This is a genomic window from Kocuria sp. LHG3120 (assembly GCF_049897445.1).
GTDB lineage: Bacteria > Actinomycetota > Actinomycetes > Actinomycetales > Micrococcaceae > Kocuria > Kocuria rosea.
In genome coordinates this window covers 568839-624013 of record NZ_JAFCWG010000002.1, presented here as the reverse complement: position 1 = coordinate 624013, position 55175 = coordinate 568839, and the positions used below count along the sequence as shown (strand labels likewise).

At 70.2% G+C, this 55175-nt stretch carries 54 protein-coding genes (1 of these 54 only partly in view); 26 read left to right on the top strand and 28 right to left on the bottom strand.

Annotated features, from left to right (window positions below; genetic code table 11):
- Positions 1–509, bottom strand: partial view of an aldo/keto reductase gene (locus ACP7CD_RS06890; RefSeq protein ID WP_426119618.1) — the 5' portion only. It extends 376 nt beyond the left edge of the window; only the first 509 of its 885 coding nucleotides appear in the window; it begins with the start codon at positions 507–509; its stop codon lies off the left edge, out of view.
- Between the two features lie 146 nt (positions 510–655).
- On the opposite strand from ACP7CD_RS06890, the gene ACP7CD_RS06885 reads away from it, so the two are divergent.
- Positions 656–1534, top strand: a complete 879-nt coding sequence (locus tag ACP7CD_RS06885; RefSeq protein ID WP_426119616.1) for a helix-turn-helix transcriptional regulator — start codon at positions 656–658, stop codon at positions 1532–1534.
- A gap of 53 nt (positions 1535–1587) precedes the next feature.
- Here ACP7CD_RS06885 and ACP7CD_RS06880 read toward each other — a convergent pair whose 3' ends face one another.
- Both ACP7CD_RS06880 and ACP7CD_RS06875 read right to left on the bottom strand, forming a co-directional pair.
- On the bottom strand, positions 1588–1821 hold the full coding sequence (locus ACP7CD_RS06880; RefSeq protein ID WP_426119614.1) for a hypothetical protein: 234 nt from the start codon (positions 1819–1821) through the stop codon (positions 1588–1590).
- 206 nt (positions 1822–2027) lie between these two features.
- Positions 2028–2711, bottom strand: a complete 684-nt coding sequence (locus tag ACP7CD_RS06875) for a winged helix-turn-helix domain-containing protein (RefSeq protein WP_426119612.1) — start codon at positions 2709–2711, stop codon at positions 2028–2030.
- Between the two features lie 329 nt (positions 2712–3040).
- Here ACP7CD_RS06875 and ACP7CD_RS06870 point away from each other — a divergent pair, with 329 nt between their 5' ends.
- The gene (locus tag ACP7CD_RS06870; protein WP_426119610.1) at positions 3041–3388 is read left to right on the top strand and encodes a hypothetical protein; all 348 of its coding nucleotides are present in this window, start codon (positions 3041–3043) and stop codon (positions 3386–3388) included.
- 169 nt (positions 3389–3557) lie between these two features.
- Here the strand turns inward: ACP7CD_RS06870 and ACP7CD_RS06865 are convergent, their stop codons facing one another.
- From ACP7CD_RS06865 to ACP7CD_RS06840, 6 genes are all read right to left on the bottom strand, one after another.
- The gene (locus tag ACP7CD_RS06865) at positions 3558–3980 is read right to left on the bottom strand and encodes a hypothetical protein (RefSeq protein WP_426119608.1); all 423 of its coding nucleotides are present in this window, start codon (positions 3978–3980) and stop codon (positions 3558–3560) included.
- Positions 3981–4311: 331 nt separating this feature from the next.
- On the bottom strand, positions 4312–4887 hold the full coding sequence (locus ACP7CD_RS06860; RefSeq protein WP_426119606.1) for a hypothetical protein: 576 nt from the start codon (positions 4885–4887) through the stop codon (positions 4312–4314).
- A gap of 51 nt (positions 4888–4938) precedes the next feature.
- Positions 4939–5370, bottom strand: coding sequence for an SDR family NAD(P)-dependent oxidoreductase (locus ACP7CD_RS06855; RefSeq protein WP_426119604.1), 432 nt, complete (start codon positions 5368–5370; stop codon positions 4939–4941).
- Between the two features lie 16 nt (positions 5371–5386).
- Positions 5387–5752, bottom strand: coding sequence for a hypothetical protein (locus ACP7CD_RS06850; protein WP_426119602.1), 366 nt, complete (start codon positions 5750–5752; stop codon positions 5387–5389).
- The gene (locus ACP7CD_RS06845; protein ID WP_426119600.1) at positions 5749–6387 is read right to left on the bottom strand and encodes a TetR/AcrR family transcriptional regulator; all 639 of its coding nucleotides are present in this window, start codon (positions 6385–6387) and stop codon (positions 5749–5751) included. Before ACP7CD_RS06845 ends, ACP7CD_RS06850 begins: the two co-directional genes overlap by 4 nt.
- A 768-nt stretch (positions 6388–7155) precedes the next feature.
- Positions 7156–7548 carry a hypothetical protein gene (locus tag ACP7CD_RS06840; protein ID WP_426119598.1) on the bottom strand — a complete coding sequence of 131 codons (393 nt, stop codon included), beginning with the start codon at positions 7546–7548 and terminating at the stop codon, positions 7156–7158.
- A gap of 177 nt (positions 7549–7725) precedes the next feature.
- On the opposite strand from ACP7CD_RS06840, the gene ACP7CD_RS06835 reads away from it, so the two are divergent.
- Positions 7726–8721 carry an alcohol dehydrogenase catalytic domain-containing protein gene (locus tag ACP7CD_RS06835; protein ID WP_426119596.1) on the top strand — a complete coding sequence of 332 codons (996 nt, stop codon included), beginning with the start codon at positions 7726–7728 and terminating at the stop codon, positions 8719–8721.
- Positions 8722–8755: 34 nt separating this feature from the next.
- Complete coding sequence (locus tag ACP7CD_RS06830) at positions 8756–10102, top strand: MFS transporter (RefSeq protein ID WP_426119594.1); 1347 nt, start codon at positions 8756–8758, stop codon at positions 10100–10102.
- Positions 10103–10172: 70 nt separating this feature from the next.
- On the opposite strand, the gene ACP7CD_RS06825 is transcribed toward ACP7CD_RS06830, so the two are convergent.
- From ACP7CD_RS06825 to ACP7CD_RS06815, 3 genes are all read right to left on the bottom strand, one after another.
- Positions 10173–10952 (bottom strand): GntR family transcriptional regulator, encoded by a 780-nt coding sequence (locus tag ACP7CD_RS06825; RefSeq protein ID WP_426119592.1) that lies wholly within the window; start codon positions 10950–10952, stop codon positions 10173–10175.
- A 398-nt stretch (positions 10953–11350) separates the two neighbouring features.
- Positions 11351–12028, bottom strand: a complete 678-nt coding sequence (gene dhaL / locus ACP7CD_RS06820) for a dihydroxyacetone kinase subunit DhaL (RefSeq protein WP_426119590.1) — start codon at positions 12026–12028, stop codon at positions 11351–11353.
- Between the two features lie 11 nt (positions 12029–12039).
- A complete protein-coding gene (locus ACP7CD_RS06815) occupies positions 12040–13035 on the bottom strand; it encodes a dihydroxyacetone kinase subunit DhaK (protein ID WP_426119588.1) in 996 nt (331 codons plus the stop codon).
- Positions 13036–13224: 189 nt separating this feature from the next.
- Between ACP7CD_RS06815 and ACP7CD_RS06810 the strand changes: the two genes are divergently transcribed.
- Positions 13225–14001 carry a class I fructose-bisphosphate aldolase gene (locus ACP7CD_RS06810; RefSeq protein WP_426119586.1) on the top strand — a complete coding sequence of 259 codons (777 nt, stop codon included), beginning with the start codon at positions 13225–13227 and terminating at the stop codon, positions 13999–14001.
- Between the two features lie 42 nt (positions 14002–14043).
- Positions 14044–15384 carry an FGGY-family carbohydrate kinase gene (locus tag ACP7CD_RS06805; protein WP_426119584.1) on the top strand — a complete coding sequence of 447 codons (1341 nt, stop codon included), beginning with the start codon at positions 14044–14046 and terminating at the stop codon, positions 15382–15384.
- Positions 15385–15587: 203 nt separating this feature from the next.
- Here ACP7CD_RS06805 and ACP7CD_RS06800 read toward each other — a convergent pair whose 3' ends face one another.
- The 5 genes from ACP7CD_RS06800 to ACP7CD_RS06780 form a co-directional block, all read right to left on the bottom strand.
- Entirely contained in the window at positions 15588–16727 is a 1140-nt protein-coding gene (locus ACP7CD_RS06800) for an ABC transporter ATP-binding protein (RefSeq protein ID WP_426119582.1), read from the bottom strand.
- Between the two features lie 82 nt (positions 16728–16809).
- Positions 16810–18480, bottom strand: a complete 1671-nt coding sequence (locus ACP7CD_RS06795) for a glycoside hydrolase family 13 protein (RefSeq protein WP_426119580.1) — start codon at positions 18478–18480, stop codon at positions 16810–16812.
- Between the two features lie 68 nt (positions 18481–18548).
- Positions 18549–19373, bottom strand: coding sequence for a carbohydrate ABC transporter permease (locus ACP7CD_RS06790; protein ID WP_426119578.1), 825 nt, complete (start codon positions 19371–19373; stop codon positions 18549–18551).
- Positions 19374–19375: 2 nt separating this feature from the next.
- On the bottom strand, positions 19376–20290 hold the full coding sequence (locus ACP7CD_RS06785) for a carbohydrate ABC transporter permease (RefSeq protein WP_426119576.1): 915 nt from the start codon (positions 20288–20290) through the stop codon (positions 19376–19378).
- Positions 20291–20328: 38 nt separating this feature from the next.
- Positions 20329–21537 (bottom strand): ABC transporter substrate-binding protein, encoded by a 1209-nt coding sequence (locus ACP7CD_RS06780; RefSeq protein ID WP_426119574.1) that lies wholly within the window; start codon positions 21535–21537, stop codon positions 20329–20331.
- A 347-nt stretch (positions 21538–21884) separates the two neighbouring features.
- Between ACP7CD_RS06780 and ACP7CD_RS06775 the strand changes: the two genes are divergently transcribed.
- The gene (locus ACP7CD_RS06775; RefSeq protein ID WP_426119572.1) at positions 21885–22946 is read left to right on the top strand and encodes a LacI family DNA-binding transcriptional regulator; all 1062 of its coding nucleotides are present in this window, start codon (positions 21885–21887) and stop codon (positions 22944–22946) included.
- 400 nt (positions 22947–23346) lie between these two features.
- Positions 23347–23475 carry a hypothetical protein gene (locus ACP7CD_RS06770; protein WP_426119570.1) on the top strand — a complete coding sequence of 43 codons (129 nt, stop codon included), beginning with the start codon at positions 23347–23349 and terminating at the stop codon, positions 23473–23475.
- A 28-nt stretch (positions 23476–23503) separates the two neighbouring features.
- Here the strand turns inward: ACP7CD_RS06770 and ACP7CD_RS06765 are convergent, their stop codons facing one another.
- From ACP7CD_RS06765 to ACP7CD_RS06750, 4 genes are all read right to left on the bottom strand, one after another.
- Positions 23504–26551: an AAA family ATPase gene (locus ACP7CD_RS06765; protein WP_426119643.1), complete on the bottom strand. Its 3048-nt coding sequence runs from the start codon at positions 26549–26551 to the stop codon at positions 23504–23506.
- A gap of 715 nt (positions 26552–27266) precedes the next feature.
- Positions 27267–27992 (bottom strand): TIGR02206 family membrane protein, encoded by a 726-nt coding sequence (locus ACP7CD_RS06760; RefSeq protein ID WP_426119568.1) that lies wholly within the window; start codon positions 27990–27992, stop codon positions 27267–27269.
- Between the two features lie 54 nt (positions 27993–28046).
- Positions 28047–28469 (bottom strand): hypothetical protein, encoded by a 423-nt coding sequence (locus ACP7CD_RS06755; RefSeq protein WP_336649797.1) that lies wholly within the window; start codon positions 28467–28469, stop codon positions 28047–28049.
- 140 nt (positions 28470–28609) lie between these two features.
- On the bottom strand, positions 28610–29242 hold the full coding sequence (locus tag ACP7CD_RS06750; protein ID WP_426119566.1) for a dihydrofolate reductase family protein: 633 nt from the start codon (positions 29240–29242) through the stop codon (positions 28610–28612).
- Positions 29243–29545: 303 nt separating this feature from the next.
- On the opposite strand from ACP7CD_RS06750, the gene ACP7CD_RS06745 reads away from it, so the two are divergent.
- Positions 29546–31057 (top strand): MFS transporter, encoded by a 1512-nt coding sequence (locus tag ACP7CD_RS06745; RefSeq protein ID WP_426119564.1) that lies wholly within the window; start codon positions 29546–29548, stop codon positions 31055–31057.
- Between the two features lie 99 nt (positions 31058–31156).
- On the opposite strand, the gene ACP7CD_RS06740 is transcribed toward ACP7CD_RS06745, so the two are convergent.
- Entirely contained in the window at positions 31157–32137 is a 981-nt protein-coding gene (locus ACP7CD_RS06740) for a patatin-like phospholipase family protein (RefSeq protein WP_426119562.1), read from the bottom strand.
- Positions 32138–32633: 496 nt separating this feature from the next.
- Here ACP7CD_RS06740 and ACP7CD_RS06735 point away from each other — a divergent pair, with 496 nt between their 5' ends.
- Together ACP7CD_RS06735 and katG are read left to right on the top strand one after the other, a co-directional pair.
- Positions 32634–33590, top strand: coding sequence for a M12 family metallopeptidase (locus ACP7CD_RS06735; RefSeq protein ID WP_017834620.1), 957 nt, complete (start codon positions 32634–32636; stop codon positions 33588–33590).
- Positions 33591–33695: 105 nt separating this feature from the next.
- Positions 33696–35903, top strand: a complete 2208-nt coding sequence (katG, locus tag ACP7CD_RS06730) for a catalase/peroxidase HPI (protein ID WP_426119559.1) — start codon at positions 33696–33698, stop codon at positions 35901–35903.
- On the opposite strand, the gene ACP7CD_RS06725 is transcribed toward katG, so the two are convergent.
- On the bottom strand, positions 35872–37371 hold the full coding sequence (locus ACP7CD_RS06725; RefSeq protein WP_426119557.1) for an FAD-dependent monooxygenase: 1500 nt from the start codon (positions 37369–37371) through the stop codon (positions 35872–35874). The genes katG and ACP7CD_RS06725 overlap by 32 nt on opposite strands.
- 132 nt (positions 37372–37503) lie before the next feature.
- Positions 37504–38208, bottom strand: coding sequence for an IclR family transcriptional regulator (locus ACP7CD_RS06720; RefSeq protein WP_426119555.1), 705 nt, complete (start codon positions 38206–38208; stop codon positions 37504–37506).
- A gap of 14 nt (positions 38209–38222) precedes the next feature.
- Here ACP7CD_RS06720 and ACP7CD_RS06715 point away from each other — a divergent pair, with 14 nt between their 5' ends.
- The 4 genes from ACP7CD_RS06715 (at position 38223) to ACP7CD_RS06700 (ending at position 42506) form a co-directional block, all read left to right on the top strand.
- Entirely contained in the window at positions 38223–39251 is a 1029-nt protein-coding gene (locus tag ACP7CD_RS06715; protein WP_136340894.1) for an FAD-dependent monooxygenase, read from the top strand.
- A gap of 93 nt (positions 39252–39344) precedes the next feature.
- Positions 39345–40313, top strand: a complete 969-nt coding sequence (locus ACP7CD_RS06710) for an ABC transporter substrate-binding protein (RefSeq protein ID WP_426119553.1) — start codon at positions 39345–39347, stop codon at positions 40311–40313.
- Between the two features lie 80 nt (positions 40314–40393).
- The gene (locus tag ACP7CD_RS06705; RefSeq protein WP_426119551.1) at positions 40394–40993 is read left to right on the top strand and encodes a class I SAM-dependent methyltransferase; all 600 of its coding nucleotides are present in this window, start codon (positions 40394–40396) and stop codon (positions 40991–40993) included.
- Positions 40994–41042: 49 nt separating this feature from the next.
- Positions 41043–42506, top strand: a complete 1464-nt coding sequence (locus ACP7CD_RS06700; protein ID WP_426119549.1) for a protein adenylyltransferase SelO — start codon at positions 41043–41045, stop codon at positions 42504–42506.
- A gap of 15 nt (positions 42507–42521) precedes the next feature.
- On the opposite strand, the gene ACP7CD_RS06695 is transcribed toward ACP7CD_RS06700, so the two are convergent.
- The gene (locus tag ACP7CD_RS06695; RefSeq protein ID WP_426119547.1) at positions 42522–43250 is read right to left on the bottom strand and encodes a hypothetical protein; all 729 of its coding nucleotides are present in this window, start codon (positions 43248–43250) and stop codon (positions 42522–42524) included.
- A gap of 166 nt (positions 43251–43416) precedes the next feature.
- Between ACP7CD_RS06695 and ACP7CD_RS06690 the strand changes: the two genes are divergently transcribed.
- A complete protein-coding gene (locus ACP7CD_RS06690) occupies positions 43417–43629 on the top strand; it encodes a hypothetical protein (protein ID WP_426119546.1) in 213 nt (70 codons plus the stop codon).
- Positions 43630–43744: 115 nt separating this feature from the next.
- On the opposite strand, the gene ACP7CD_RS06685 is transcribed toward ACP7CD_RS06690, so the two are convergent.
- Complete coding sequence (locus ACP7CD_RS06685) at positions 43745–44857, bottom strand: excalibur calcium-binding domain-containing protein (protein WP_426119544.1); 1113 nt, start codon at positions 44855–44857, stop codon at positions 43745–43747.
- A 265-nt stretch (positions 44858–45122) separates the two neighbouring features.
- Between ACP7CD_RS06685 and ACP7CD_RS06680 the strand changes: the two genes are divergently transcribed.
- A complete protein-coding gene (locus tag ACP7CD_RS06680; RefSeq protein ID WP_426119542.1) occupies positions 45123–45608 on the top strand; it encodes a hypothetical protein in 486 nt (161 codons plus the stop codon).
- A gap of 73 nt (positions 45609–45681) precedes the next feature.
- Here the strand turns inward: ACP7CD_RS06680 and ACP7CD_RS06675 are convergent, their stop codons facing one another.
- Complete coding sequence (locus tag ACP7CD_RS06675) at positions 45682–46920, bottom strand: FG-GAP repeat domain-containing protein (RefSeq protein WP_426119540.1); 1239 nt, start codon at positions 46918–46920, stop codon at positions 45682–45684.
- 370 nt (positions 46921–47290) lie between these two features.
- Positions 47291–47758 (bottom strand): ArsI/CadI family heavy metal resistance metalloenzyme, encoded by a 468-nt coding sequence (locus ACP7CD_RS06670; protein ID WP_426119538.1) that lies wholly within the window; start codon positions 47756–47758, stop codon positions 47291–47293.
- Between the two features lie 250 nt (positions 47759–48008).
- Here ACP7CD_RS06670 and ACP7CD_RS06665 point away from each other — a divergent pair, with 250 nt between their 5' ends.
- The 9 genes from ACP7CD_RS06665 to ACP7CD_RS06625 all read left to right on the top strand — a co-directional run bounded on the left by ACP7CD_RS06665 (position 48009) and on the right by ACP7CD_RS06625 (position 55058).
- Positions 48009–48239, top strand: coding sequence for a hypothetical protein (locus ACP7CD_RS06665; protein ID WP_017834631.1), 231 nt, complete (start codon positions 48009–48011; stop codon positions 48237–48239).
- Positions 48240–48306: 67 nt separating this feature from the next.
- Entirely contained in the window at positions 48307–49590 is a 1284-nt protein-coding gene (locus ACP7CD_RS06660; protein ID WP_426119536.1) for an aminotransferase class V-fold PLP-dependent enzyme, read from the top strand.
- Between the two features lie 94 nt (positions 49591–49684).
- Positions 49685–50149, top strand: a complete 465-nt coding sequence (gene sufU, locus ACP7CD_RS06655; protein WP_323633194.1) for a Fe-S cluster assembly sulfur transfer protein SufU — start codon at positions 49685–49687, stop codon at positions 50147–50149.
- Between the two features lie 97 nt (positions 50150–50246).
- Entirely contained in the window at positions 50247–51098 is an 852-nt protein-coding gene (locus ACP7CD_RS06650; RefSeq protein ID WP_426119533.1) for a Rieske 2Fe-2S domain-containing protein, read from the top strand.
- Positions 51099–51224: 126 nt separating this feature from the next.
- Positions 51225–52283, top strand: coding sequence for an MsnO8 family LLM class oxidoreductase (locus ACP7CD_RS06645; RefSeq protein WP_426119531.1), 1059 nt, complete (start codon positions 51225–51227; stop codon positions 52281–52283).
- Positions 52284–52439: 156 nt separating this feature from the next.
- The gene (locus tag ACP7CD_RS06640; protein ID WP_017834636.1) at positions 52440–53009 is read left to right on the top strand and encodes a nucleosidase; all 570 of its coding nucleotides are present in this window, start codon (positions 52440–52442) and stop codon (positions 53007–53009) included.
- A 44-nt stretch (positions 53010–53053) separates the two neighbouring features.
- Positions 53054–53770, top strand: a complete 717-nt coding sequence (locus tag ACP7CD_RS06635) for a lipoate--protein ligase family protein (protein WP_017834637.1) — start codon at positions 53054–53056, stop codon at positions 53768–53770.
- A gap of 38 nt (positions 53771–53808) precedes the next feature.
- Entirely contained in the window at positions 53809–54642 is an 834-nt protein-coding gene (locus ACP7CD_RS06630) for an SOS response-associated peptidase (RefSeq protein ID WP_095650498.1), read from the top strand.
- Between the two features lie 14 nt (positions 54643–54656).
- Positions 54657–55058 (top strand): pyridoxamine 5'-phosphate oxidase family protein, encoded by a 402-nt coding sequence (locus ACP7CD_RS06625; protein WP_017834639.1) that lies wholly within the window; start codon positions 54657–54659, stop codon positions 55056–55058.
- Positions 55059–55175 lie beyond the last annotated feature (117 nt).

Genomic DNA, 55175 nt, shown 5'->3' with positions numbered 1-55175 from the left:
TGGAAGTAGGGGTGCACCTCGATCTGGTTGACCGCAGGAACGACCGTGGCGCTCTGGAGCAACTGGGTGAGGTGGTCGACCATGAAGTTGCTGACCCCGATCGCCCGGACCTTGCCTTGCTCGAGCAGGGTCTCCAGGGCCCGGTAGGCCTCCAGCGTGCGGTCGAAAGCGGTGGGCAGCGCCTGGTGCAGGATCAACAGGTCGATCTGCTCCACCCCGAGCTTCGCCGCGCTCTTCTCAAACCCGTGCAGCGTCTGGTCGTAGCCGTAGTCGCTGATCCAGATCTTGGTCTCGATGAAGACCTCATCGCGAGGAACACCGGAGTCGGACAAGGCCTCGCCGACCTCCTTCTCGTTACCGTAAGCGGCCGCGGTGTCGATGTGGCGGTAGCCCGTGGCCAGGGCCGCCCGGACGGCCTCTCGGGTCTGATCGGGCGGAGTCTGGAAGACCCCGAGCCCGAGGCCCGGCATCTGCACGCCGTTGTTCAAAGTGATCGTGGTGTTAGACATGCCTCCCACGGTAGGAGCAGGCCCGGGGCCGGTGAGAGTCCCTGGTGTTATCCCCCAGCGCCAGCCCCGCCTCGCGGGGACGACTCGGGGTGGGGGTGACTGGCAGGGGCTCCCACCCCCGGCGGCCACCGGCCTAGCCTGGGGACATGGACAACCGCCACGAGGTGCAGCAGTTCCTCACTACCCTGCGCGCCCGCCTGACCCCGGAGCAGGCCGGGGTGACCGTGTTCGGTGGTGAACGCTGTGTGCCGGGGCTGCGCCGGGAGGAAGTCGCCCAGCTGGCCGGGGTGTCCACCGCCTACTACACCAGGATGGAACGCGGGGACCTCAGCGGGGTGTCCGAGAGCGTGCTCTTCGCCCTGTCCCGAGCCCTGCAGCTGGACGAGGCCGAGACCACCCACCTGATCGATCTCGCCCGCGCGGCCACCGGGCCCCGCCGCGCACCGCGCACCAAGCCCGAACCGCGGCTACCACCCCAAATGGCTCAGCTGCTGGACACCATGGGCGATGTCCCGGCGATCGCCTCCACCCGGCTGCGCACCCCGGTCGGGTCCAACGCCCTGGGCCGAGCCCTGTTCCCGCACCTGTTCCCCCAGGCCGCGGCACCGGTGAACTCCGCCCGGTACCTGTTCCTGGACCCCCGCGCCCAGGACTTCTACCCCGACTGGGAGACCATCGCCCGGCAAGCGACCTCGGCCCTGCGCCTGCTCGCCGGTCAGGATCCCAGCGACCGGGCCCTGATGAGCTTGGTCGGGGAACTGGCCACCCGCAGCCCCGACTTCCGCACCTGGTGGGGCGGGCACACCGTGCGCACCCACACCAGCGGCACCAAACGCATCCACCACCCCGTCGTCGGGGAAATCACCCTGGGCTACGACGTCCTGGCAGTCCCCTCCACCCCCGGACTCACCATCGCCACCTACCTCCCAGCACCGGGAACCCCCTCGGCCGACGCACTGACCCTGCTGCGCAGCTGGATCGCCGATCCCGCCAACACCCTCGATCCAACCGGCCCCCACCACTGACCAACTCCATCTCTCGGTCGGATCAGGCCACCTTGTGTGTCAGCGCCGTCCAGTCAGAGCTCCGGCGGGTACTCCTCCGGGCGCAGGTCGCGGCTGTAGGGGACGCTGCTGGCCGGTGCCAGCTGGTTGGCGGCCCGCACCAGGGTGTCCCGGTGCCGGGGCGCCAGATACAGGGCGTGATGCAGGTAGGCCTCGACCTCCAGCTGCCCGACCTCCCCACCCAGTTCCACGTAGGCCTGCCACAGGTCTTCCACGCCCAGCCCGGCCTTGGCGGTCGCCGCGCGCATCAGCCTCGCTTGTGCCCTGGCGATCGCCCGGTCATCCATCGGAGCCCTACACCTGCCTTCCACCAGGGTCCTGCGGGTTTGCTGGCCCCAGCGTGGCAGGGCTGTGGCCGCTCCGTAACAGGGGCCCATCCTCAGGGGCCCTGGCCGATGGCCGGCCTGGGGACCAGCCAGGTTGGTACCCCGGGAGCGGCGGCAAGGCAGCTGGGTCAGTCCTGTCGGTCGCGGATCTTGGTGAAGCTGTAGCCCACGTTACGTACCGTGGTGATCAGGTGCTCGTGGTCCGCACCCAGCTTGGCCCGCAGGCGCCGCACGTGCACGTCCACGGTGCGGGTGCCGCCGTAGTAGTCGTAGCCCCACACATCGCTGAGCAGCTGGGCGCGGGTGAAGACCTGCCCGATGTGCTGGGCCAGGTACTTCAGCAGCTCGAACTCCTTATAGGTCAGGTCCAGGGGCGCCCCGTTGAGGTGAACGGAGTAGGCGGACTCGTCGATGACCACGGAACCGGCGCGGATGCGGGTCTCGTCCTCGACGACCTCGGTGGAGCGGGTGGAGGCCAGGCGCAGCCGCGCCTCGACCTCCGCCGGGCCGGCGGTGTCGAGCACGACGCCGTCGACCATCCAGTTCGCGGCCACCGCCGCCATCCCGCCCTCGGTGAGGACCATCAGCAGCGGCGCCGCCAGGCCCTTGGCCGTGAGCAGCTGCGCAAGGTTGCGCGCGATGATCAGATCGCTCCGCCCGTCCAGCAGCACGACGTCGGGCTGGTGACCGTCCAGGACGCCCGAGGCCGTGCGAGTCGGCACCACGGTGACCCGGTGGTTCAACAGGCCCAGCGCCGGCAGCGCCGAAGCCGAAGGCCCGTGCGCATCGGTCAGCAACAGGATCTGGAACACGCGTGTTTCTCCATTCCGGGGTACGGGCTGAGCTGTCAGTGTAAAGACCCCCACCACAGCTGCTGCTGTCGTCCGGGGGGAGTTCGTTGTCACAGGCGCGCCTTGCAGAGCAACGGGAGGCAGGACGTCTCCTCGACGGTGTTCCGGCGGTCGCGTTGTGGCGGTGTCCCGGCGAAAGATGAACAACTGATGACAGGATTGACAGCCTGCTTCTTTTAACTGTGGGGGGCCTCTAGCCTGGAAGTGGACAGCGTCGTCGATCACCCCCACCGGCACCTGGAGTTGTTGTAGCTCCTGGTGCGCCCGAGACGACCTGAAGGACCACAGCCATGAGTGTCTCTGATCTGTTGCCCGCCCCGCCGGGTGCCGGTCCCGTGCCGATCTCACCGGGCATCGGAGTCGGCGTGGTCTTCGATCCCATGCCCTGGGTCGATGCCGCCGAGTTGTCGCGCTGCCGGATGCGCGTGGACCGGCCGGGGTTGAACCTGCGTGCCGGGGAGACGGTGCTGTGCGCTGTCTACGAGCCCGCTGACCTGGGCATGGTCGTGCTGGTGCGTTGTGAGGCCGACGGGCACACCCCCGGTGCTCTCATCTCGGCCGGGGAGGTCGACTACCTCGAACCCGCCCTCGAGCCGGTGATCCTGGGCGCATGGGACAAGCCCGGGACACGCTACTGATCTCCTGGCCGGGCTACCCCGTTCGTTGACCCAGCGCTGCCGCCGTCCTTGGAGTCAGGCTGGCATGCGGAGATCTGGTCCTGCCGGTCGGGTGTTTCGGTGCGAGGGCATCATCGACCCTCATCTCCCTGTGCGTCAGATCACGTGGTGTCCTGGTGGGTGCACAGGGTCAGCCTTGGATGCCCAAGGTCTCGTCCTCGAGATCGTCGAGCACCCATTCCGAGAGCTGTCCGGCCGGAACGACGAACGTGCCATCTTGAAGCAGCTGTGCCTCCTGGGCTGAGAGGGACTCCTTCGCGGCTTCGGTGTTGTGGGCGGCCAGTGCGGTGGCGTAGCCGGCGGCCAGTTGGGTGGCCCAGGGCTGGTGGCCGGCGTAGCAAGGGTGCTCAGGACTCGGGCTGCACACTTCCAGCCACCGTGCCGGCTCCGGTGGAACGGAGATAGGAGGCATCAGGTGCTGGTGCAGGTCCCAGGTGACTTCGGCCCAGCGGCCTGCGGCGGTGACCACCATGGGGTAGTAGGTGGCGACCCATTGGGCGGGAGAGGCGCGGTGCAGCTCGACGGCTAGAGCCCGAGGTGCAGAGGTGGTCATGCGTTTTTCCTGTTCGCAGACGACGGGTGGTCTCGCGGTGGCGACCTGGGGCAGGGTCACACCGGCGGACCGGAGGGATCGCGGTGGTGATTGACCAGGGTAGGCGCTGGACCGATAACTATGAAAGCAAGCTGAGCATTGTGACGTCGGGCAGTCTTGAGGCAAGGGGCGCGAGACGTCTCATCGAGGAGGAGGTCAACTGTCGCCGTCGAGGGTGTGGGAGACGGCCCGTCCCTGCCGTCCCTGCTCAGCGACTGCGGATGGCTCATCTGAAAGGCCGTCCTCTGCACCCCGCCCGCCGTCGGGGGCGGCAACGTGCGGGGCGTTGCCTTCACGCGACGGGATCGCGCAGGATCGTTCGCAGGGTGTCCTGTGGCGTTTCGCGGGCGAAACTGTCGAGGTGGAGCTCGTGGTGCGGTCCACTTCGGTGCTTTTCCTGCGTCCATGCGAACTGGCCGAGGCGGGCGAGGGCGCCGAACTCCTCCGCGAACGGCCCGTGGTGCATGACCTGGACGACGTCGTGCTCCGGGACGGTGAATAGCTCAAGGCTGTCGATGGCTCGCGCGGAGGGGCTTGCTGCGCGGGTGCGTACTGCGTTCAGTGCCTCGGCGGTGGTGTTGTCGGGGATGGCGGCCAGGACGCGGTATCGCAGCGAGGAGACCGGGTTGACACTGTAGAAGTCCGCGATCTCAACCGGGACCGATCCGTCCGGGTACCAGTACTGGATCTCTATGACCGGGGTGGTCCCGTTGCCGAGCTGGCGGGCAATGTCACTGACAAGGACCTTCTTGCGGTAGAACTCGTCGGTGCCAGGGGAACCAGCGCCGAGGATGGACGCGTAGGTCACGGAAGGGGTGCGCACGAACTCGGGGTCGTCCGATGCGTGGAAGTGAGGTGTGGTAAGCATTCCTGGGTCTCCTTGTGCCGTGCGGTGTGTTCGACGGTGGTTCGGTGGGGTTCAGGAGCTGTATCCGCCGTCGATGTCGAGGGTGCCGCGGATGTTCACGTCGGTCATGCGGTCAATCTCGTCGTCGGATAGCTCCGCGACGCGCTTCTTGGTCCCGCCGCCTGCGTTGGCCACCACGATGTCGAGGCACCCCTCCTGGGCGGCGAGCTCGGCGATCACATCACGGACCTGCGCTCGATCGGCGCTGTTCGCGTTGATCCCCGCAGCCCGACCGCCGGAATCGGTGATGGCCGACACGAGCGCTTGCGCCTCTCCCGTCGCACAGGCATAGGTGAACGTCACCCGCGCGCCCTCAGCCGCGAGACGACGAACGGTACCGGCGCCGAAGCCACGAGCCCCGCCCCTGACCAGGGCGACTTTGCCTGCGTGGCGCCCATCCACAGGGTTTCCGGGGCCGCTCTCAATGGTGGGGCTGGTTGTCATGGCGTCCTCGCCGGGTTCACGGAGAAGGGTCGGTGGTGTCGGTGCGGGCGATCGTCTCGTGCAGTCCGGTGCGGATCGTCGACATCGACTCGGTGAAGGCTTGGTCGATGTCGATGTCGAGCTTTTCGGCGAGGACGAAGACCCACCACAGGGCTTCGGCGAGCTTGTGCTTCAGCTCGGCGTCCGGGTCGCCGTCGATCCCCCACGTGCCGTCTTGGGCGAGCAGGAGTCGCCCGATGTATCCGACGTCGTTGGAGAACCCAATCATCAGCTCGTGCAGGGACCAGGTCATGCCGTTGAAGCGTTGCTCGAGGATCTCGTAGAGACGGCGAACCTCGAGGGCCTCGTCGCGGGCCGCGGCGAGGTGTGCGCATCCGGTCATGGGTCATGCCTTTCAAGATGAGTCCGCGCATGGCGGTCCTGCGATACGAGATCAGGTGCGGGGAACACGGTGAGCGCGCGGCGGGCGAGGGCGACCAGCGCGTCTTGGGGCTCGCCGTCCGCGGCGCGGATGGCGAAACCGGTGGTGAGCGTGATCAGGAACCGTGCGAGGTCCTCCGGGTCCTCATCCGGGGGGAGATCGCCGTCAGAGATGGCCTGTTGGAACCGGGCGGCGAGGCGTTCCTGGATCACCTTGCGGTTCTCGGCGAGGAGGGAGAATGCGTCCGTCTCGTGGGTGACCATCGCCTGCACGGAGAGGCATCCAGGTGGCCGGCCGGGAGTCGTGACCGCTTTCGCGTTGCCGATCAGGAACGCTTCAGCGACCCTCCGAGCAGAAGGCATGTCCAGGGCAGCCTCCACGTAGCCCATGTTGCGCTCGATGTAGCGCTCCAGCGCTGCGCGGAACAGCTGGGCCTTGTCCCCGAACGCACGGTAGAGCGCGGGGCGGCTGATGCCCATCGCTTCCGTGAGCTCGGTCAGTCCCGTGCTCTCGTATCCGTGACGCCAGAACGTGTCGACAGCGGCGTCGAGGGCCGCCTCCGGCTCGAACGCGCGTGGCCGTCCGCCGGTTCCCATCGCCCCTCCTAGTAGTTTCGTATCGATCGGTACGTAACCAGTGTGGCACATGCACCGCGGTACCGCCATGCCCACGGGAGGCGCAACCAGCGCCCAAGAGGCGCCGATGGCAGCGCGCAGCAACCAGTGGGGAGGGAAGACGTCTTGTCCCTAAATCGCTACCGCACCCTCGGGTGAGCCGCGTGAGACCGCTTGCGCGCGGAGGGATGAGTCTGAATGACCTGGACTGGGGAAAAACACTCGAGGGGTCGTTCGAAATATTCGGGAGTTACTTCGACCTCGGAAGCTTCATCGAGGAGCGCCGAACCAGCGCCCCTCTGTGTTGTCGACGACGGACGAATACGGAGCAGATGCGGACACACTGCTCAAACTTCGAGCGGAACCGACACTTCGCACACCAATATTCAGAGAATCCCGAATCAGGAGCTGCTCCGGCCCCTGCCGCTTTACATATGGCCGGCTTCAGGATGGTCACGCGACTACCCCGTGGATCAGAGTGTCACCGTCCCCCCGGCATGAATGCGGAGGGCCGCCAGGGACATGGTTCCGACTCGGCATTGAGATGAGCGAGTCAGTAGCCACCACCGATGTCGATTCGCCGGGGGCAGCTCGATCGCCCGGGCGCACCCACTCGGGGTGCATTCGGGCGATTGGGGTTGTCGACCCAGGGGTGGCCGCCCCGTCGCTGCAGAAGGTGTCGCTGGGCCAGCCGCTTGCCGGTCTTCGCCAGTGATGGGGCCAGCGGTAGGACGCCCACGTAGCGGTTGATCAGGTAGGCGATATTGACCATTTGGGAGAAGGGCAGCACACCAGGCCGATCAGGGTCCCGATCGCAGTGAGAGCAAGGGTTGCGTACTTGAAGTGGGACGTTTTTTCGGCGAAGAAGCGCGAGGGGAAGGTCCACAGCAACGGGACCGCTGTCGTGTAGATGTCGGCGAGGACGATGAGGAAGAACTTGGAGGCCAACAAGGGACTCAGGTTGGCGACGAGAACCAGCATCACGATCTCGGTGCCGGTGACCCGGGCGATGTTCGCCAGCAGGACCAGGCTGGCGATGATGCAAGCCAGGGAAACGGCGATCCCGCCGAGCAGGCCCCTGGGGCCGCTTCCTTGCGGCTGCGTGCCGTCTTGCCCAGTGCGGTGAGGAACGCGGCCAGGCATAACACTCGGGGCGTAACGCGAACACCAACCTTGTACGTACAGTACGGAACGTCTATACGAACCGTGTGATTCGCAGTACAGTGTGAGTCACGTCTCAAGCCGGCCCGTGTGTCCGTCGGATGAGACCGCGCGGTCGGGGAACGTCCTCAGCCGTGATCGAGCGGAGAGGAGCGCGACGTGCGCGCTGTAGTTCTGGATGGACGAGGGTCCATCGACGTCACAACCCTTCCCGATCCCGTCGCCGGGCCCGATGGGGTCGTCATCGCCCCGGAAACGGTGGGGATCTGCGGCACGGACATCCATCTGGCTTCGGGGGATTACCCGACCGGCACTTTCCCGGTCGTTCCCGGTCACGAGTTCGCCGGCACCATCGTCGAGGTGGGACCGGAGGTGACCGACTTCGCCGTGGGCGACCGCGTGTGCGTGGACCCGAACGTGGCGTGTGGGCACTGCGACCAGTGCCAGGCCGGAGCCCCGAACCTGTGCCGGAATCTGGTGCCGATCGGGGTGACCTGCAACGGGGCTGTCGCTCAACGGGTGAGTGTTCCTGTCTCGGTGGTCTTCCCCCTGCCCGATGACATCGACTGGACCACCGGGGCGCTGATCGAACCCCTGGCCTGTGTCTTGCACGCCCTGGGCCGGGTCGCTGACGTGGCGGACAAGCGGGTGCTGATCTACGGGGCCGGTTCCATCGGCCTGCTGGCCGCGGCCCTGGTCAAGGCGCGGGGGGCGCGCTCTATCGACATCATCGAGCCCAGCCCCGTGCGTCGTGAAGCCTCCTTGGAGTTCGGGGCCGATCACGCCTACGCCCCGGGGGGGCGGGCCACGGAGCGTGACATAGACCTGGTCATCGAGGCCAGCGGGCACCCCTCAGCGGTCTCGGATGCGCTGGCCAAGCTGGCCGAGCGCGGCACCTTGCTGCAGATGGGTGTGGTGAGCCCCGCGGCCCACATCGATCTGTTCCCCTACGACCTGTTCGATCGCGAGCTGGTCATCGTCGGATCCCAGTCCCTGGCCAGCTCTTATGCTGCCGCAGTCGAGGCGATCCGTGATCTACCTGACCTTGCCCAGCGCATGGTCACCCACACCTTCGGCCTTTCGGACTATGCCGCCGCCCTCGAGGCGGCGAGCTCCGAAACGGTGCGCAAGGTCCACATCCTCCCCCAGCAGTAGCGTTCTGCGGAACCTGGCCCTGAAGAAGGAAAACATGTCCACCACATCTCCGAAGACGCACGACTCCTTGGTCGAGCGCATCGGCTTGCCCCGCCCGCTGGTCTGGGGTTTCGTTGGTCTTTTGCTGTTCATGATCGGTGACGGCGTCGAGTCCGGTTACATCGCCCCGTATCTGGCAGACAATGGTGCCGGCTCCGCCACGCGGGCCGCGATCATCATCTCCGCCTATGGCCTCATCGTGACCCTCGGTTCCTGGCTCGCCGGGGCCCTGTCCGACGTCTGGGGGCCTCGCCGGGTGATGATCCTCGGTCTGGTCATCTGGGTCGTCTTCGAGATCGTCTTCCTGGCCGTGGCCGTGCCCTCGGGGAACTTCACGCTGTTGCTGCTGGCCTACGGGGTGCGAGGTTTCGGTTACCCGCTTTTCGCCTACGGGTTCCTCGTGTGGGTGCTGGCCGGAAGCCCTGCTCACCGCCTCGGATCGGCAGTGGGATGGTTCTACTTCGCCTTCACCGGTGGCCTGCCCACGCTCGGGTCGCTCTTCGCCAGCGGTTCCGTTCCGCTGGTGGGCCCGTACGTGACCCTGTGGTTGTCGTTGGGTCTGGTCATCCTGGGCGGTATTATCTCGCTGGTGGGCATCCGCAAGGCCAAGGGTGGTACCCGGCTGGCGGCTCCGGAGGTCACCACCGGACGCAGCATCCTCAACAGTGTCGCGATCGCCTTCACGAACCCGCGGGTGGGGTTGGGCTGCCTGATCCGGGTGGTTAACACCGCCCCGCAGTTCGGCTTCCTGGTCTTCCTGCCCACCATCTTCATCACCGATCTGGGCTACGGCACCGCCGGCTGGCTGCAGCTGGTGTTCACGCTGGGCTTCGCCAACATCTTCGCCAACCTGTTCTTCGGGATCCTCAGCGACCGGCTCGGCTGGCACCGGACCCTGCGCTGGTTCGGCTGCTTCGGCTCGGCCATCAGCGCCCTGTGCCTGTACTTCGTCCCCCAGGCCTTCGCGGACCAGTACTGGGTCGCCGTGGCTTGCGCGGCGTTCTTCGGCATCACCCTGGCCGGGTTCACCCCGATCTCGGTGCTCATGTCGCTGATGGCCCCGGGGCAGAAGGGTAACGCCATCGCCGTCCTCAACCTCGGCGCCGGCGCGGCCACCTTCGTGGGCCCGCTGATCGTCGCGCTGTTCCTGGAGCTGATCGGCGCCGGGGGAGTGACCATCGTCTTCGCCGCCCTCTACGTGCTGGCCGGCGTCTCGGTGCACTGGCTGAAGATCCCCGAGGAGTCCCAGGAGGTCATCGAGAAGGGGGTGGCCTTCCAGGACGTCAGCGAGCTGGGGCACCTGGCCGTTCACCCGCACGAGCACCGTCAGCCCCGACCCTAGGGTCCCGAGCACCAAAGAGGGGGTCCGCGCCGACATGGCGCGGACCCCCTCTTTCGCACGAGCGGTTTCCTCAGCGGGCCGACCCCAGGTCCATGGTGGAGACATTGACCTCCAGCGGGACGATCTCGCTGCGCACCCAGGTCTCGTACACATCGAACCGTTCCCCGGCACCGGTCCAGGAGGTGGAACGGATCCGCAGCACCGGGGAGGACTCCTTGATCTCCAAGGCCTGGGCGATCTCCCGGGTCGGGGTCATAGCCCGGATCGTCCGGTGCGCACCCCCCAGGGCATAGCCGGCACCGATCAGCAGCTCCGAGAGGGACGCCTGCCCATTGAGCACGTCCTGAGCGGCGGCCACGACCGGGGCGAGGGTGGGCGGAAGGTAGTTGATGCTGTACAGCGCCGGCACCCCCTCAAGGGTGCGCAGGCGCACCAGCTCGTAACCGATGGTGCCCTCGGGCTGCTCCAACTCCTTGCTCGCGTAGGAAGGCAGGGCGACGGGCCCGGCGCGCAGCACACGGGTGGTCACAGAGCGGTTCTGATGCCCGATCGCGTTCTCCAGGAACCCTTCGTTGCCTTGGATCACCCAGCCCCGGACGGGGGGAGACTCGCTGACGAACACCCCGCGCTTGGCGATGCGCTGTACCAGCCCGCGCGACTCCAGCAGCTGCAAGGCCTGGCGCACCGTGGCCCGGGAGAGCCCGAACTCATTGCACAGCTCGTTCTCACTTGGGAGGCGTTCCCCCGTCTGCACCAGTCCGGCCGTGATGCGCTCGGCGAGCACATCGACGAGCTGCTGGTAGTACGGGACGGGGGACTGGCGATTAATGGTTTCCACTGCGGTAGGCATGGGAGCGCTTCCTCTCTTGGACTGTGCGGAGTCCACGCCGAATCATTCCTCATCATAGGTCAAGTACGTACTGTCCAGACAGAGGGAGAGGACTGTGCTCATTCGACCACCCCGCCCACCCGGGGTGCGACGACGTCTTCGCGAGGCGGTGGGCAAACGTCCTGCAGGTGTGTGCACCGCGACCATGGATCCGCACTGGGTCGCGGCGAGGATCGGAGTTCCCTGTGCGGTGGCAGCGCCGCCGAGACGGAGAACCCCTCGGATCAGCGCCGGCACCCAGGTCCGCGCCGGGTGGTTTTCGACGCGCCTTCTCGAAAATATTGTCCAGACAGAATGCAGGTGCCCCGGGCCGGTGGAGAAGCCGCCGGGCCGGGGCACCTTGATCGATCTGGGGGGCGTTACTCGGTGATCCAGCTAGTGTCGACCGGGCCCTCGGTGCCGGTGGCGGCGACGGCGGCGGCCTGGATCATGATCGCGGCGGCGGCCGCGCCGGGGTCCAGGACTCCTCGGGCCAGCTCGCCGACGTAGCTGGCGCGTCCGCGCCGGGCGAGGATCGCGGCGGTGGACTGCGCGCCCTCCACCGCCGCGGCCGCAGCGGCCTCCAGGGCGGCCGCCGGCTCCGCACCCTCGGCGACCTGGGCGTTGAGGGTCTGGGAGGCCGGGACGATGGCGTCGACCATGGTCTTGTGCCCGACCTCGGCCTTGCCGTAGCGCTGGACGGTGGCCACGCCCGCGGTCAGTCCGGCTGCGAACTCCTCCAGGGTCGGCTCCTGGCCGGAGGTGCAGCGGGCGAGGTCGCGGAAGAACATGCCGAACAGCGGCCCGCTGGTGCCGCCCACGCCGAGGAAGCCGCGGGAGAGGGCTGTGACCCACTGGCTGTAGGTTTCCGGGGCGCCCTGGTCGATGTTGCTCTTGGTCAGGCGCAGGGCGGTGGCGATGTTGGAGCCGAAGTCGCCGTCACCGACCTGCCGGTCGAGATCGCCCAGGGAGTCGGTCTTGCCGAGGAAGGATTCGGACAAGGTGCTCACCCAGCGGGCTCCGAAGTCGGTGGGCAGGGTGGTGGTGTTCTGGGTCATGGTTGGCTCCTTCACCAGGTCAGGGCGGGGGTATGAACAGGGGCGTCCCACAGGCCGATGAGATCCTCATCGGCCGGCAGCAGGGTCACGGAGATGCCGTGCATGTCCAGGGAGGTCACCAACGATCCGACCAGGGAGCGGGCCACACTGATCCCGGCCGCCCCCAGCTGGCGGTGGACCGCACGGGCGGCGACGCTGAGCTCCAAGGGGTAGGCCCCACCCAGTCCGTTGATGATGGCGATGACGGCGGCTCCCCGGCGCAGTTCCAGCTCGGCCACGAGAGGCTCCAAAAGCAGGTTCGTCAGCTCGTCGGCCCCGGCAAAGGCCACCCGGCCGGTGCCGCGCTCACCGTGGATCCCCACGCCGAGCTCGATCTCTTCGGCCCCGAGGGTGAAGGCAGCATCGGCGGCCCCCGGGTGGGTGCCCGCCGACAGGGCAAGGCTCATCGTGCGGGAGTTGCGCGCCACGCGCCGACCCAGTTCGGCGACCTCGACGAGGTCGGCCCCGATCTCGGCGGCGGCCCCGGCGATCTTCTCCACGGCCACCACCGCAGCGGTTCCGCGGCGGCCGGGGCCGTCCTCGGTGGTCTCGGTGGCCAGGTCGTCAGCCACCAGGACGGTCTCGGTCTGGACTGCCTCATCACCGGCCAGTTCGCCGGCGATCTGGAAGTTCAGGACATCGCCGGTGTAATTCTTCACGATCTGGACCACTCCGCGCCCGGAATCGGCGGCCAGGGTCCCTTCGTGCACCTGCAGTGCGGTGGGGCTGGCGAAGACCGCCCCGGGCACGGCGACATCGAGCATTCCGGTGCCAACGAACCCGACATGCAGCGGCTCGTGGCCGGAGCCGCCCCCGGAGACCAGGCCGACCTTGCTCTTGGCTGGGGTCTTGCGTGTGACGATCCCTGCCTCGCGCCGGTAGGCGAGCAGCGACGGGTAGGTGAGCTCCAGGCCTTCGAGGGCTTCGTCGACGAAGCTTTCGGGCTGGTTGATGATTTGGCGACGCACGGGCCGTCCTCCTCGGATGAAGTGGCTTGACTCACATTACGGTAGTGAGTACCGTACTAATTGTCCAGACTGTACGTACAAGATTGTCCGTGTAGTCAGCTCCGGCACTCACCAGGAAATTCTGGTCTGGACACAGCCTTCCTGGGGCGGACAGTCCTCGCTCATCGAGAGAAAGCAGTCATCATGTCCATGGAATACCGTCTGCGTCGCACCCTCCCCGCCGACCGCGCCGCCATCATCATGCCCGTGGACCACGGGCTCATCTTCAATCGCATCTCCGGCCTGGAGACCCCCTCGGCTTCCTTCGCGGCGTGGGGCAACAACGGGGTGACCGGGTTCATGATGACCCCGGGCCAGGTCAAGCAGACAGAGGGCTTCTTCGCCGAGAACCCGCACCTGTCACGGGTGCTCACCATCGACACCTACTACGACGTCGACAACCTCGACGGTGGGGGCTCCCACAGCCTGATCACCACCGTGGAAGAGGCCGTCCGGATGGGTGTCGACGCAGTGAAGATGCTCTTCCCGTGGAACCTCTCCCGCCAGGAGCGGGCCGCGATGTGCACCCGTGTCGGCCAGGTCGTTACCGCCTGTGACCAGTGGGACATCCCGCTGGTGCTCGAGCCGGTGATCATGGGCGCCCCCCGTACCGAAGAGGTCATCGTGGAGGAGGAGAAGGTCGCCCGGATCGCCTACGACCTGGGCGCCCACATCATCAAGATCGCCTTCCCGGGCGAGGAGCGCACCCGGCGCCTGGTCGATGAGCTGCAGGTGCCCCTGGTCATCGCCGGCGGCCCGCTGGCCGGCGAGCCGGCCGAGACGGTCGACGCCATCGCCCAGACCATCCGTGCCGGAGCGCGCGGGGTGATCGTGGGCCGCAACATCTGGCAGCGGGAGCGCGCCCAGGCAGAGGACGTCCTCTCGCAGGTCTCGGTCCTGACCCGCGAAGCGTCCTTCGCCATCTAAGTCCGTAGTCGCCTGCCGCACCGATCAAAGGAGAAAACGAGCGTGGGTACCCTAACGAGACGCACTCCGGTCGTCTGCGGCATCGACATCGGAAGCACCAACACGAAGGTCGTAGCCCTCGATGAGACGGGACGGGTGGTCGCCCGCGCCAAACGGGCGACCGCCCGCAATCCGTCGGACCTGTCCATCGACACGCACGTGCTCTTCGACGCGATCGAGGAGATGATCGTCCAAGCCTGTGCCACCGAATACAGCGTCAGCGCGGTCAGCGCCGCCGGTGTGGGCGAGGACGGCGTGCTCGTCGACGAGACCATCACGGCCCTGGGGCGGGTCCTGGCATGGTTCGACCCGCGCCGGGTAGGTCTGTTTCAGCAGCTGCTGCCTCAGCTGCCCGAAGCCGATCAGCTGTGCGTGGCCACCGACCCCGCCCGCACCCTCGTGGGTTGGTACTGGGCCCGCCAACAGCCCGGGGTCGAGCAGGCCACCCAGTGGGTGACGCTCACCGACTTCGCCGCTGCGCGCTGGACCGGCACGGCCTTCATCAGCGACACCCTGGCCGCCCGGACCGCGGCCTGGCAGTCCCACACCCGCCAGTGGCTCCCTGACCGAGTGCAGGTCACCCTGGGGGACCCGGCCCTGCTGCCCCCGGTCGTGCGCACCGGGGACGTCGTCGGCCCCCTGGTTTCAGCGCGCCTGACCCAGGCCGGAGTCCTGGCCCCAGGGGCAGTGGCCGTCGCCGGAGGCCACGACCACCCGATCGGCGGGTGGGGGGTGAACCAGTTCCATCCCGGAGCCATCCTCGACTCGATGGGCACCGCGGAAGTCGTCGTCGCCCAGTCACCCATCCCCAATGTTCCGCGCAGCAATCATGTGGACGTCGCCCCCGGCATCCGCGCCGCCGGCACGACCCTGCTACGCGTGGAAGAACTCGCCCGCAACATCGAGTGGGCCTCCCAGAGCCCCGCGGTCGGGGAAGTACTGCGACGGATCATCGACGGCTCCGTCCCGCCCAACAGCTTCCTCACCTCCAGCACCTTCATCCCCGGCACCCCCGGAGGAGGCCGCCCGCGCTACACCACCGACGCTCCCGCCGATCCCGTCTCACGCGCCTCGGCCGTGGCCGGAGCACTGGCCCAGTGCGGGGCCGACGCCGTGGCCGCCGTGGCTGCGCACATGCCCGAGGGCGCCCCCGTATTCGCCGCCGGCGGCTGGTCGCGATCTCCTGGCTGGGTCCAGGTCAAGGAGATGATCAGCGGCTCGGAGGTCACGGTGATCCCCGAACCCGAAGTCACCGCCGTCGGTGCAGCTCTGCTCGCGGCCCGGGCCATCGACTGGAAGGCATCCCCGCAGATTGCGCTCTCCCTGCGGGAAGCCGCGCTGTGACAAGACACTGATCCGCCGTTGGTGACACGCACCTTCCGGCTGAGCCGACAACAACACAAGCGCCGGTGACCAACAAGTCAGGGTACGCAAGGCAGGCAGGGCGGCTGTTTACATATGGCCCGGATAGCGGCGGATAGCACTGCGATAGAGGCTCCTTCCCGCGTCGTGGGAGCAACTGGGGAAGCTGTTCTTGTCGCGTGCGGTTAATCCTCGGGCAGGCGGTTGCCGGTGGCGGCGTCGAACAGGTGGACGTGCTCCAAGTTCGGGGCTACCCAGATGGTGGACCCGGCTCGGGGCGGGGTGCGGCCCTCGACACGGACGATGAACTCATGGGTGGTGGGGTCGTCAGCAGTGCCGGTAGTGGGGTCCACGGGCACGATTCGGTTGGTCGCGGTGACTGGGGCCAGATGGCCATAGACGAACGCGTCCGCCCCGAGCTCCTCGACCACATCGGCCACAATCGGCAGCCCGGTGCCCTCACTGGCCCGGTGGAGGTCCTCGGGCCGGATCCCGACCGACACCTGGGATCCGGTCACGGCCGCACGCTGGGCGGTCGTCAGCGGGACCCGGACCGTGCCCAGTTGAGCCCCGGCCTCGGTGACGGGGACGCGGAAGAGGTTCATTGCGGGCGACCCGATGAACCCGGCCACGAACTCCGTGGCGGGCCTGTCGTAGAGGGCCCTCGGGGTGTCGACCTGCATGAGGTGTCCGTCCTTGAGCACGGCGACCCGGTCGCCCATGGTCATTGCCTCGACCTGGTCGTGGGTGACGTAGACGGTGGTGACCCCGAGCCGGCGGGTGAGGGAGGCGATCTGGGTGCGGGTCTGGACTCGCAGCTTCGCGTCGAGGTTCGACAGCGGCTCGTCCATCAGGAACACCTGCGGGGAGCGCACGATGGCACGGCCCATGGCGACGCGCTGGCGCTGGCCGCCGGAGAGCGCCTTGGGCTTGCGGTCCAGGTAGTCGGTGAGGTCCAGAATTCTCGCGGCATCTTCCACCCGCTGGCGCCGCTCGTCCGCACTGATTTTGGCGATCTTCAGGGCGAAGCCCATGTTCTCGGCCACGGTCATGTGCGGGTACAGGGCGTAGTTTTGGAAGACCATGGCGATGTCGCGGTCCTTGGAAGGGGTGTGGGTGACGTCGCGGTCACCGATGTAGATCGAGCCGCCCGTGACGTCCTCCAGCCCGGCGAGCATCCGCAGGGTGGTGGACTTCCCGCACCCGGAAGGGCCCACCAGGACGAGGAATTCCCCGTCGGCGATGTCGAGGTTGAGACCGGTGACCGAGGGGCGCTCGGCCCCGGGGTACTGACAGGTGACGTTGGCGTAGCGTACAGAAGACATGGTGGGTGATTCCTTTCAGGTTCCCGCGGTCGTTCCCGCCGGAGCAGTGGCGTGGGTCGGTTCCGGGCGGTGCCGGGAGAGGTCAGGGGATTGCCAGCCAGGCAGTGTGGTTGGGAGGCAACTGTCCTTCGGCGATCGGGGTGCTGACCAGTAGCACCTCGGCGTCATCGGGTAGCGGGACGCACTCGTCGGAGAGATTGACCAGACACCGGAAACCGGGGCCCCGGTCGTAGGCCAGGCACTGGGCCGGGGCGTCTGTCCAGGTGAAGTCGGTGCCGCGCAGGCCGGGGTGGGTCCGGCGAATGCGCAGGGCCGCCCGGTACAGCTCGAGGGTCGAGCCGTCCACCCCGTCCTGGGCCTCGACCGACAGTTCCCCGAAGTATCCGGGCTGGGGAAGCCAGGCACCGTCGTCGCCGAAACCGAAGGACGTGCCGGTGCGGGTCCAGGGCAGGGGGACGCGGGCGCCGTCGCGTCCCTTGAGCGTGTGGCCGGTGCGTTCCCAGACGGGGTCCTGCAGGGCCTCGTGGGGGATGTCGGGGACCTCGGGCAGGCCGAGCTCTTCGCCCTGGTACAGGTAGGGGGAGCCGGGCAGGGCCAGCATCATCAGGGTCGCCGCGCGTGCCCGGTCCAGGCCCCGCCGCGGGTCGAGCACCGGGTGGCGCCCGTCGGCCAGCAGCCATTCGTCGAGGTCCGCGTCGTGCGGCAGCGCCAGGCGGGAGGCGTGGCGGGGGACGTCGTGGTTGGACAGCACCCAGGTGAGGCCGCCGCCGGCGCCGGTGTGGCCGGCCATGGCCTGGTCGATCACGTCAACGAACTGGTCCCGGTCCCAGTGGGACTTCAGTAGGGAGAAGTCGAAGACCTGCCCGAGCTCGGTCGGACGGGCATAGAGGTAAGTCCGCTCGTTGACCGGGTGCCACGTCTCGGCGACCGCCATCCGCGGGGGGTCGTACTCGTTGAAGACCTGACGCCACTCCTGATAGATCGTGTGCACCTCCTCCCGGTCGTAGAGCGGGTCGGTGCCGTCCATCGGGAGCATCCGGTCCAGCGTGGGCTGGTCGCGCAGCGGGTGGGAGAGGTCCTTGGCCAAGGAGTGGGCCACGTCGATGCGGAAGCCGTCCACGCCGCGGTCGGCCCAGAACCGCAGGGTGTCCTTGAAGTACTGGCGCACCTCGGGGTGGTCCCAGTTCAGGTCGGGCTGCTCCTTGGCGAACAGGTGGCAGTACCACTGCCCCGGTGTGCCATCGGTTTCGGTGATCCGTTCCCAGGCCGGCCCGCCGAAGTGGGAGACCCAGTTCGCCGGTGGGGTGGCCCCGTCGTCGCCGGTGCCGTCGCGGAAGATGTAGCGGTCCCGGGCCGGGGAGCCCTTCGGGGAGGCGAGGGCCTGTTGGAACCAGGGGTGCTGGTCGGAGGTGTGGTTGGGGACGATGTCGACGATGATCTTGATCCCCAGCCCGTGGGCGCCGGCCACGACCCGGTCGAAGTCCTCCAGGGTGCCCAGGCGCGGGTCGACGTCGCGGTAGTCGCTGATGTCGTAGCCGCCGTCGGCCAGCGGGGAGGGGTAGAAGGGGCTGAGCCAGATCGCATCCACCCCCAGCTCGGCGAGGTAGGGCAGCCGGGAGAGCAGCCCGCCCAGGTCCCCGACGCCGTCGCCGTTGGAGTCGGCGAAGGACCGGGGGTAGACCTGGTAGACGACCGCGGTGCGCCACCAGTCCGGGTCGGTGGCGGCCGGGGGCGAGGCGGGGGAAGAGGACATGAGGACTCCGTCCGTGGAAGATCAGCAGTGGAAAGTTGCGGGCGCAGGTGGCTGCGGTGGTCGTCGGCTCAGCCCTTGACGGAGCCGGCGAGCATGGCCTTGACGATGTGGCGCTGGAAGAAGAGGAACACCAGGATCATCGGGGCCATGATCAGCAGGGATCCGGCGTTGAGCAGGACCACGTCGGTGGAGTACTGGCCGACGAAGTTCTGCAGGGCACCGGCCATGGTCCGCTTCTCCGGGTCATCCATCAGCACGATGGCCAGCAGGAACTGGTTCCAGGTGGAGATGAACATCAGCAGCGCCAGGGACGCGATCGCGGGCAGGGCCAGGGGCAGGTGGATGGCGCGGAAGGACTGCCAGGCGCTGGCCCCGTCCATGCTCGAGGCCTCGGAGAGCTCTGCGGGGGCGTTGAGGAAGTGGGCGCGCATCCAGAACACGGCGAAGGGCAGGTTCAACCCGATCAGCGGCAGGATCAGCCCCAGCCGGGTGTTGAGCAGGCCCATTTCCTGGATCTGGTAGTACAGCGGGACGATGGTGACCTCGAAGGGCAGGGTCAGTCCCAGCAGCAGCAGGACGAAGAAGATCGACCCGCCGGGGATGCGCAGCTGGCCGAGGGCGTAGCCGGCCATGGTGGCCAGCAGCACCCCGAGGGGCACCACGCCGAGCACGAGCAGGAAGCTGGAGCCGGCCAGGGTGGTGATGTCGGCGACGTTCCAGGCGTCGACGAAATTGTGCCACTGCGGGTCGCTGGGCCAGCTCAGTCCTGACGGTACGGTTCCCTGGGGCTGCAGGGCGGTGGAGAGCATGCTCAGCAGCGGGAAGATCGAGAAGGCCATGGCCAGCAGCAGCAGGGCCACTCCGGGGATCTGGGTGCTCTTGGGGGTACGCATGCTCACTTCTCCCGGAAGAGTCGTTGGAGGGGCAGGATGACGGCCAGCACCAGGACACTGAGTACCAGGGCCAGGGCGGAGGCCAGGCCGATGCGGGACTCGGTGAAACCGAGCTGGTACACCTGTACGCCGGGCACCATGGTGGAGTAGCCGGGCCCGCCCTGGGTGGCCATGAAGACGATGTCGAAGCTGGCCAGGGCGGCGATGATGGTGATGGTCACGCACACCCCGATCTCCTGGCGCAGCCCGGGCAGGGTGATCGCCCGGAAGGTCTGGAGGAACCCGGCGCCGTCGAGCTTGGCGGCCTCGTAGAGGGAGGTGTCGATCTTGCCGATGCCGGACATGAGCAGGATGGTGCAGAATCCGAGGTTGATCCAGGTCCCGATCAGTCCCACCGCCGGCAGCGCCCAGGTGAAGTCCCCGAACCAGGCGCGGGTCACGGACTCCAGGCCGATGAACGACAGCAGCTGGTTCACGGCACCGGTGGTGGCGTACATCCAGCTCCAGGCGATCGCCGCGGCGGCGGCGGGGATGACGTAGGGGATGAACAGCAGGGTCTGGGCCAGCTTGCCCAGGCCCTTGCTGCGCAGCTCCCGGATCAGCCCGGCCACCAGCAGCGCCACCGTGACCGGGATGACGGTGAAGAAGAGGATCAGGAAGAACGCGTGCCAGATCGAGGACAGCAGCTGCGGGTCGGTGAAGACCTGCACGTAGTTCTCCAGGCCCACGAAGGTGGCCACGGTGATGCCGTCCCAGTCGTAGAAGGAGTACTGGATCGAGGCGGCCAGGGGCCGCAGCACGAAGATCGCGTACATGAGTGCTGCCGGTGCGGCGAACAGCCAGCCGCCCCAGTTGCGCCTACGCCGCCGGGCGGCGGTCGGAGTGGCCGTGGCAGCGGCACCCGCGGCGGTGGTCACAGGGCCCTGCAGCGGACCTGACGATCCGTCGAGGGAACTCATCGGCCCAGCTCACTTTCGTACTGGCGCTGGACCGCGGCCAGCAGGTCCTCCGGGCTCGTGGCCCCGTCGACCAGGCGCTGGACCTCGGAGTTCCAGGTGGTGGTCAGCCCGTTGGTGGCGTTCTGCACGAACTGCACCTGCCCGTCGGCCTCCACCAGCTGCGCGAAGGCCTCCTGGATCTGGGCGTTGACCGAGCCCTCCTCCGTGGTCGGGATTTCCCCTTCGCCGGAGGGAGCGAAACCGGCATCGGCGACGACCTGACGGGCCTCCTCAGAACGCAGGAAGTTCAAGAACGCAGCAGCGGCGTCCTTCTCATCAGCACCGGCCGGGATGGCGAAGTTCGAGGCCGGATCCGACATCGTCGCCTGCTCGCTGCCTTCGGGGGCCGGCGGGAGGAAGAACCCGACGTTGTCACCCATCTGCTCATCCAACGCCGCCGCATCCCAGTTGCCGGAGAAGAAGAACAGGGCCTCATCGTTGGCGAAGCGCCCCAGCGCCGTGGTGGCATCGGTGCCGTTGGTGTCTTCCGGGTAGTACCCGGCCTCGGCCCAGTCCTGGACCGTGCCCACGGCCTCAGCAGCTTCGGGGGTGTCGATCGTGGCCTCGGGGGCGTGGAAGACCCACTCGTTGACCGCTTCGGCCCCTAGGGCGTTGTTGAGCATCATCTGGGTGGTGAACACGATCCCACCGGTCTGGTTACCAGCCATGATCGGCACCATCCCGGCCTCCTCGGCCTGGGCCAGCAGGTCCTGAAGCTCGTCCATGGTCTGCGGTGGGGTGGTCATGCCCAGCTGCTGGGCGAGCTCCTTGTTGTAGTAGAAGCCGGTGACGGTGAAGCCGTCGGCCAGCGTGTACTGGGAGCCCTCACCGCGCACCCCGTCCTCGTTCACCCGGTACTGGGCCAGCTGACCCTCGGGGAGTTCGTCCCAGTTGTAGGCGTCGGCGTAGGCGTCGAGGTTGGTCAGCAGCCCGTCGCCGGCCACATCGGACAGGGCGATCACCCGGGCGATGTCCGGGGGGTCATCCGAGGCCAGCACGCGCGGAGAATTCTGTGCTTGCACGTCATCGGGGTCATAGCGACCGGTGATGGTCACGTTCGGGTACTTCTCCTCGAACGCGGCGATCAGTGCCTCGTCCTTGGCCTTGAGCCCGGCCCCGTCGTAGAGGGTCAGCTCGACCAGCTCCTCGCCCAGCTCGGTGGACACATCCGTGGGTGCTGCCTCGGAAGCGGCCGGGGCCGAACCTCCACCGGGAGGCGCGCAAGCGGCCAGGGCGAACAGCGCGCAGGCGCCTGCTCCCAGCACGCGCAGCCTCGTGCCGGTTGTGCGGGCAGAATCCTGGGTGACCAGACGATCGGTCATGGAACTTCCTCCTCCGGAAGGGGTGTCGCTCCCTTTTCGGAAGCGCTTCCGAATATGATCCAGGTCATAGCCGCAGGGTGTCAACCCTCTCGTGCTGGGCAGTTCTGAAGGATGGACCCGTCGGTGGCTGTGCTAGAGGCCATTTTGAGGGGGAGAGTAGAGAGCGCTTCCGAGACATCTACACTGAGAACATGAACTCCTCGAAAACCGTCGGCCTGGCTGATGTGGCCCGCGAGGCCGGCGTCTCCCTGGCCACCGCCTCACGGGCGCTCAACAGCGCCTACGGTGTTGCCGCGGCCACCAGGGAGCGTGTTGCTGAGGTCGCTCGTCGTCTGGAGTACGTCGCCTCCCCGGAAGCCTCCCGTCTGGCCACCGGTGCCACCCGCAGCGTCGCCCTGGTCGTGCCCCACCTGGACCGCTGGTACTTCGGGGAGATGGTCGGCGGTCTCGAGGAGGTCCTGCGTGAGGCCGGCCACGACGTGCTGCTCTACCACGTCGGTGACCCCGAAGGCCGCCACGCATTCTTCGAACACCTCCCCGCCCGCCGGAAGGTCGACGCCGTCGTGGTGGTCGCCGTCCCGGTCACTGACCACGAACGCCGCCGCCTGGAACTGATGGGCGTCACGATCGTCGCCGCCGGCGGACAAGACGCCACCTACCCCTACGTCTCCATCGACGACGCCGCCGCGGTGCGCCAGGCCACCGAGCACCTGCTGCGCCTGGGCCACCGGCGGATCGCCATGATCACCGCCGTCGACCCCGACCGTGCCGACCAGCCCGTCCACCGCGGACGCACCCGCGGTTTCTACGAAGCCATGGACCGCGCCGATGTCCCCGTCGACGAGGAGCTGGTCGTCGCCACCACCTGGGGCGGGGTCCAGGCCGCTGAGGCCATGGAAAATCTGCTCAGCGTCCGTGAACTTCCCACCGCCGTGCTGGCCCACTCCGACGAGATGGCCCTGGGGGCGATGCGCACCATCCGGCGCGCCGGACTGCGCGTGCCCGAGGACATCTCCGTCATCGGCATCGACGACCACCCCCTGGCAGAGTTAGTAGACCTCACCACCGTCCGCCAACCCGTCCGGGACCAAGGCCTGCAGGCCGCGCACCTGCTGTTGGCCCTGCTGCGCGGGGAGAAACCAAACCTGGCGCAGAAACTACCCACCCGCGTCGTCGTGCGCAGCACCACCGCCACCGCCCGCGAGCAGCAGCCCAGTCATGCGCACCCCGCACCGGAGGCCACATCGCACTAGCCGGTGCTCGAGGGGCACTATGACCTCCTCGAGGTGCTTCAGGGACCTACATCGTCAATAGACCAGCGGCAAGGATCGGCCACCGCCGTGACCTTGGCCATCAGCACCGACCGGAAACACTGAGGCCCAAAACCTGAGGGCCACGGCCGAGCCGAACCACACCTACGGGACCCACGAGTGCCCACCGCTTTTCATATGGTCCGGTTAGCGGCGTTGAACCCACGGGAGTCCTCGCATCTATTTGGAACTCCCGTCGGACCGACTTCGCTGCGGTTCCGCGGCGCAGCGCGGTCCGCCGGACTGTGCCGGACGTCGGATCGCTCAGCGGGGCTTGCCGCGGCGCTGGTCAGCGCAATCCTCGTGCATCAGATGCACGATTCCACGGTGGCGTGAGATTCGGATGGACGCTGTACCCGGCCAGATCTTCGCCGTCCTGGCCGACACCGACGTGGAGCTCTTCCGCGGCGATGTGCGGGTGGTCGAGGCCATGCTGGAGAGGTGGACGGCGTCAGTGGCTCCGACGACGTAGTCAACTCCCGCCTTATCAACATCCGTGCCTACCGGTTCCGTCGGCTCCGTTTGATGCTCCATATGATCCATACCGGGCTCTGGATGAGAGCGTCCAGCCAGGCAAGGGCGACCGGTGCGATCCAGAATTCTGAGGCCGGAAGGATGATTGCGCCGATCACTGCGAGGATAAACATGCCTACGGTCAGGAAGAGGAAGATTGCGCCCATGGTGAGGTGGCACTTCCGCTGGCCCTTCGAAGCCTTTATCGGAGTTGGCGCCTGAGCAGGCAGGTTATCTACCAGCGGGTACGGCTGATGGTGTGCGCCCATCTGCGGATGGGCTGACCTCGGACCTCCTTCACCGGAGGCGTGTTGGGTTGGCGGGAGCGGCGTCGGAAAGGTCGGCTCCGGCTTATTCGCGGAACTGGGATCTCCGACGGGTGTCCCACGCCGAGATGGCGGAGGCCACTGCCGTGGCTCGGGGGTCGTCTCCGGTGCCTGGAGTGGTGCTGTTACTGGTGGTAGGCCTCGTTTCTGGTGAGCAGGTGGCTGCTGCGCCTTCGCGGCCTCGGGCAGAGAGGCTGGTGCTGGCGCGGTCTTCATTTTCCTGGCCGGCTCTGCTTGCGGGGGATTGACTGGCTGGAAGGTTGGCTTCTCTGGCATCGGAGGAACCTTCGGTGTCTCCGGATTGCTGGGAGTCTTGGCGGGCCCGGATGTGGTTCTTATGGCTGGCGCCGTGGTCCGTGCCCTCGCACGCCGCTTCGGTTGAGGAGTGGGCGTTGCCGGAGTTGACGCGGCAGGATTCCGAGGGACATGGGTTATCTCTACTTCCGGAAGAGGCCGCATTCCGGCCTCCGGCGAAGTGTTTGGCTTCTTTCCAATGGCCCAGGCCAGAATCTCTTCGGCAGTGAAGACTGGCTTGCCGCACTGGGCAGCCTTCTGGGCTTTGCCTGACTGGGATCCTGCCTCAGCTGAGATGAGGACCTCGCACTTGGTCTTGGTGACGGTGTCAACCGGCTGGAGTCCGCGGCGGGTCGCCAACTCTTTCAGGTCCTCCCGCGACAGATTGCGTCCTCGGTCGTCCCTGGCGGAGCCGGTGAAGCAGATGCGGGCTCCGGCCACCATGACTTGCTCGATGTCGTGTCGGCCGTCCTCGGTGTAGGTGTCGTCGAGGACTGGTGTCCCAGTGATTGCTGATACCGCTTGAGCGACGTCTTGGGCCTGTGGGTCCAGCCGTGCACGGCGTGAAGCCGCCTGTAGTTTCGGAGCCAGCACCTTGCGCGGGGTTGAAGACGGTGGGATCTGGCCGCCGACGAGAAAGGTTGTGCGGCCGTTGGGGCGGGGCATCAGGTAGCCGGTGTGGCCGGTGGGGTCGGGGAAGACATCGGCGAAGGCATCGTTGGGAGTGAGTTTCGCGGCGATGTTCCGAAGTGCGTGGGCGCGTTCCAAGGCGGTGGGTGCCTCGAGTCGTTTCCTGTCACGGGCCCCGATCTGGTCTTCATCGATGTCTGTGCCAACTGGCATCTGCGCGACATAGCCGTTGCGTTTGAGTTCGAAGTCGAGGTACCCGAGGTCACGGTCGATGTTGACGCCCACCGGGGTCCGCCCGCTCAGGTGGGGTGTCAGGGCAGCCCAGGCCTCGATGAGCAACGGGGCCAGCTGCACGTCACCGGCGCTGATGCCGTACTGCCCCCAAGCCTCGCCGATGTCGCGGGTGGGGTTGACCCGCGTGGTGAGTTCCAGTCCGTCGTCGGTGACCAGGGCGATCTCGGCAGGGCGCGGCCGCCACCGATCGCCCTCATCTCCGACGGTGCACAGACCCAGGTAAGCGGTGCCGAGCGAGGTGGTTTCGGCACCCTTGGAGCGCAGGAACCGGCGGATTCGCTGGTTGACCTTCAGGTCCTTGGGCGCCACATCGCAGCGCAGCACCAGCCCGTTCAGGGAGGTGCACCGGCTCAAAGCCACATAGAGCTGGCCGTCGGCGAAGGTGCCCCCGGACAGGTCGACCACCACGCGATCCAGGGTCTGCCCCTGGCTCTTATGGATGGTGATGGCCCAGGCCAGTCGGAACGGCAACTGGGTGTAGGTCCCGATCACCTCGTGCCGTAGCGCACCGGCCTTGACGACGGGGCGGGTGACCTCCCAGGTGTGCGGGCCGATCTCGACCGTTTCGCCGCGGGGGAATTCGACCGTGACGCGCTGCTCGCCGCCCTCGATCCGATGACCCGCAATTCGGGCGAGGGTCCCGTTGACCCACCGGTCCTGAGGGTCGTTGGTGAGCATCATGATCTGGGCCCCGGTCTTGAACACGAGTTCTTTCTCGGCTGGCGGATCGAACCCGTCTAGCGGTCCCACCATTTGGCCCGGGTGGTGGGTGGCGGGCTCATCGATCTGCTCGAGCATCTCGCGATTGCGGGCGGTGGCCATCCGGTTGGTGGTCGTCAACGTCAACCAGAACTCATGCAGTGGTGGGCGAAAAGAGGGGGCGGTGCGGCTGTTGAGATCGGCCCGGTCGTCCTCCAGCAGCGCGCCTTCACGTACGGCGTTGAGGATCTCCACCAGCCGGGTGTCACCGACCTGGCGGAAGACGCTGGTCAGCTCCACCGTCGGGAAGGCCTGGGAGTCGTAGTGATCGGCCGAGAAGAAGTACGGGGATTCGTATCGAGTGCTGAAATGCTCCCGCTCACCGTCGGTGACCACAGGCGGGAGTTGGTAGAGGTCACCGACCAGCACCAATTGGACTCCGCCGAACCGTTTCCCCGGGCGTGGGCCAAATCGCTCCAGGGCGATGGCCAGGCAGTCGAACAGATCAGCCCGGATCATCGAGGCCTCATCGATGATCAAAGTGTCGAGTTTCTTCAGGGTCTTCGCGAACCGGCCAGGGTAGTAGCCACTGCTGCGGACGTACTCCGCCGTGGTGCCCTGGCCGAAAGAGAACAAGCGATGGATGGTGTAGCCCTCGACATTGAGAGCCGCGATCCCCGTTGGGGCCGCCACGACCACGTTGCGATTAGTGGCGGCTAGAAACTGCCGCACTAGCGTGGACTTACCCGCTCCAGCCTTACCGGTCAGGAAGAGGTAATCTCCTCGTTCCAACTGAGACAGTGCAGCCTGAAACTCATGAGTAAGGACAAGTCGTGTTTCGTCAACAGTCAAAGATCAGACACTTACCTAGTAGGTAGATGCTCTTTCATGATATGTCTCCGAGTCAGCTACGCGAATTGGGGCTCACGAGAAATAGGCTTCCACTTGCGATCTCGTGACACTGGTGTGCTTTGTATGTGGAGCGGGGGCAGCCGGGATCTTGAATCCTGGGTGCGTCTGTGTAGTCGCTGGCCGCCCATGTCAAGAAGCAGAAATCAGATCAGAACGCATTTCTCTAGGAGCCGTCGATCTGATACTAGAGTGAAACGTCGAGTCGGCGGGGTCTCAGCAACTAAGTAAGGCGATCAACTAGGCGCGTACCGATCGCCCCTACGTAATGGAGGGACGGACAGCGCAACAGCAAATGCTCGCTCTCGATGGAAGAAACTCAGCCGCAATCCATTTCCCCTACTTCACCAGCACGGCGAATGCTTTCTATTTCATGCGACTTCAGTGAGAGTCACTGGACCGCCTGCCCGCGGATTGGTGAAAAAGGACCATGTAATTTGTCACCGGCGAAGTGCCCGCCGATGTATCACTCCACGCCATTCCGTGATGTGGGGATTGGTCCCGAGGACCAAGTGCCTTGGCAATGTACATCCCGGCCTGAGCCATGCGGACCGCCGTCGTCGACAGGCATGACTCGATGCCGTGGTGCCGTGTTGCCTCAGCCTTCCGCACCGACCCGGGGCTCGGCTGTGCTCTGTCGCCGGCTCGTCCACGGCCAGGTGATGAGCGCCCAGGCCACGGCGATGATGAGGAACTCCACCAGCAGGTACCACGGCCAGGGCCCGAACAGATCGAGGATCGAGGGGTTGTCCGGCTTGCCGTTGAGGAAGCCGTAGTTGGTCCCCAGCCAGTTGTTGAGTCCGAAGGCAGCCATGGCCCACGTGACGGTGACGACCATGGCCAGGCGGTAGCTGCCCCAGTCGACGCGGCCGCCACGTCCCCAGATCAGGTACAGGGTGGCCCAGAGGACCAGGATGTGCTGGACCCAGAGGTCGATGAAGTCGATGTGGGGGAAGTCCGGCGAGTCGAGTGCCGGGGTGAGGATGGCCTGCGGGTTGAGAGTCAGTCCCCAGTAGTAGGTGAGCGCCGTCGCCCAGCGGGCCCGTGTCCACAGGGCGATGACAGCGACCATCCACGCGAGGTCCGAAAGATGGACCGGCAGGGAGATGTGGACGTCGAAATGGTCCGGCACCGACCGGTAGACGAGCATCGTCACCGCGTACGTGGTCAGCACCGCGGCGAAAGCCCGAGAAAAACCCACCTCGGCCGGGGAGCCCCGAAGGCGGCGACCCAGCATCACCACGAGCACAGCCCCGAGGACGCAGACGCCCAGAGCAACCCAGTGAGTGGGGCCGTAGGGTACGAAGACCTCCTCGTTCGGCATCGCCGTCCCCCCTCCACCGGGTCTCCTGGGTGGTGCGCCCGTGAGGCCAGGACATCAGATCCGGTCGTCCAGGGCCATGGGCGGGGCGATGTGGACCGGAACCGGCGCCGGACCGCCGTCCGAGCTCTTGGCCTTGCCCTGACCGATGCTGCGGGTCACGGAGACCAACTGGTAGGGCCTCTTGGCCCGGGGCCGCGTGTCACGCCGGAGCAGCGCCACCCATCCTTCGCCGGCAACGTCGAGCTGCTTCAAGGGCCGGGTGAGATAGCTGACAACCGTCGGCGGCGTGGTGGATCGATCGATGCGGACCCCTCCGACGAGACCCGTGTTGAAATCGCGGGTCCAGGCGTTCTTCGCCGGCGTGGCCGAGGCAATGTGCACTGCGAACTCCGACGGCACCACGAAGGTGGCCATCCTGCCTTCCACACCCTGCAGCCGCAACGGCACCCGGTACCGCGGTGCCTCCAGCTCGTCCATCCCAGGCCCTTCTTCGCGGGTTCGGACGGCCGCATTATAGCGGATCCCTCTGGATGTCTTCCTCCACGTGATCGACGCGGCGGCGGCACCGGTCACCCGGAGGCCGGGTCGCCGGTGAGAGGGATGCGGAGATCAGGGCGTCACGGAGTCGTTTCCTGCGCCGGCTGGGAGACGTCCACGCCGGTGACCGGATCGCCGGCCCGCTCGTAGACGAGCGAGACCGCTCCCTTCGGGAACGCCCGCGGCGGCTGCGCCAGGGTGAAGGCGGCCGGGACGGTGCCGTCGCCGAAGACGCGCTTGCCCGAGCCCAGCACCAGCGGATAGAGGAGCAGGTTCAGCCGGTCGACGAGGTCTTCCCTCAGCAGGGTCCGCACGAGGTCGCCGCTGCCGATGACGTGGATCTCGTCGAACCGGTCATTGAGGGCGCGCACCTCGGCGGCGACCTCCGTCAGCACCGTGGTTCCCTCCCACGACGGGTCGGTCAGCGTGCGGGACACGACGAACTTCGGCACCGTGTTGAACGTCGCGGCGATCGGGTCGGCGTCGCTGTGGTCCGGCCAGTAGCCGGCGAAGATGTCGTAGGTCCGGCGACCGAGCAGCAGTGCGTCGATGCGCTCGATCCCGGCGCCGATCGTCGCGCCCGATTCGTCGTCGAAGTACGCCCCCTGCCAGCCGCCGAGATCGAAGCCGCCCGCACGGTCCTCGTCGGGCCCGCCCGGGGCCTGGTAGACGCCGTCGAGGGTGAGGAAGAGGTCGACCTGGATGATGCCCATGACGTGGTCCTCCGGTGTGCTCCGACGACATCCGTGGTGCCCAGTTTTTCGCCACGGGATCCGGGGGTCAACCCGTTGCCCCCGGATGACGGCGCGCCCACGCGCGAGCGAGGATCCTCGTGCGCCCTCAGCACGAGGCGCGGGCTAGTCGGCCTCGGAACGGCGGGTCTGTTCGGCGGGGATCATCCGGTGCGGCGTGCTCGGCCGGACCCGGGGGTGGCGGGTCGCCGGGCGGTCACGGCGGCGTTCCGTCGTCGGCTCCGGGCCGTTAGCCTGTCCGCGCCCGTCACTAGACTGAGCCGCATGAACGAGCAGGAACCGGGCCGGTCCCGGGCCGCCTCGGCACCCGCAGGCCGTGCGGCACTTCCCGCGGACGCGACCGCCACGTCCGCTCCGACCGATGACGCCGGGACACCACCGGGACTGGTCGATCCCGAGGCCGTGGACACCTCGGTGCGCAGCCCGGCGCAGCGGTCCCGCACCTTCGCCGGGATCCTGGTGAACACCGCCCTCGCCAACATCACGACCAGCTACCTCTGGTTCGCCCTGACGTTCTGGGTGTATCTGGAGACGCGCAACGTCATCGCCACCGGGGTGGTCGGCGGCGCCTACATGCTGCTCATCGCGCTCTCCAGCATCAGCTTCGGCACCTTCGTGGACCGCTACCGCAAGCTCGCCGTGATGCGCTTCGCCGCAGCCTTCACCCTGGTGATGTTCGTGCTGGCGGGCGTCCTGTTCCTCCTCGCCCCGGCGGCCTCGATGGCGGACCTGACCCGCCCGTGGATCTGGGTCTTCGCCCTGGTCGTCCTGATCGGGGCGGTGGTCGAGAACATGCGCAACATCGCCCTGTCCACCACGGTCACGATCCTCATCGAGCCGGACCGGCGCGCCAACGCCAACGGCCTGGTGGGCATGGTGCAGGGCCTGATGTTCATCGTGACCTCGGTGCTCTCCGGGCTCTCGGTCGGACTGCTGGGCATGGGCTGGACGGTCGTGGTCGCCGTGGCGCTCACGGCCGTGGCCTTCGGGCACCTGTTGACGCTGCGCATGCCCGAGGAGGTGCGCGCCGCGGCCACGGACGCCCACGGCAGCTTCGACCTGCGGGGGGCGTTCGCCGCCGTGCTGGCCGTGTCCGGGCTGTTCGCGCTGATCCTGTTCTCGACGTTCAACAACTTCATCGGCGGCGTCTACATGGCCCTGATGGACCCGTACGGTCTGGAGATGTTCCCCGTGGAGATCTGGGGCGCGGTCTTCGCGCTCGGCGCCACCGGCTTCATCGTGGGCGGGGCGCTGATCGGCAAGTTCGGGCTGGGGTCCAATCCGCTGCGCACCATGTTGTTCGCGGTGATGGCGATGGGCGTGCTCGGCGCGGTGTTCACCGTGCGGGAGTGGGCCTGGCTGTACGTCCTGGGCATCTGGCTCTACATGGTGCTCTTCCCCTTCGTGGAGGCGGCGGAACAGACGGTCATCCAGCGGGTCGTGCCGCTGGAGCGGCAGGGCCGTGTCTTCGGCTTCGCCATGGCGTTCGAGTCCGCGGCGGCGCCGGTCACCGCGTTCCTCATCGCACCGATCGCCCAGTTCTGGATCATCCCGTACGCGCGGTCCGCGGAGGGCGGCGCCCAGCTGGCCCCGCTGCTCGGCGAGGGCACCTCACGCGGCATCGCCCTGGTGTTCCTGGTGGCCGGCATCGTCATGATCGCCGCCGCGCTGCTGGCCTTCCTGACCCCGGTCTACCGCCGGGTCTCGGCGTCGTACGCCCAGGTCGCGGCGGAGGACGCCGCGGACGGCGTCACTGCCTCCCCGTCCTCCGGATGAGCGAGTCCCACGGCCGGCCCGGTGAGCCCGGGCTTCCGGCCGGCGGGCGGGACGGTTCCGGCACTCTGGCTCGACCGGATTGGCAGGCCTGCGCACGCCTCAGCGGTGTGCGGCGATGTAGGCGTCGAAGTCCCACGGTGGGCGGGTGGCCGAGCCGTCGAGGAACTTCTCGGCGGCGGCCCGGCCGCTGCGGTAGAGGAAGTCCCGGTCCTCGTCGGTGAGGTTGAAGTCGGTGGCACGGATGGCGCCGGTGTCGACGAAGATCGTGCGGGCCTGGGCGTCGAGGGATTCGATGTGCATCTGGTCGTAGAAGCCGGTCATGGTCTTGAGCATGGCCCGGCTCATACTCACCGGCCCCTTGATCGGGTAACCCTTGCCCTGGACCGCGTCCGGATGGGCCGAGAGCTTGATGCCCAGTGTCGGCCACCTCGGAACGGTGCCCGGCGGGGCGTCGAAGGCGGCGATCGGGAAGTTGGAGAGCATGCCGCCGTCGACCAGCCAGGCCTTCTTCCCGTCGGCGGTGTCCCAGCGGACGGGCCGGTAGAAGAAGGGGATGGACATCGAGGCCCGGACCGCCTCGACCACGTGCTGGGCGCCCCGGTCACGGCCGAAGTCGTCGTAGTCCCAGGGCAGGTAGCGCAGCCGGCCCCTGCTGATGTCCGAGGCGGTGACCACCAGCCGGTAGGAGCGCTCCGGGGCGGGGGGCCGTTCCTCGTCGGTGTAGGGCAGGTCGGCGAAGGTCCGCACCCCGTACTCGTCGAGCTGGGACTGCAACCAGGATCGGAGGTGCTCGCCGAGGTAGATGCCGTTGCGGGCGAGGATCCCGGCGGCCTTGCCGGCGGTGTAGCGCGTGAGGCGGGAGCCGTCGCGGAAGTCCGGGTACTGGACGGAGCCGATGATGTCCACCAGCTTGCTCGCCGGGGCGCCGGCGGCGACCAGGGCCCCGACGATGGCACCGGCGGAGGTGCCGGCGACCCGTTTGAAGTGGTAGCCGTGCTCCTCGAGGACCTCGATGGCCCCGACCAGGGCGATGCCCTTGACGCCCCCGCCCTCCAGCACCAGGTCGGCATACCGTTCCATGCTGTCCACGCCCCTTCGGCAGGTTCGATCCCCGAGGTCAGTACAGCAAATGCCGTGCGGGCACGGAACGGCTGCCCGATATCGGGCCCCGTGTGACGGGAAAGAAATCGCCGGACAACAATCAGCGGTCGCGAAAATTCCCGGAATTCCCGTCAGCACATCGAAACACGCTCTGACCTGGGCCCGAACCCGTGCACGGGAATTCTTCATCTCGGCGTCACATGGTCACAGCCGCAGCACGGGAACGTCCGTCTGCTTTGACGTGCGACCCACCCGTGATTATGTCGATGCACATCACTCCGCCGGTATTCTCCGTACGCCGCAAGAAAGCGTTGGAGAACGGTTGCCGGGGGTCCTCCTGCCATCCCGAACGGGACGTGCGGGAGTCGCGATCACACGACAGGCGCTTGTCCAGGAGCCGAGAACGATGAATTCCTCAGTTCGTCCCTACTGTGCTGCCAAGCCGCGCATCGTGCGTCCCCTCCCGGAGGGGCTGGTGGGCATCAGACAGCGCCTCGTCCGGGTGATGGCCCAGAAGTGGGTCAACGGGACAGTGCTCCGCTACGCGTTCCGGGAGGGCCCCGAGCCGCAGCGCCAGGCGGTGCGCAGCGCGTTCCGGGAGTGGAAGGACCTGGAGATCGGCCTCGGGTTCCAGGAGGTGGACGAGCCGGGGGAGGCCGAGGTCCGGATCTCCTTCGACCAGGCCGACGGGTCGTGGTCCTATCTGGGCAGGGACGTCCTGACGATCGGCACCCAGGACGCGACCATGAACTTCGGCTGGGACCTGACCGACGAGTACGGGCGCACCACGGCGCTGCACGAGATCGGCCACACGATGGGCCTGCCCCACGAGCACCAGAACCCGTTCGCCGGGATCGTCTGGGACGAGGCGAAGGTCTACGCGTTCTTCGCCGGGGCACCGAACCACTGGTCCCCGGAGACCACACACCACAACGTCCTGCGCAAACTGGGCCAGGACGAGGTGGAGGGCTCGACCTGGGACCCCGACTCGGTGATGCAGTACTCCTTCCCCGGAGGCCTCATCAAGGAGCCCGCCCGCTACCAGCCGGGCATCAGCCCTCCGGGCGGCCTGTCGGCCAAGGACCAGGACTGGGTGCGGAAGTTCTACCCGGTCCTGCCGCACGTGCTCCCGACGCTCGAGCCGTTCCGGTCCACGCCCCTGACCCTGGTCCCGGGGCAGCAGGCGGACTTCGAGATCACCCCCGCCCTGTCGCGGAAGCACCAGATCGCCACCTTCGGGACGGCGGACACCACCCTGGTGCTCTTCGAGGAGGTCGACGGAGAGCTGCGCTTCCTCGCCGGCGACGACGACAGCGGGGAGGACCGCAACTCCACCCTGTCGGCGAAGCTCTTCCGGGGGAGGCGGTACGTCGTCCGCGTCAGGCTCGCCTGGGCAGGACAGTCCGGGGACACCGCCATCATGTGCTGGTAGCCGGGGCGGGACCGGCTCGGTTCCCTGAGCGGCGCCCCTCGGCCAAGCACCCCACCCGGCCACCGCCGGCCCCGGACCGGTACCGCCATCCTGGAAGGAAGACCCATGTCCCAGACGCCTGATGCTCCCGTGCACGGCAGCGAGAGCGAGAACCCGGCGATCGACGCGCCCACCCCCAAGACCGGTCAGCCGCGGACGGTCCAGGACTGGTGGCCCAACCAGCTGGACCTGAACGTCCTGCGGAAGCACTCGACCACGACCGACCCGCTGGGCCCCGACTTCGACTACGCGAAGGAGTTCGCCACGCTCGACGTCGAGGAGCTCAAGCGCGACCTCGTCGAGCTCATGACCACCTCGCAGGACTGGTGGCCCGCCGACTTCGGGCACTACGGAGGGCTGTTCATCCGGATGAGCTGGCACTCGGCCGGCACCTACCGGATCGCGGACGGCCGCGGGGGAGCCGGGGAGGGCGCCCAGCGGTTCGCCCCGCTCAACAGCTGGCCGGACAACGCCAACCTGGACAAGGCCCGGCGCCTGCTGTGGCCGGTCAAGCAGAAGTACGGCCGGAAGATCTCGTGGGCCGACCTGCTGGTGCTCGCAGGGAACGTGGCGCTCGAGTCGATGGGCTTCCGGACGTTCGGCTTCGGCTTCGGGCGCGAGGACGTGTGGGAGCCCGAGGAGATGTTCTGGGGCCCGGAGGACACCTGGCTCGGCGACGAGCGCTACGCCGGCGATCGCGAGCTCTCGGGCCCGCTGGCCGCGGTCCAGATGGGACTGATCTACGTCAACCCCGAGGGCCCCGGCGGCAACCCCGACCCGCTCGCGTCCGCCCGGGACATCCGCGACACGTTCGGCCGCATGGCCATGAACGACGAGGAGACGGTCGCGCTCATCGCCGGCGGGCACTCCTTCGGGAAGACCCACGGGGCCGGGCCCGCCGACCACGTGGGCCCCGAGCCCGAGGCGTGCCCGGTCACGGGGCAGGGCCTGGGCTGGAGGAGCAGCTACGGGACGGGCAAGGGGCCGGACACGATCACCAGCGGTCTGGAGGTGACCTGGACCAGCACCCCGACCCAGTGGGGCAACGGCTTCTTCGGCAACCTGTTCGGCCACGAGTGGGAGCTGACCGAGTGCCCGCCGGGGGCCCACCAGTGGGTCGCCGAGGACGCGACCGAGACCGTCCCGGACGCCTTCGACCCGGGGCGGAAGCACCGGCCGACGATGCTGACGACCGACCTCGCGCTCCGGGCGGACCCGGTGTACGAGAAGATCTCGCGGCGGTTCCACGAGCACCCGGACGAGTTCGCCGAGGCGTTCGCCAAGGCCTGGTACAAGCTGCTGCACCGCGACATGGGCCCGGTCACGCGCTTCCTGGGGCCGTGGGTCCCGGAGCCGCAGCTGTGGCAGGACCCGGTCCCGGCGGTCGACCACGAGCTGGTCGGGGACGAGGACGTCGCCGCCCTGAAGGAGACCCTCCTCGGCTCGGGGCTGACCGTGGCGCAGCTGGCCTCCACGGCGTGGGCCTCCGCGGCGAGCTTCCGGGGCACCGACAACCGGGGAGGGGCCAACGGCGCCCGCATCCGGCTCGAGCCGCAGCGCGGCTGGGAGGTGAACGAGCCGGGGCGGCTGGCCGAGGTGCTGCGCGTCCTCGAGCAGGTCCGGGAGGACTTCAACGGCGGTCGGTCCGACGGCACGAGGATCTCGCTGGCCGACCTGATCGTGCTCGGCGGCTGCGCGGCCGTCGAGCGCGCGGCCCGGAACGCCGGTCACCCGGTCCAGGTCCCGTTCCGGCCCGGGCGCACGGACGCCGCGCAGGAGCAGACCGACGTCGAGTCCTTCGCGGTGCTCGAGCCGCAGGCCGACGGCTTCCGGAACTTCGTGCAGTCCGACGTGCGGCTCTCGCCCGAGACGCTGCTGCTCGACCGCGCGTACATGCTCAACATCACCGCCCCCGAGATGACGGTCCTGGTCGGCGGCATGCGGAGCCTGGGGACGAACCACGGGCAGTCGGAGCACGGTGTCCTCACCGACCGGAAGGAGGCGCTGACCAACGACTTCTTCGTCAATCTCCTCACCGCCGGCACGGAGTGGAGGGCGTCCGAGGATTCGGAGGAGGTCTTCGAGATCCGTGATCTCGCCACGGACGAGCTCAGGTGGACGGCCACCGCCGCCGATCTGGTCTTCGGCTCGCACTCCCAGCTGCGGGCGATCTCGGAGGTCTATGCGAGCGACGACGCGCAGGAGAAGTTCGTGCGCGACTTCGTCGCCGCGTGGGTCAAGGTCATGGAGCTCGACCGGTTCGATCTGCGCTGACGGCACGGGGCCCCGCCGGCGGACCGCACCAGGTGGTGAGCGCGGCCTCGAGCCCTGACGTGTCGCCCTCGCCCACCCAGGCCACGTGCCCGTCCGGCCGGATCAGCACCGCGGTGGGCGGGGTGACCGGCCCGAGCACCGGGAGCTCCCAGCGGCCGTGGTGCGCGGCGGTGACCAGTCGCACGCGGTCCGCCCAGGGCCCGATGTCGACACCGCCGGGCGTGCCGAGCTCGAGCAGCACCGGCCGTGCCTCGTGCAGGAGGGCGAAGACCCGCGCCGGGCCGCCGGCCGTGCGGAGGTCGAGATCAGGCATGCGGCGCCCGAGCAGCGGGTGTCCCGCGCCGAGGTCGTAGTGGATGTCCAGGCCGGACATCGTCGCCGCGTACCGCCGGCGCGGCTCGTCCATGGCCAGGAGCTCGGCGACCGTCTCGCCCACGGCCCGGACGCGGTCGTCGGGGCGGCGCAGCGCGACCTGCGCCATGGTGAGGCGCAGCAAGCGGGCGGCCACCGGGTGTCGTTCGGCGTGGTAGCTGTCCAGGAGGTCCTCCGGTGAGGTCCCTCCGACGACCTGGGCCAGCTTCCAGCCCAGGTTCACCGCGTCCTGCACCCCGGTGTTGAGGCCCTGCCCACCGTCCGGGGCGTGCACGTGCGCGGCGTCGCCGGCCAGCAGGACGCGCCCGCTCCGGTAGGACGCCGCCTGCCGGGTCGTGTCGGTGAACCGCGTGATCCAGGTGGGGCTGTGCACCCCGTAGTCCGTCCCGTACACCGCGACGAGCGCCGCGCGGAGATCGCGCAGGGTGGGCTCACGGCCGGGCCCCACGTGGCGCTCGGTCACCATGACCCCCGCCGGACCTCCGTCCTGGGGCCGGCGGAAGGCGTGCTTGCCGACGGCGTCCTGGTGGATGCCCCACTCCGGCTCCTCGGCCAGCTCCACCTCGGCGAGCAGACTGCTCGTCGTCGGGTCCCACCCGGGGAACCCGATGCCCGCAGCCTTCCGGATCCGGCTCCGCCCTCCGTCGCACCCGACGACGTACTGCGCCCGCAGCGGTCGGCCGTCGGCGGACTCGACGCCGACGCCCGTGCCGTCCTGGGCCACGCCCGTCACCTCGTGCCCGTAGCGGATCGGTACCCCCAGCTCGCCGATCCAGCCGGCCAGGAGCCGCTCGATGTGGTTCTGCCACAGCGCGAGACCGTAGGGGTGACGGGTGGGGAAGTCGCTGATGTCCAGGGGGGTGCCGGCGAACCCGGCGACCTGGGCGGTCGTGCCCTCGGTGAGGAACCGGTCGGCGACGCCGCGCTGGTCGAGGACCTCGATGGTCCGCGCGTGCAGCCCGCCGGCGCGCGAGCCGACGAGCTCCTGACCGGTCCTCCGCTCGAGGACGACGACGTCGACCCCCGCCAGCGCCAGCTCTCCCGCCAGCATCAGACCCGTCGGCCCGCCGCCGACGACCACCGCGTGCTCGTCCATCTGCTGCCCCTCCGTCCGCAGGTGCCGCTCCCGGCCCGAGCATTCTGCGGCGCGCAGGGGGTCTTGCCACAAGCCCCCGGGAGCGCTATAGCTTGGAAACGGAGGGGAACGGACGGGCCCGGTTACCGCCGGTCAGAGCAGTCCGCCGATCTGTCCCGCCGTCTCCTGCAGTGCGCGCACGTGGCGCCGCAGACCCGAGAGGCCGCCCCGGTCGGCCGGGACGCTCACGGCCAGCGCCGCCAGGGCCCTGCCCGCTGCGTCGGTGACGGGAACGGCCGCCGCGTGCAGGCCGTCGAGGCTCTCGCCGAGATTGAGCGCGTAGCCGGAACGCCGGATGTCCGCCAGCTCCTCGCGCAGGATCCTGGGGCTCGTGGTGGTGCGCCCGGTCATGCGGGGGAGGCCGGCCTCGAGCAGGGCCTGAGCCGCCGCCGGGTCCGCCGGGGCCAGGAGGACCTTGCCGCCGGCCGTGGCGTGCACCGAGAGCAGGGCGCCGGTCCGTCCGCTGACCCGCACGGGACGGTCGCACTCCACGCTGTCGACGAACCGCACACTCGGCCCCTCGAGGACCATGAGGTTGACGGTCTCCTCGAGGGCGGCGCAGAGCGTCTCCAGGAGCGGGTGCGCGACCTGGCGCAGCTCCGGGATGCCGGCGGAGGAGAGCGCGAACTCGAGCAGCTGCGGACCCGGCCGGTAGGCGCAGGAGTTGCGCTCCTGCTGGACGAAGCCCTCGTGGGCCAGGGTCATGAGGAGCCGGTGGGCCGTGGAGCGGGCCACGCCCAGCTCCGCGGCGGCGTCCGTGACCCGGAGGGAGTCGCGGTCGCGGAGCATCAGCAGCAACCGCAGGGCGTTCGATCGGGCAGATCATCCACGCCGAGCCGGCGGGGCGTCACGCCGGGTACGACAGCCCGCAGTTCTCGATCCACCGCGGCGACCTGCAGCAGGTGCTCCTCGACGCCGTGCGCGAGCGCCTGGGCGAGGACGCGGTGGTCACCGACCACCGGTGCGAGTCCGTGGACCAGGACGGCGCCGGCGCCGTCGCCCGGTTCACCCGGACCAGCGACGGCGCCGAGCTGCCCGACGTCCGCTCGGACGTCGTCGTCGCCTGTGACGGCGTCCACTCCGCGGTGCGCCGGCAGTTCTATCCGGACGAGGGCGAGCCGCGGTACTCCGGGGTCACCATGTGGCGCGGCACGACCGTGGCGCCGCCCTTCCTCGCAGGCGCGAGCATGGCGCGGATCGGCTGGCTCGCCAGCGGCAAGATGGTGGTCTACCCCATCCGCGACATCGACGACGACGGCAACCAGCTCGTCAACTGGGTCGCCGAGCTCGAGGCCCCGCAGCGGGCCCGCCGCGACTGGACGAGGGAGGGCCGCCTGGAGGACTTCCTGGGCGTCTTCCAGGACTGGACGTTCGACTGGCTGGACGTCCCCGCGCTCATCACGGGCGCCGAGACCGTGCTCGAGTACCCGATGGTGGACCAGGACCCGCTCCCGCGCTGGACCTTCGGCCGGGTGACCCTGCTCGGCGACGCGGCCCACCCCATGGTGCCGCGCGGGTCCAACGGCGCCGGCCAGGCCGTCCTCGACGCGCACCGGCTCGCCGAGCTGCTGGCCGCCGGCACCGGCCCGCTGCAGGCGCTCGCCGACTACGAGGCCGAGCGGCTGCCCCGGACGTCGGCCGTGGTCCTGGCCAACCGGACGTCCCCGCCGGACACCATCATCCGCGAGGTGTGGGAACGCACCGGGGACCGGCCCTTCGACCGGATCGAGGACGTCATCAGCGCGGAGGAGATCGCCGCGATCTCCCGGCGGTACCAGCAGGTCGCCGGCTACAGCCTCGACGAGCTCCGGGCCGCGGACGGCCCGGACCGGACCGGCTGAGCGCCCCGTGCGCCCCGTGCGCCCAGGACACCGGGCACGTCACCACCGCGATGCACCGCACGACCACACGACCACACGACGAAGGAGTCCACGATGAAGCGCATGCCACTCGTCAGCGCGGCCGCCGCAGCCCTGCTGCTGGCCGGATGCGGGACCGGGGCCGAGTCCCCGGAGGCCGAGGGGCTGGACCCGGCCGCACCCGTCGCCGTCAATGTCGCCGAGACCGCCGGCGTCCCCTCCGCATACCTGAACTACGGCGTGCAGCAGGGCTTCTTCGAGGAGCAGGGCCTCGACGTCACCGTCGACGTCAGCGCCGGCGGGGCGGCGGCCGTGCCCGGACTGATGAGCGGCGGGCTGCAGCTGGCCGGCTCCAACACGGTCAGCGCCCTGCTGGCCGTGGAGAAGGGCCTGCCCATCACCATGGTGGCTCCGGGCACCTTCGGCTCCGAGACCGAGGGGGAGGACTTCTCGGCCGTGCTCGTCGCGGAGAACAGCGACATCCGCGAACCGGCGGACCTGGCCGGCAGCACCATCGCGGTCAACACCCTCGAGAACATCGGCGACGTCACCATCTCCGCCGCGCTGGAGGAGCACGGGGTGGATCCGGCCGGCGTCGAGTTCGTGGAGATCGGCTTCCCCGACATGATCCCCGCTCTCGAGCGGGGACAGATCGACGCGGCGTGGGAGATCGAGCCGTTCGTCACCATCGGCGCGGAGTCCGGGGCCCGGCCCGTCCTGTGGCCGTACGTGGAGGCCCGCCCCGGCCTGATGGTCGGGTCCTACCTGGCCACCCAGGAGTACCGCGAGCAGAACCCCGAGGTGATCGAGGCCTTTCGGAACGGACTGGAGGCCACCGCCGCGTCCGTGGCGGAGGACCCGGACGCGTTCCGCACCGCGCTGCCCGACCTGGCCCGTGTGACGCCCGAGGTCGCCGGGTCCATGACCCTCCCGCAGTGGAAGTCCGAGATCGACGTCGAGTCCCTGGAGTTCATCGAGGAGCAGATGCGGGAGCACGGACTCATCAGCGAACCGGTCGACGTCGGGGCCGTCGTCGCGGACTGAACGAGCCGGCGCGCAGCGCAGCGCCGTCGCACAGGCACCCGACCGGCGGGCGGTACCCTGGCCGTGTGGTCGAGCAGAGCATGTGGATGCAGAAGGTGCGCGCGGATCCCGGGCACTCGTCGTGGTACGTCGAACGGTTCCGGGCCATGGCGGCCGCCGGTGAGGACGTCGTGGGGGAGGCGCGGCTGGTCGAGGCCATGGTCCCGCCCGGCTCCCGGATCCTCGACGCCGGGTGCGGTCCCGGCCGGCTGGGCGGCCACCTGCACCGCCGCGGGCACACCGTCGTCGGGGTCGACGTCGACCCCGCGCTGGTCTCCGCCGCCCAGGAGGACCACCCGGGTCCCCGGTGGCTCGTGGGGGACCTGGCCGAGCTGGACCTGCCCGCCCGGGGCGTCCCGGAGCCCTTCGACGCCGTGGTGTGCGCCGGCAACGTGATGGCCTTCCTGGCCCCCAGCACGCGCCTCGAGGTGCTGCGCCGTCTCCGCCTCCACCTGGCCGCCGACGGCCGGGTGGCCGTGGGCTTCGGCGCCGGCCGCGGCTACCCGTTCGCGGAGTTCCTGCAGGACGCCGAGCGGGCCGGGCTCGTGCCCGATGTGCTGCTCTCCACCTGGGACCTGCGCCCGTTCCGGGCGGACAGCGACTTCCTCGTGGCCGTGCTGCGGACCGCCGGGCACTCCTGATCCCGCCGACCCCTCGGCGGCGACGGGTCCGCGGGGTAGCGTGGACATCGTGAGCACCGCAGCCCTGTCCACCGTCACCTTCGAGAGCCGCTTCGCCCAGGAGCTGGGGGAGCTGTCCGTGCCCTGGCGGGCCGACGACGTCGCCGAACCCCGGCTGCTGGTGCTCAACGAGCCCCTCGCCGTTGACCTGGGGCTGGACCCGGAGTGGCTCAGCGGCCCGGAGGGCGCACGCCTGCTGGTCGGCAACCTCGTGCCGCCCGGGGCGACACCGGTGGCGCAGGCCTACTCCGGGCACCAGTTCGGCGCGTTCTCCCCGCGCCTCGGCGACGGGCGCGCCCTGCTGCTGGGCGAGATCGTGGACGCCGGCGGCCGCCGGCGGGACCTGCACCTCAAGGGCTCCGGGCGGACGCCGTTCGCGCGCGGCGGCGACGGTCTCGCGGCGATCGGGCCCATGCTGCGCGAGTACATCGTCAGCGAGGCGATGCACGCCCTGGGCGTCCCCACCACCCGGTCCCTGGCCGTGGTGGCCACCGGGCGGCAGGTGCGCCGCGAGACCCTGATGCCGGGGGCCGTGCTCGCCCGGGTGGCGAGCAGCCACCTGCGCGTGGGCACCTTCCAGTACGCCCGCGCCACGGGCGACCCCGACCTCCTGCGCCGGCTCGCCGACCACGCCATCAGCCGCCACCACCCCGGCGCCGCCGGCGCGGAACACCCGTACCTCGCGCTGTTCGAGGCGGTCGTCGCCGCCCAGGCCTCGCTCGTGGCCCGGTGGATGCTCCTGGGGTTCGTGCACGGGGTGATGAACACCGACAACACGACCATCTCGGGGGAGACCATCGACTACGGGCCGTGCGCGTTCCTGGACGCCTTCGACCCGGCCGCGGTCTACAGCTCGATCGACCACGGCGGGCGCTACTCCTACCGGAACCAGCCGGTCGCCGCGCAGTGGAACCTCGCCCGGCTCGCCGAGGCCATGCTGCCGCTGCTGGACGAGGACCAGGACCGGGCGGTGTCCCTGGCGGAGGGGGCGCTCGGGGCGTTCGCGCCGCAGTACAGCGCGGCCTGGTCCGCGGGGATCCGCTCGAAGCTCGGCCTGCCCGAGGACCTCGACGACGAGGTCGCCTCGTTCCTGGTCGACGACCTGCTCGTGCTGCTCCAGCAGAACCGCGTCGACTGGACCTCGTTCTTCCGCGCCCTCGCCGGGACCGCCCGCACCGGCGCGACCGCCGCGCGCGACCTGGTCCTCGACCTGCCGGCCTTCGACGCCTGGGCCGAGCGCTGGCTCGCCGTGGGGCCGGACCCCGAGGCGATGGACCGCGTCAATCCCGTGCACATCCCCCGCAACCACCTCGTGGAGGAGGCCCTCGCCGCCGCCGTGGACGGCGACCTCGACCCGCTGGGACGGCTCCTTGAGGCGGTGACCGCCCCCTACGAGGAGCGTCCGGGCCTGGAGCGCTACGCCGCCGGCCCCCCGGAGGACTTCGGCGCCTACACGACCTACTGCGGGACCTGAGGCGCCGGCCCGCGGTCAGCCGCCGATGTACTCCCCGGTCACGCTGTCCACGGTGCCGTTCTCGATGCCCGTGCACTGGGCGGCGCCGGCCTCCGTCACCGGGTCGTAGTTGATGCAGAAGGCGTCGTAGTAGGGCACCCCGCTCCGCCACGCGGCCAGTGCCTCCTCGTAGCTGAACTTCGCCGGGAAGGGCACGGCCCCGACGTCCGTGCTGACCTGCACCTGGCAGGTGCCGGGGCCGCCCGGGGCGAAGGCGAGGAGCTGCCCGACGGTGTCGACGACGTCGATCCGGTCCTGGCCGGTGCTCATCGCTGACTGGTAGGCCCGGCAGATCTCGACGGCCACGGCGCGGTCGTTCGTGTCCGCGGTGAGCCGGTGCACGAGACCGCCGCCCGGGGCCGCCTGCTGCTCGATCCCGGAGACGGTCCCGGCGTACGGCTGTCCTTCGGGCGTCGTGGAGAACGCGGACCACGCGTCGGCGGGGACGGGCTCCGCGGGCGCGGCCCCGGGCTGCGCCGGCGACTCCGCGGCCGGCTCCTCGTCGGCGTCGTCGGGCTGCTCCGCGGGCTCGGTGGACTCCTGGGGCTCCGTGGGCTCGGGGGTCGGCTCCGGGGCCGTGCCCGAGGGGGAGGGCGAGGTCCGGGCGGCGGGGATGTCCTCCTGGGCCGGGGGGTCGCCGGCGCAGCCGGCCAGGGCGAGACCGGACGCGAGGAACAGACTGGTGACGACGGCCTTCGTGCTCATGGGGTGCCTCTGCTTCGCTGGGGGGCGGGGTTCCCACTGTAGGCGGGCCGGGCGGCGAACCGGGGTGGCCCGCCGGAGAGTTGCCCACCCAAGAGGGGTCAGACGGGGAGGGGCGGGCCGTGCCACGATGCGGAGGGCATGCCGCAGAACTGTGAAGGGGGCCGCTGTGCCGCACCAGATGACGCTGATGTTCCTCAACATCGCGCTGACCCTCGTCCTCGTCGTGTCGTGCTATCTGTACCTGGGCGGCGGGCGCTGGTGGTTCCCGTGCTTGTGGTTCGTCGGCATGGCCGCGGGGTCCCTGTGGGACGCGCTGCCGCACCGCCGCGCGGCGGAGTTCGCCGGCCGCGCCGGTGGTCGGACCGCCTGGCAGGGCTGAGCGCGGCCGCGCGTCCGCGGCGCCGGCCGGCGCCGGCCGGCGGCGGCCGCGGGGACGGCGGGGGCGGCGGCGCAGCGGGTGGCGTCCGTCCTCCGGTCCCCGTCCCGGTGTCGTCCTACTCGCACGCGACCCCGTCGGAGTCGCCGTCCAGGGCCTCGCGGTAACCGGGCTCCCCGCGCAGCAGCGGCGCGGCGCCGGCCTCCCGGGCGGCCGTGCAGTTGGCGTAGTGCACGTCCGCGGGCACGGGAGCCTGACCGGCCGGGGCCTCCTCGGCGGGCGCCGGGGCGGCCCCTGCGCCTCCGGGGATGTCGCCGAACGGCGTGCCGCCGGGCAGCTGCTGGTCGGGGCAGCCGGAGAGCACCTCGGCCATGGCGGTCCTCTCCGGGGCGGTGACCCACAGGCCGTAGCGGGTCTTCACCGCGATCTGGACGGCCACCATCTCGCAGGCGAAGGCCCGGTTCGGGGGCAGCCACCGCGAGGCGTCCAGGTCGGACTTCGAGCCGTTGGCCGGGCCGTCGACCGCCAGCAGGTTCAGCGGGTCGTTGGCGAGGGCCACGCGGTCGGCCGGGGAGAGCCGGCGCGCCCCGGTGACCCAGGCGTTGCCGAGCGAGACCACGTGGTCCACCTGGACGTCGGCGGAGGTCGCGACCCCGCGGACGAAGTCGATGGACGCCCCCGTGTACGGGTCGGCGAGCGTGCCGGTGTCGACCCTGCACCCGTCGGCGGAGGTGATGTCGGTCAGGTCCCGGGCCAGGACCTCGTTGCGGGAGTCCTCGCAGTCGCCGTCGGCGTCGATCCACCCGCCGAACAGGGCGTCACGGTCGTAGTCGGACATCGTCCCGGCGGCGGCGACCGGCAGGTCCTCCAGGGCGAGGAACGCCCCCGAGGGCGGGGCGACGGCCCGGACGGGGGTCTCCGCCGGCTCCGGGGCGGAGCTCGGCGACGGGGTGACCGTGGTGACCGTCCCCGGGGTCCTCGAGGCCGTGGGCGAGGGCGTGCTGCCGGGCTCGGCGCTCGGGGAGGGGGCGGCGGGCACCGTCGTCACGGTCCCCGGGACGGGGCCGGGGGCCGGGTCGGTGGACGCGGTGCTGGACGCGCAGCCCGCCACCAGCCCGATCGCCAGGACGAGGTGCAGCGGCCCCGCCACGATCCGCCTGCCCGCGGCGACACCGCGGCGGGACGCCGGGTCTGCTCCCGGGGCAGGCGAGGGGAAGAGGGTGGTGCGCATGGTGCTCCTGGGGGGACGAGAGGAAGTGCGCCTGGGGGAGGGCACGCGTCGGGGGATCGCGCGAGGCACCCTCCTGTTCTACGTGCGGTGCCCGTCCGGCACCGCACGGCGCGCCGCAGAGGACGGCCGCCCCCGCGTGTGTGACGCCGGAGGTTACCGCGCCGTCCGGGGACGCCCGCGCCATCCCCGGATGAGGGGTCAGACACGCGGGGTCGCCGGGTGCGAGGATGCGGTCACGGGGATCGTCGAACGGGGGGAGGGCCTCGTGCTGACCGTGCGCGACAGGCTGCTCCTGGGGCTCTGGCTCCTGCCGGTGGCCCTCGGTCTCGTCGTGGGGCTGTGCATCGGAGACGACGACGGCACCGTCATGCTGTTCGTCACCGGTCTCGTCGCGGCCCTCTACCTGGCGGTGCTGGTCAGCACCGTCCACACCGCGCGACGCCGACGGATCGAGCCCGCCGAGCCCGCCCCGGAGCCCCCGGGGCACCCGGAGCACCTTGGGCACCCGGAGCACACAGAGCCGGCCGCCGGGCACGGCCCCGGCCCCGACCCGCCGGGGGCACCCGGGGAGTCCGGCCGCGCGCTCGCCGCGTCGCGCGTCCTGCCGCTGGTGCTCGCCGTCTCCGCCGCCGTCTACGTCGTCGCGGAGGGCGGCTGGACCTTCGTGGTGGTCGCCGTGCAGCTCGTCACCGTGATCACCATGGCCGCCTACGTGCACGAGCGCGGCACGGAGCCGAAGCCCGTCACGTAGCACGGCCCCGTCCCTGTCCGTGCGGACGGGGGCGGAGCCGTGGCCCGGCCGCGACGGATCGCGGCCGGCGGGCTCACGAGAGCTGCACGTACGTGGCCGAGTGCCCGAAGCCGACGACGTCGTCGCGGCCGTCGCCGTTGACGTCACCGAGCAGGCGCGGATACCGGTCCTCCGTCCACCCCTGGTCGTAGCCGAAGGCGGCGACCTTCAGGTACACCGGGGCGAAGGTGCCGTCCGCCCGGCCGTGGGCCACGTAGACCCCGGCGTTGCCGAAGCCCACCAGGTCCTGGATGCCGTCGACGTTGATGTCCGCGTGGGTCCGCAGGTGCCGGTCGCCCCGCCACCCCTGGGCCTGGCCGAAGTCGTTCACCCGCAGTGCCACGCCGGTGTAGTTCCCTCCGTTGAGCGAGTGCGCCACGGAGACCCCGGAGTAGCCGAAGCCGATGATGTCCGCCGCGGCGTTGCCGGCGGGGTTGACATTGACGTCGGCCAGCATCCGCGGGTGCTGGTCCACGCGCCAGCCCTGGGCGTAGCCGAAGTTGCGGATCTCCAGCGCGGGCTGGGTGAACGTGTCGCCCAGGGCGGAGAAGTAGGAGACGTACGTCCCGGCGTCGCCGAAACCGACGATGTCGGCGGTGCTGTTGCCGTCGACGTCGGCGAGCAGCCGCGGGTTCTTGTCGACCCGCCAGCCGCGGTCCCAGCCGAAGCTGTCGATGCGCTTGCCGGTGCCGGTGAACGTCCGGTTGGACAGAGCGTGGGAGATGGTGACGCCCGAGTACCCGAAGCCCACGATGTCGGCCGTCAGGTTCCCGTTGAGGTCGGCGAGCTCGCGCGGGTGCATGTCGACCCGCCAGCCCTGGTTCCAGCCGAAGTCGCGGACCTTGAGCTGCGGCGCGGTGAAGCTGCCGTCGCCCTGGGAGTAGGCCACGTAGACGCCGGCGTTGCCGAAACCGACGATGTCGTCGCGGCGGTCGCCGTCGACGTCGGCCAGCGTGCGCACGTGCCGGTCGTTGCGCCAGCCCTGGGCGGCGCCGAAGTCGCGCACGCTCATCCTCGGCGTGCTGAAGGTGCCGTCGGGCTGCCCGAAGGCGACCTGCACGCCGGTGTTGCCGAAGCCCACGACGTCGGCGCGGCCGTCGCCGTTGACGTCCGCGAGCTCGCGCACGTGCTGGTCGGTGCGCCAGCCCTGGGCGTAGGAGAACATGGGCTGAGCGGTCGCGGCGTGGGCGGGTGCGCCCACGGCGAACCCGGCGGTCGCCAGCACGGTGGCCGACGCGCCGGTGAGCACGCGCGAGAGGAGTGGGTGTTTCATGGCGGGTCCCCGAGGTCATGAGACGGAGCGTCGGCACGGGCGCCGGTGGCGCGTGCCGGAGTCCTCGGTCGGCCCCCGGCCGACCGGGAGACGTCCCCGGGACGCGGTGCGCCTCCGGGGAACCGGTGGCACCGGGAACGACGTCCCGGCGCCGAGGCGCAACAGCTGAGGGTGTCAGTTTACTCCTGCAATCAGGTGGTCACCAGGGGCGTTCCCTTTCGTGACGCCATCGGACGGCCGGGTTCACAAGGCTGTCCCGGCCACCACCTCGGCCACTGCTCCGGTCACCGCTCCGGCGGTGCGGCGAGGGCGGCCCTGCGCCCGCCGCGGTCGGCGGCACCCGCCGGAGTCGCCGACCGCGGCGGGGCCGTCATGGGCTGACGGGCTCCGGCCGGGGGTCGGAGGTGCAGCACGAGCCGTCGCCGCCCACCTCGGAGAGCTCCCGGCCGGTCCTGCCCTCGAGGTCGGGCCGGGCGTCGGCGGTGACGGTGTAGACCTCCCACGGCTCCCGGCCCGGTCCGGTCACCCAGACCTTGTCCTGGACGGCGTAGCAGCAGGTGGTCTGCTCCTCCGGGCGGGTGGCCAGGCCGGCGTCGGCCAGGCGCTGCGCAGCCGCCTCGACGATCTCGGTGCTCTCCACCTCCACGCCGAGGTGGTCCATGCGGGTGTTGTCACCGGGTTCGCCCTCCAGCAGCACGAGCTTCAGCGGCGGCTCCGCGATGGCGAAGTTGGCGTAGCCCGGGCGCCGTTTGGCCGGAGCCGTGCGGAACAGGGTGGAGTAGAACTCGATGGAGCGCTCGAGGTCGGCCACACGCAGGGCGAGCTGGACTCTGGACATGACGGGTTCCTTTCGGGTGCGACGAACGCTCCTTGGTATCGACGTCCGTCTATGTGGAAGAGTGCCACCAACATCGATGGTCGTCAATACGTCCGGGCGTTCTCCTGACAGGCCGTCCACTTGGTCGCACCGCGGGCCGCTGGTCGCCCCGTACCGCCGGCTGTGACTCCACGCGCACCGTTCCGGGTTCGCCTTCCGTGGACCGGCAGGAGATCATGGGAAGAGACGGCCCGCCACCCGGAAGGACACCATGCGCAAGCACCAGCACGCCGACGACGACGAGCCCCGGCGCAGCCTGTTCCGGCGCTTCGACGACTTCGCCATGCGCTTCTACGGGCCCGCCGTGCGCAGTCCCCGCGACCTCCGGGGGCAGGACCAGCCCAGCGAGCAGACGCAGCAGTGGTACCAGGACCTGCAGGACGAGTTCGTGGTCGAGAAGGACGCGAACGGCAACACCTATCTGCGCCCCCGCCACCGGTAGCGCGCCCGTGACGCCGGGAGGCGCCGGGCCGGAGAACCCCCGGCCCCGGCCCGTACAGTGTCGGAGCATGGAAGGAAACCACGTGCTGCCCCTGACCGATCCCGAGGTGCGTGCGCTGCGGGAGGACTTCCCGCTGCTGGCGAACAGCCCGTCGGTCTACCTGGACTCGGGGGCGACCTCGCAGAAGCCGCTGGCGGTCCTGGACGCCGAGCGGGAGTTCTACCTGCACCGCAACGCCGCGGTCCACCGCGGCGCCCACGCCCTGGCCGTGGAGGCCACCGACGCCTACGAGGAGGCCCGCCGGGTGGTGGCCGGCTTCGTGGGGGCCACCGAGCGGGAGCTGGTGTGGACCTCCAACGCCACCGAGGCGATCAACCTGATCACCTACTCCTTCTCCAACGCCTCGGCCGGACGCGGGGGAGGGACGGCCGCCCGCTTCCGGCTGGGCCCGGGAGACGCGATCGTCACCACGGAGGCCGAGCACCACGCCAACCTCATCCCGTGGCAGGAGCTGGCCGCCCGCACCGGGGCGACCCTGCGCTGGATCCCCGTCGACGCCACCGGGGTGCTGGATCTCGGGGCCGCCGCCGAGGTCATCGGCGAGCGCACCCGGGTGGTGGCCTTCAGCCACGTCTCGAACGTCACCGGCGCGATCACCGACGTCGCCCGTCTCGTCGAGCTGGCCCGGGCGGCGGGGGCGCTGACCGTGCTGGACGCCTGCCAGTCGGTGCCGCACCTGCCCGTGGACCTCCCCGCCCTGGGGGTCGACTTCGCGGTGTTCTCCGGGCACAAGATGCTCGGTCCCACCGGCATCGGAGCGCTGTGGGGGCGGTCCGAGCTGCTGGACGCGATGCCGCCGTTCCTCACCGGCGGATCCATGATCACGAAGGTCACGATGGAGTCCGCCCGCTACCTGCCGGCTCCGACCCGCTTCGAGGCCGGCACCCAGCGGGTCGCCCAGGCCGTGGCGCTGGCCGAGGCGGTGCGCTATCTGCAGGCGATCGGGATGGAGCGGGTCGCGGCCCACGAGCACGAGCTGGGGCAGCGGCTCGCGGCCGGTCTCACCGAGCTGGAGGGGGTCCGGTTGATCGGCCCGCCCCCGGGCGCCGAACGGGTGGGTCTGGCGGCCGTGGACGTGGCGGGGGTGCACGCCCACGACGTCGGGCAGGTGCTGGACTCCGCCGGGGTGGCCGTGCGGGTGGGCCACCACTGCGCCCAGCCGCTGCACCGGGCGCTGGGGCTGACCGCCAGCACACGGGCGAGCGCCTACCTCTACAACACCACCGCCGACGTCGACCGGTTCCTGGCCGAGCTCGCCGGGGTCCGCGCCTACTTCCGCGTGGCCGGCTGAGCACCGTGAGCGCCGCACCGGAGCGGCCGGAGCCGCAGGACCCACTGAACCCACTGAACCCACTGAACCCACTGGACCCACCGAGGAGGACCCCATGAGCGCGCTGGACGGGATGTACCAGGAGGTCATCCTCGACCACGCCAAACGGCGCTCCGGCGAGGGCCTGGCCGCCCCGGCACCCGGGCACGGGGCCGGGGAGTCCCACCAGTACAACCCCACGTGCGGCGACGAGATCACCGTGCGGGTCGAGCTCGCGACCGGCCCCGGGGACGCGGAGCCGGTGGTGGCCAGACTCAGCTGGGAGGGCGAGGGCTGCTCGATCTCCATGGCCGCGGCCTCCGTGCTGGCCGAGACCGCCCCCGGGATGACGCGGGCCGAGCTGGTGGAGCTGATCGGCGCGTTCCGGGACCTCCTGCGCTCGCGGGGCACCGTGGTCCCCGACGAGGAGGTCCTCGGCGACGCCGCCGCCTTCGCCGGGGTCTCCCGGTTCGTGGCCCGCGTCAAGTGCGCCATGCTCGGCTGGGTCGCCGCCGAGGAGGCCCTCGACCGCGCGGGCTGAACGGCTCCCGGCGCCACCGGTCTTCACACACGAGGACGTCCTTGTCCCGCCCGGCGCGGGGTGGGACACTGACCGCCCCGGCGCTGAGGAGGCGGTCATGACACAGCTTGAGGACCTGGTGGCCCGCGTGGAGACGTGGAAGGCGCTGGACCGGGTGGCCGAGCCCCTGGCCCGCGCCGTGGGCCGGGCGGTGCGGCCCGCGCCGGTGCGCAACGTGCTGAGCGGCACGGTGATCGGGCACCCGCTGCACCCCCTCCTCACCGACGTCCCGATCGGCGCGTGGACCATGGCCGCGGTGCTGGACCTGGCCGGCGGCCCCGGCACGGCCCGCGCCGCCGACGTGCTCGTGGCCGCGGGGCTGGCCGCCGCCGTTCCCACGGCGGCGACCGGGCTCAACGACTGGTCCGACACCCAGGGCGCCGACCGGCGCATCGGCCTGGTGCACGCGACCGCCAACAGCGTGGCCCTGACGTTCTACGCGGCCTCGCTCGCCGCCCGGCTCCGGGGCCGGCGCGGTGCCGGCAGGGCCCTCGCCCTGGTCGGCTACGGCTGCGTCACGGGCGGGGGCTACCTGGGCGGCCACCTCGTCTTCGCGCGGGGCGTCAACGTCAACCGCACCGCCTGGCGGAGGGGCCCACGGCGGTGGACCGACGTCCTCGCCGACGCCGACCTCGCCGCCGGCGAGCACCGACGGGTGCCGGCCGGCAGCGTCTCGGTGCTGATCGTCCGCGACGGGGACCGGGTCGAGGCCCTCGACAGCGTCTGCAGCCACCTGGGCGGCCCGCTCGAGGAGGGGACGGTCGACGGCGGCTGCGTCACCTGCCCCTGGCACGGCAGCACCTTCCGGCTCGCGGACGGCGCCGTGGTCCGCGGACCGGCGACTGCCGCGCAGCCCGGCTACGAGACCCGCGTCGAGGAGGGACGGATCCAGGTCCGGCGCCGGCCCTGACCACTCCGGACTCCGGCCTCTGCCGCCCGGGACCCCGGCCCTGATCGCCCTGGGCTCTGCTCCTGGCCGCACCGGACGGCGGCAGCGGCCCGGAATGCTTCCGGCGCCGCCCGGGTTGTGCGCACCATGGCCCTCTCCGACGTCCCGCTCTCCCTCCTCGACCGCGCCAACACCCGGGGCGGCTCCACGGAGGCCGAGGACCTCGCCCGCGTCGTGGAGCGGGCCGAGCGTGCGGAGGAGCTGGGCTACCACCGGTTCTGGGTGGCCGAGCACCACGCGGTGCCCGGGATCGCCGGGTCCGCGCCGGCGGTGCTGATGGCCGCCCTGGCCGCCCGGACCCGCCGTCTCCGGATCGGCTCCGGCGGGATCATGCTCCCCAACCACCAGCCACTCGTGGTCGCCGAGCAGGCCGCCACCCTCGAGGCCCTGCACCCCGGCCGGATCGACCTCGGCGTGGGCCGCTCCCTCGGCTTTACCGCCGCGGTCCGGGACGCGCTGCGCACCGGCAAGGAGGCCGCGGACCGCTTCGGGGACGACCTGGCCGAGCTGCTCGCGCACCTCTCCGGCGCGGCCCCGGTGACCGCCCGGCCCCGCAACCACGCCGCCACGCCGGTCTTCGTCCTGGCGACCGGCGCCGGGGTGGAGACCGCGGCCCGGGCGGGACTCGCCGTGGTGCTCGGCGGCCCGGCGATCTTCCGCGAGGGCCCCGGCGGCGGCGCCGCGGTGCTCGAGCGGTACCGCGCGCAGTTCCGCCCGTCGTCGTGGTGGCCGGAGCCCTACGCGGTGGTCTCGGCGAACGTCGCGGTGGCGCGGACCCGCGCGGCCGCCCGTGAACTGCTGCTGCCCGAGGCCCGCGCCCTGGCCGCCTCCCGCACGCGGGGCGAGTTCCCGCCCCTGGCGCCCGCACGGCCCGCGGAGCCGGACGGGCTCACGGCCCGGGAGCGGGCCCTCGTGCAGGAGACCCTCACGTCCTCCGTCCACGGCACGGCCCCGGAGGTCCGGGACCAGCTGGAACGGCTGCTCGCGCGCACCGGGGCGGACGAGCTGCTCGTGACGGGTGGCGCGCACGATCTCGACGCCCAGGCGGACTCCGACCGGCGGCTCGCCGCGCTGTTCACCACCCGCCCGGCCAGACCACCCCCCCGGGAGGGCAGGCCGGGCGGGGGCGGGGGGGAGTGCGGATAGAGTGAAGGGGTGCCCCAGAGGGTCGAGATAGCCGTCCCCCCCCGGGGTGCGCCCCCCGGGGGGCCCGCCGCGTTGGCCCCCCCCCCCCGGCCCCCCCCCCCCCGCGGGTGGCCCCGGCCGGGCGGGGGCGGGAGGGAGTGCGGATAGAGTGACGGGGTGCCACAGCTGCTCGTTCTCGCCGCCCACCCCCTGGAGACCAAGTACTTCCCGGAGGACATCGACCTGGTCCTGACCGGTGTCGGGATGTCGGCCGCGGCGGTGCGCACCACCGAGGCGGTGCTGACCCGCTGCCCGGACCCCGCGCGCCGGGCGGAGCTGACGGTGCTCAACATCGGCAGCGCCGGCGCCCTGAAGCACGGGCTGACCGGGGTGCTCGAGCCCTCCCGGATCATCAACCGGGACGTGGACGAGGAGCTGCTGCGCGCGGCCGGGATCCCCGTGGACAACGTCATCGAGCTCGGCGGCGACGGCCCCGTGCTCGCCACCGGGGACTCCTTCGTGGCCGGCGGACCCGCCCGGGACGCCCTGGCCGCCCGGGCGGACCTCGTGGACATGGAGGGCTGGGCGATCGCGGTGGCCTGCCGGCACCTGGGCGTGCCGCTGCGGATGGTCAAGCACGTCTCGGACGCCGCCGACGAGGAGGCGGTCGCGTGGGCCGAGAAGGTCGAGCTCAGCGCCCTGGCCCTGGGGCGCTGGTTCCGCGGCAGCGGGATCACCGGGGCGTGACCTGCCGCAGGACCGTCCGGATCCGCCACTAGACTGGGGCCAGCATGAAACTTCTCCGCCAGCGCGAGTCCCTGGGCGCCCAGCAGGACTACGAGAGCGCCATGACCCTCCTCGCCGACGTGCGCCGCAGCGGGCCCGTCCTGCGCCTGTACGAACCGGCCCCCACGGTCGCCTTCGGCCGCCGGGACGAGCTGCGCCCGGGCTTCCCCGACGCCGCCCGGGCCGCCCGCGAGAGCGGGTTCGAGCCCCTGGTCCGCAAGGTGGGGGGCCGCGCCGCGGCCTACCACGGCGGGTGCCTGATCATCGACCACCTCGAGGCCGCCGAGGACCCCACCTCGGGCATCCAGGACCGCTACCGGCTCTTCGGCGACATGATCGTGGCCGCCCTGGAGGAGCTCGAGGTCGAGGCCGACGTCGGCGAGATCCCGGGCGAGTACTGTGCCGGCGAGCACAGCGTGCACGGGACACACCCGGCGTCGTCGTCCACCCCGGGCCGGAAGGTGAAGCTGGCCGGGACGGCCCAGCGGGTGGTCGCGGGCGCCTGGTACTTCAGCACCGTGCTCGTGGTCGAGCAGTCCGAGCCCATCCGCTCGGTGCTCACCGACGTCTACTCGGCCCTCGACCTGGACTGGGACCCGGCCACCGCCGGGGCCGTGGACGACCTGCGCCCGGGCACCACCGTGGCCGACGTGGAGCGCGGGATCCGCAAGGTGTACGGCATGTACTCCCGGTACCTGGGGTACGGGCCGCTCACCGACTGAGCCCCGGCCGCGGGCCGGGCAGACCGAGGAGGCAGCAGATGTGCGGACGCTACGTCATCGCCCGGGCCGTGGGCGACCTCGTCGCCGCGACCGGGGCGGTCCCGGACGAGAGCCTGGGCGAGGCCGACACCGAGCGGCTGCGGGCCAACTGGAACACCGCGCCCACCACCGACGTGCCGATCGTCCTGGAACGCCTCACCGGCGGGAACGGCCGGGACGACGGGGAGCTGGTGCGCGAGCTGCACGTGGCCCGCTGGGGACTGGTCCCGGGCTGGGCCAAGGACCCGGCGGTCGGGTCGAAGATGTTCAACGCCCGCTCGGAGACCGTCCTCGAGAAGCCGTCCTTCCGCAAGGCGGTCCGGGCCCGCCGGTGCGCGGTCCCGGCCAACGGCTACTACGAGTGGAAGAAGGAGCCCGGCGCCGGGAAGGGCGGGCGCAAGCAGCCCTACTACGTCCACCCGGCCGATCCGGAGGAGACCATCTGGTTCGCCGGGATCTACGAGTGGTGGCGGGTGCCCGAGGGCACGGAGCTGCACTCCGCGGCCCTGCAGCCGGGCAGGGACGGCGGCGGGAGCACCTGGTTGCTGTCCTGCTCCATCCTCACCACCGACTCCCCGGAGCCCTCCGACGAGCACCCCGTGCTCACGGAGCTGCACGGTCTGCACGACCGGATGCCGATCCCGCTGGCGCCCGAGCACGTGGGGGACTGGCTGCGCCCCGGGGAGGACGACGCCCCGCAGCTCGTGGACCTGGTCCGGGCCGAGGCGCACCGGACGGCCGCCCGCTGGGTGCTCGACCCGGTGGGCCCGGCGGTCGGCAACGTGCGCAACAACTCCCCGGAGCTCGTCGAGCCGCAGCGGAGCCTGTTCTGAGCCCCCGGGAGCCCGTGGACCGGGTCACCGCCTTCGTCCGCGCCCACGGCGGCGGGGTCGTGGCGACCAACAGCGGCGCCGGCTGCCCCGAGTCCGCGTGGATCAACCTCGCGGCCCTCGGGGACGGGCGGCTGGTCTTCGGCACGAACGAGCGCAGCCGCAAGTACGCCAACCTCCTCGCCGACCCCCGGGTCTCCCTCGTGGTGGTCTCCGGGACGGGCCAGGAGTTCCAGCTCGAGGGCGAGGCCGCCGTGCTGGAGGGCTCCGCCGCGCAGGACGCCGGCGAGGTGCTGGAGTCCCGGCACCCGGGGGCCACGGACAAGGACAGCACCCGGCTCGTGGCGGTGCGCCCCCGCTGGGCGCGATTCGTCGACATCGCCGCCGATCCCCCCGTCCGGGAGGAGTTCTCGCTCTGAGCCGGTCACAGAAGAGGCCCGGGGCCCCCCACGCGGGGGCCCGGGCGCGTCCACCGCCCGGGGCCGGGCCCGGGTGGGGGCGGCGGGCCCACCCGCGGGCCCCCGGGCGGCGCGCCC

Excerpts from the sequence above, each read along its gene's own strand:
- ACP7CD_RS06750 (WP_426119566.1), bottom strand. The coding sequence starts at position 29,242 with ATGGGCATCATCCAGGTCGACCTCTTCCTCACCCTCGACGGCGTCTAC.
- ACP7CD_RS06800 (WP_426119582.1), bottom strand. The coding sequence starts at position 16,727 with ATGTCTTCTGTACGCTACGCCAACGTCACCTGTCAGTACCCCGGGGCC.
- ACP7CD_RS06775 (WP_426119572.1), top strand. The coding sequence starts at position 21,885 with ATGAACTCCTCGAAAACCGTCGGCCTGGCTGATGTGGCCCGCGAGGCC.
- ACP7CD_RS06850 (WP_426119602.1), bottom strand. The coding sequence starts at position 5,752 with ATGACCGGATGCGCACACCTCGCCGCGGCCCGCGACGAGGCCCTCGAG.
- ACP7CD_RS06705 (WP_426119551.1), top strand. The coding sequence starts at position 40,394 with ATGTGGATGCAGAAGGTGCGCGCGGATCCCGGGCACTCGTCGTGGTAC.
- ACP7CD_RS06745 (WP_426119564.1), top strand. The coding sequence starts at position 29,546 with ATGAACGAGCAGGAACCGGGCCGGTCCCGGGCCGCCTCGGCACCCGCA.
- ACP7CD_RS06645 (WP_426119531.1), top strand. The coding sequence starts at position 51,225 with ATGGCCCTCTCCGACGTCCCGCTCTCCCTCCTCGACCGCGCCAACACC.
- ACP7CD_RS06635 (WP_017834637.1), top strand. The coding sequence starts at position 53,054 with ATGAAACTTCTCCGCCAGCGCGAGTCCCTGGGCGCCCAGCAGGACTAC.
- sufU (WP_323633194.1), top strand. The coding sequence starts at position 49,685 with ATGAGCGCGCTGGACGGGATGTACCAGGAGGTCATCCTCGACCACGCC.
- ACP7CD_RS06670 (WP_426119538.1), bottom strand. The coding sequence starts at position 47,758 with ATGTCCAGAGTCCAGCTCGCCCTGCGTGTGGCCGACCTCGAGCGCTCC.
- ACP7CD_RS06770 (WP_426119570.1), top strand. The coding sequence starts at position 23,347 with ATGGACGCTGTACCCGGCCAGATCTTCGCCGTCCTGGCCGACACCGAC.
- ACP7CD_RS06650 (WP_426119533.1), top strand. The coding sequence starts at position 50,247 with ATGACACAGCTTGAGGACCTGGTGGCCCGCGTGGAGACGTGGAAGGCG.
- ACP7CD_RS06710 (WP_426119553.1), top strand. The coding sequence starts at position 39,345 with ATGAAGCGCATGCCACTCGTCAGCGCGGCCGCCGCAGCCCTGCTGCTG.
- ACP7CD_RS06740 (WP_426119562.1), bottom strand. The coding sequence starts at position 32,137 with ATGGAACGGTATGCCGACCTGGTGCTGGAGGGCGGGGGCGTCAAGGGC.
- ACP7CD_RS06630 (WP_095650498.1), top strand. The coding sequence starts at position 53,809 with ATGTGCGGACGCTACGTCATCGCCCGGGCCGTGGGCGACCTCGTCGCC.
- ACP7CD_RS06830 (WP_426119594.1), top strand. The coding sequence starts at position 8,756 with ATGTCCACCACATCTCCGAAGACGCACGACTCCTTGGTCGAGCGCATC.
- ACP7CD_RS06760 (WP_426119568.1), bottom strand. The coding sequence starts at position 27,992 with ATGCCGAACGAGGAGGTCTTCGTACCCTACGGCCCCACTCACTGGGTT.
- dhaL (WP_426119590.1), bottom strand. The coding sequence starts at position 12,028 with ATGACCCAGAACACCACCACCCTGCCCACCGACTTCGGAGCCCGCTGG.
- ACP7CD_RS06825 (WP_426119592.1), bottom strand. The coding sequence starts at position 10,952 with ATGCCTACCGCAGTGGAAACCATTAATCGCCAGTCCCCCGTCCCGTAC.
- ACP7CD_RS06885 (WP_426119616.1), top strand. The coding sequence starts at position 656 with ATGGACAACCGCCACGAGGTGCAGCAGTTCCTCACTACCCTGCGCGCC.
- ACP7CD_RS06880 (WP_426119614.1), bottom strand. The coding sequence starts at position 1,821 with ATGCGCGCGGCGACCGCCAAGGCCGGGCTGGGCGTGGAAGACCTGTGG.
- ACP7CD_RS06795 (WP_426119580.1), bottom strand. The coding sequence starts at position 18,480 with ATGTCCTCTTCCCCCGCCTCGCCCCCGGCCGCCACCGACCCGGACTGG.
- ACP7CD_RS06870 (WP_426119610.1), top strand. The coding sequence starts at position 3,041 with ATGAGTGTCTCTGATCTGTTGCCCGCCCCGCCGGGTGCCGGTCCCGTG.
- ACP7CD_RS06810 (WP_426119586.1), top strand. The coding sequence starts at position 13,225 with ATGGAATACCGTCTGCGTCGCACCCTCCCCGCCGACCGCGCCGCCATC.
- ACP7CD_RS06675 (WP_426119540.1), bottom strand. The coding sequence starts at position 46,920 with ATGAAACACCCACTCCTCTCGCGCGTGCTCACCGGCGCGTCGGCCACC.
- ACP7CD_RS06695 (WP_426119547.1), bottom strand. The coding sequence starts at position 43,250 with ATGAGCACGAAGGCCGTCGTCACCAGTCTGTTCCTCGCGTCCGGTCTC.
- ACP7CD_RS06865 (WP_426119608.1), bottom strand. The coding sequence starts at position 3,980 with ATGACCACCTCTGCACCTCGGGCTCTAGCCGTCGAGCTGCACCGCGCC.
- ACP7CD_RS06790 (WP_426119578.1), bottom strand. The coding sequence starts at position 19,373 with ATGCGTACCCCCAAGAGCACCCAGATCCCCGGAGTGGCCCTGCTGCTG.
- ACP7CD_RS06665 (WP_017834631.1), top strand. The coding sequence starts at position 48,009 with ATGCGCAAGCACCAGCACGCCGACGACGACGAGCCCCGGCGCAGCCTG.
- ACP7CD_RS06725 (WP_426119557.1), bottom strand. The coding sequence starts at position 37,371 with ATGGACGAGCACGCGGTGGTCGTCGGCGGCGGGCCGACGGGTCTGATG.
- katG (WP_426119559.1), top strand. The coding sequence starts at position 33,696 with ATGTCCCAGACGCCTGATGCTCCCGTGCACGGCAGCGAGAGCGAGAAC.
- ACP7CD_RS06755 (WP_336649797.1), bottom strand. The coding sequence starts at position 28,469 with ATGGACGAGCTGGAGGCACCGCGGTACCGGGTGCCGTTGCGGCTGCAG.
- ACP7CD_RS06845 (WP_426119600.1), bottom strand. The coding sequence starts at position 6,387 with ATGGGAACCGGCGGACGGCCACGCGCGTTCGAGCCGGAGGCGGCCCTC.
- ACP7CD_RS06860 (WP_426119606.1), bottom strand. The coding sequence starts at position 4,887 with ATGCTTACCACACCTCACTTCCACGCATCGGACGACCCCGAGTTCGTG.
- ACP7CD_RS06685 (WP_426119544.1), bottom strand. The coding sequence starts at position 44,857 with ATGCGCACCACCCTCTTCCCCTCGCCTGCCCCGGGAGCAGACCCGGCG.
- ACP7CD_RS06855 (WP_426119604.1), bottom strand. The coding sequence starts at position 5,370 with ATGACAACCAGCCCCACCATTGAGAGCGGCCCCGGAAACCCTGTGGAT.
- ACP7CD_RS06840 (WP_426119598.1), bottom strand. The coding sequence starts at position 7,548 with ATGCCTGGCCGCGTTCCTCACCGCACTGGGCAAGACGGCACGCAGCCG.
- ACP7CD_RS06660 (WP_426119536.1), top strand. The coding sequence starts at position 48,307 with ATGGAAGGAAACCACGTGCTGCCCCTGACCGATCCCGAGGTGCGTGCG.